General features: G+C 49.7%; 39 protein-coding genes and 1 tRNA gene. 16 read left to right on the forward strand and 24 right to left on the reverse strand.

The window, feature by feature from the left end:
• From rpoD to AC6R0L_RS14465, 3 genes are all read left to right on the forward strand, one after another.
• Positions 1–1,460 (forward strand): RNA polymerase sigma factor RpoD (gene rpoD, locus AC6R0L_RS14455; RefSeq protein WP_500629559.1); only part of this gene is annotated, 1,460 nt, incomplete at its 5' end.
• Between the two features lie 148 nt (positions 1,461–1,608).
• Positions 1,609–1,684: transfer RNA gene (locus AC6R0L_RS14460), tRNA-Ile, on the forward strand.
• A gap of 302 nt (positions 1,685–1,986) precedes the next feature.
• On the forward strand, positions 1,987–3,297 hold the full coding sequence (locus AC6R0L_RS14465) for a methyl-accepting chemotaxis protein (RefSeq protein ID WP_500629560.1): 1,311 nt from the start codon (positions 1,987–1,989) through the stop codon (positions 3,295–3,297).
• A 40-nt stretch (positions 3,298–3,337) separates the two neighbouring features.
• On the opposite strand, the gene djlA is transcribed toward AC6R0L_RS14465, so the two are convergent.
• Positions 3,338–4,189 (reverse strand): co-chaperone DjlA, encoded by an 852-nt coding sequence (gene djlA / locus AC6R0L_RS14470; protein WP_500629561.1) that lies wholly within the window; start codon positions 4,187–4,189, stop codon positions 3,338–3,340.
• Positions 4,190–4,337: 148 nt separating this feature from the next.
• Here djlA and lptD point away from each other — a divergent pair, with 148 nt between their 5' ends.
• The 6 genes from lptD to apaH all read left to right on the forward strand — a co-directional run bounded on the left by lptD (position 4,338) and on the right by apaH (position 11,134).
• A complete protein-coding gene (gene lptD, locus AC6R0L_RS14475) occupies positions 4,338–6,716 on the forward strand; it encodes an LPS assembly protein LptD (RefSeq protein ID WP_500629562.1) in 2,379 nt (792 codons plus the stop codon).
• A gap of 51 nt (positions 6,717–6,767) precedes the next feature.
• Positions 6,768–8,063, forward strand: a complete 1,296-nt coding sequence (gene surA, locus AC6R0L_RS14480; protein ID WP_500629586.1) for a peptidylprolyl isomerase SurA — start codon at positions 6,768–6,770, stop codon at positions 8,061–8,063.
• Positions 8,044–9,045, forward strand: coding sequence for a 4-hydroxythreonine-4-phosphate dehydrogenase PdxA (gene pdxA / locus AC6R0L_RS14485; RefSeq protein WP_500629563.1), 1,002 nt, complete (start codon positions 8,044–8,046; stop codon positions 9,043–9,045). Before surA ends, pdxA begins: the two co-directional genes overlap by 20 nt.
• A 12-nt stretch (positions 9,046–9,057) precedes the next feature.
• Positions 9,058–9,864 carry a 16S rRNA (adenine(1518)-N(6)/adenine(1519)-N(6))-dimethyltransferase RsmA gene (rsmA, locus tag AC6R0L_RS14490; RefSeq protein ID WP_500629564.1) on the forward strand — a complete coding sequence of 269 codons (807 nt, stop codon included), beginning with the start codon at positions 9,058–9,060 and terminating at the stop codon, positions 9,862–9,864.
• 65 nt (positions 9,865–9,929) lie between these two features.
• On the forward strand, positions 9,930–10,307 hold the full coding sequence (gene apaG, locus AC6R0L_RS14495; protein ID WP_334568374.1) for a Co2+/Mg2+ efflux facilitator ApaG/CorD: 378 nt from the start codon (positions 9,930–9,932) through the stop codon (positions 10,305–10,307).
• Between the two features lie 14 nt (positions 10,308–10,321).
• Complete coding sequence (gene apaH, locus AC6R0L_RS14500) at positions 10,322–11,134, forward strand: bis(5'-nucleosyl)-tetraphosphatase (symmetrical) ApaH (RefSeq protein WP_500629565.1); 813 nt, start codon at positions 10,322–10,324, stop codon at positions 11,132–11,134.
• Between the two features lie 125 nt (positions 11,135–11,259).
• Here apaH and folA read toward each other — a convergent pair whose 3' ends face one another.
• From folA to rplU, 6 genes are all read right to left on the reverse strand, one after another.
• Positions 11,260–11,739, reverse strand: coding sequence for a type 3 dihydrofolate reductase (gene folA / locus AC6R0L_RS14505; RefSeq protein WP_500629566.1), 480 nt, complete (start codon positions 11,737–11,739; stop codon positions 11,260–11,262).
• Positions 11,740–11,774: 35 nt separating this feature from the next.
• Positions 11,775–12,266, reverse strand: coding sequence for a threonine/serine exporter family protein (locus AC6R0L_RS14510; protein WP_500629567.1), 492 nt, complete (start codon positions 12,264–12,266; stop codon positions 11,775–11,777).
• On the reverse strand, positions 12,254–13,021 hold the full coding sequence (locus AC6R0L_RS14515; protein ID WP_334553596.1) for a threonine/serine exporter family protein: 768 nt from the start codon (positions 13,019–13,021) through the stop codon (positions 12,254–12,256). The genes AC6R0L_RS14510 and AC6R0L_RS14515 overlap by 13 nt, the downstream gene beginning before the upstream one ends.
• Before the next feature lie 158 nt (positions 13,022–13,179).
• The gene (gene cgtA, locus AC6R0L_RS14520; protein WP_500629568.1) at positions 13,180–14,352 is read right to left on the reverse strand and encodes an Obg family GTPase CgtA; all 1,173 of its coding nucleotides are present in this window, start codon (positions 14,350–14,352) and stop codon (positions 13,180–13,182) included.
• A gap of 250 nt (positions 14,353–14,602) precedes the next feature.
• The gene (gene rpmA / locus AC6R0L_RS14525; RefSeq protein WP_004409945.1) at positions 14,603–14,860 is read right to left on the reverse strand and encodes a 50S ribosomal protein L27; all 258 of its coding nucleotides are present in this window, start codon (positions 14,858–14,860) and stop codon (positions 14,603–14,605) included.
• A 20-nt stretch (positions 14,861–14,880) separates the two neighbouring features.
• Entirely contained in the window at positions 14,881–15,192 is a 312-nt protein-coding gene (gene rplU / locus AC6R0L_RS14530) for a 50S ribosomal protein L21 (RefSeq protein WP_000271393.1), read from the reverse strand.
• 269 nt (positions 15,193–15,461) lie between these two features.
• Here rplU and ispB point away from each other — a divergent pair, with 269 nt between their 5' ends.
• The 4 genes from ispB (at position 15,462) to nagB (ending at position 20,886) form a co-directional block, all read left to right on the forward strand.
• Positions 15,462–16,433, forward strand: a complete 972-nt coding sequence (gene ispB, locus AC6R0L_RS14535; RefSeq protein ID WP_500629569.1) for an octaprenyl diphosphate synthase — start codon at positions 15,462–15,464, stop codon at positions 16,431–16,433.
• 177 nt (positions 16,434–16,610) lie between these two features.
• On the forward strand, positions 16,611–18,374 hold the full coding sequence (locus AC6R0L_RS14540; protein WP_500629571.1) for a bifunctional lysophospholipid acyltransferase family protein/GNAT family N-acetyltransferase: 1,764 nt from the start codon (positions 16,611–16,613) through the stop codon (positions 18,372–18,374).
• Positions 18,375–18,671: 297 nt separating this feature from the next.
• The gene (locus AC6R0L_RS14545) at positions 18,672–19,766 is read left to right on the forward strand and encodes a TRAP transporter substrate-binding protein (RefSeq protein ID WP_500629572.1); all 1,095 of its coding nucleotides are present in this window, start codon (positions 18,672–18,674) and stop codon (positions 19,764–19,766) included.
• A 319-nt stretch (positions 19,767–20,085) separates the two neighbouring features.
• On the forward strand, positions 20,086–20,886 hold the full coding sequence (nagB, locus tag AC6R0L_RS14550; protein ID WP_500629573.1) for a glucosamine-6-phosphate deaminase: 801 nt from the start codon (positions 20,086–20,088) through the stop codon (positions 20,884–20,886).
• 171 nt (positions 20,887–21,057) lie between these two features.
• Here nagB and AC6R0L_RS14555 read toward each other — a convergent pair whose 3' ends face one another.
• The 3 genes from AC6R0L_RS14555 to AC6R0L_RS14565 all read right to left on the reverse strand — a co-directional run bounded on the left by AC6R0L_RS14555 (position 21,058) and on the right by AC6R0L_RS14565 (position 24,821).
• Positions 21,058–21,594: an MltR family transcriptional regulator gene (locus tag AC6R0L_RS14555; protein ID WP_487902172.1), complete on the reverse strand. Its 537-nt coding sequence runs from the start codon at positions 21,592–21,594 to the stop codon at positions 21,058–21,060.
• A 50-nt stretch (positions 21,595–21,644) separates the two neighbouring features.
• The gene (locus AC6R0L_RS14560) at positions 21,645–22,796 is read right to left on the reverse strand and encodes a mannitol-1-phosphate 5-dehydrogenase (protein ID WP_500629574.1); all 1,152 of its coding nucleotides are present in this window, start codon (positions 22,794–22,796) and stop codon (positions 21,645–21,647) included.
• A gap of 141 nt (positions 22,797–22,937) precedes the next feature.
• Positions 22,938–24,821: a PTS mannitol transporter subunit IICBA gene (locus AC6R0L_RS14565; RefSeq protein ID WP_500629575.1), complete on the reverse strand. Its 1,884-nt coding sequence runs from the start codon at positions 24,819–24,821 to the stop codon at positions 22,938–22,940.
• Positions 24,822–25,286: 465 nt separating this feature from the next.
• Between AC6R0L_RS14565 and AC6R0L_RS14570 the strand changes: the two genes are divergently transcribed.
• Positions 25,287–25,967 (forward strand): HAD family hydrolase, encoded by a 681-nt coding sequence (locus tag AC6R0L_RS14570; protein ID WP_500629576.1) that lies wholly within the window; start codon positions 25,287–25,289, stop codon positions 25,965–25,967.
• Here the strand turns inward: AC6R0L_RS14570 and AC6R0L_RS14575 are convergent.
• The 11 genes from AC6R0L_RS14575 to AC6R0L_RS14625 all read right to left on the reverse strand — a co-directional run bounded on the left by AC6R0L_RS14575 (position 25,948) and on the right by AC6R0L_RS14625 (position 36,785).
• The gene (locus AC6R0L_RS14575) at positions 25,948–27,165 is read right to left on the reverse strand and encodes a tetratricopeptide repeat protein (RefSeq protein ID WP_500629577.1); all 1,218 of its coding nucleotides are present in this window, start codon (positions 27,163–27,165) and stop codon (positions 25,948–25,950) included. The genes AC6R0L_RS14570 and AC6R0L_RS14575 overlap by 20 nt on opposite strands.
• A complete protein-coding gene (locus AC6R0L_RS14580; RefSeq protein ID WP_334553580.1) occupies positions 27,165–27,791 on the reverse strand; it encodes an energy transducer TonB in 627 nt (208 codons plus the stop codon). Before AC6R0L_RS14580 ends, AC6R0L_RS14575 begins: the two co-directional genes overlap by 1 nt.
• 43 nt (positions 27,792–27,834) lie before the next feature.
• Positions 27,835–28,239, reverse strand: coding sequence for an ExbD/TolR family protein (locus tag AC6R0L_RS14585; RefSeq protein WP_334553579.1), 405 nt, complete (start codon positions 28,237–28,239; stop codon positions 27,835–27,837).
• 8 nt (positions 28,240–28,247) lie between these two features.
• Positions 28,248–28,796, reverse strand: coding sequence for a MotA/TolQ/ExbB proton channel family protein (locus AC6R0L_RS14590; protein WP_334553577.1), 549 nt, complete (start codon positions 28,794–28,796; stop codon positions 28,248–28,250).
• A complete protein-coding gene (locus AC6R0L_RS14595; protein WP_500629587.1) occupies positions 28,796–30,142 on the reverse strand; it encodes a MotA/TolQ/ExbB proton channel family protein in 1,347 nt (448 codons plus the stop codon). The genes AC6R0L_RS14590 and AC6R0L_RS14595 overlap by 1 nt, the downstream gene beginning before the upstream one ends.
• A gap of 5 nt (positions 30,143–30,147) precedes the next feature.
• Entirely contained in the window at positions 30,148–30,924 is a 777-nt protein-coding gene (locus AC6R0L_RS14600; RefSeq protein ID WP_500626407.1) for a DUF3450 domain-containing protein, read from the reverse strand.
• A gap of 48 nt (positions 30,925–30,972) precedes the next feature.
• A complete protein-coding gene (locus AC6R0L_RS14605) occupies positions 30,973–31,920 on the reverse strand; it encodes an iron-siderophore ABC transporter substrate-binding protein (RefSeq protein WP_500629578.1) in 948 nt (315 codons plus the stop codon).
• A 20-nt stretch (positions 31,921–31,940) separates the two neighbouring features.
• Complete coding sequence (locus tag AC6R0L_RS14610; RefSeq protein ID WP_500629579.1) at positions 31,941–32,984, reverse strand: FecCD family ABC transporter permease; 1,044 nt, start codon at positions 32,982–32,984, stop codon at positions 31,941–31,943.
• 1 nt (position 32,985) lies between these two features.
• Positions 32,986–33,984: a FecCD family ABC transporter permease gene (locus AC6R0L_RS14615; protein ID WP_500629580.1), complete on the reverse strand. Its 999-nt coding sequence runs from the start codon at positions 33,982–33,984 to the stop codon at positions 32,986–32,988.
• Positions 33,981–34,826: an ABC transporter ATP-binding protein gene (locus tag AC6R0L_RS14620; RefSeq protein WP_500629581.1), complete on the reverse strand. Its 846-nt coding sequence runs from the start codon at positions 34,824–34,826 to the stop codon at positions 33,981–33,983. The genes AC6R0L_RS14615 and AC6R0L_RS14620 overlap by 4 nt, the downstream gene beginning before the upstream one ends.
• 135 nt (positions 34,827–34,961) lie before the next feature.
• Positions 34,962–36,785 (reverse strand): ABC transporter ATP-binding protein, encoded by a 1,824-nt coding sequence (locus AC6R0L_RS14625; RefSeq protein ID WP_500629582.1) that lies wholly within the window; start codon positions 36,783–36,785, stop codon positions 34,962–34,964.
• A gap of 137 nt (positions 36,786–36,922) precedes the next feature.
• On the opposite strand from AC6R0L_RS14625, the gene AC6R0L_RS14630 reads away from it, so the two are divergent.
• The gene (locus tag AC6R0L_RS14630; protein WP_500629583.1) at positions 36,923–39,013 is read left to right on the forward strand and encodes a TonB-dependent siderophore receptor; all 2,091 of its coding nucleotides are present in this window, start codon (positions 36,923–36,925) and stop codon (positions 39,011–39,013) included.
• Positions 39,014–39,063: 50 nt separating this feature from the next.
• Here the strand turns inward: AC6R0L_RS14630 and glmS are convergent, their stop codons facing one another.
• Positions 39,064–40,896: a glutamine--fructose-6-phosphate transaminase (isomerizing) gene (gene glmS, locus AC6R0L_RS14635; RefSeq protein ID WP_334553543.1), complete on the reverse strand. Its 1,833-nt coding sequence runs from the start codon at positions 40,894–40,896 to the stop codon at positions 39,064–39,066.
• A gap of 156 nt (positions 40,897–41,052) precedes the next feature.
• On the reverse strand, positions 41,053–41,814 hold the full coding sequence (locus AC6R0L_RS14640) for a DeoR/GlpR family DNA-binding transcription regulator (protein ID WP_500629584.1): 762 nt from the start codon (positions 41,812–41,814) through the stop codon (positions 41,053–41,055).
• Between the two features lie 431 nt (positions 41,815–42,245).
• On the opposite strand from AC6R0L_RS14640, the gene pykF reads away from it, so the two are divergent.
• Positions 42,246–43,658, forward strand: coding sequence for a pyruvate kinase PykF (gene pykF / locus AC6R0L_RS14645; RefSeq protein ID WP_334553540.1), 1,413 nt, complete (start codon positions 42,246–42,248; stop codon positions 43,656–43,658).
• Between the two features lie 196 nt (positions 43,659–43,854).
• Here the strand turns inward: pykF and AC6R0L_RS14650 are convergent.
• A partial coding sequence (locus tag AC6R0L_RS14650) for a GGDEF domain-containing protein (protein ID WP_500629585.1) occupies positions 43,855–45,647 on the reverse strand: 1,793 nt, incomplete at its 5' end.

A 45,647-nucleotide genomic window follows, 5' to 3' on the forward strand; every position in this document is an offset into this window, starting at 1 on the left:
ACGCTGTTGCCGAATACCCAGGCACTATCCCATACATTCTTGAGCAGTTCGATAAAGTACAAGCGGAAGAGCTTCGTCTTACCGATCTCATCACTGGCTTTGTTGATCCAGACGCAGAAGAGACCACAGCACCGACGGCGACGCACATCGGTTCTGAGCTCGCAGAGTCTGACTTGAAAGATGAAGACGAAGAAGATGCGGATGACGATGAGGACGATTCAGATGACGATGACTCAGAAGAAGATACTGGCATCGACCCTGAACTTGCACTAGAGAAGTTCACGTCGCTGCGTAATACCTTCCAGAACTTCCAGCTCGCCTGTAACGAGTACGGCAAAGAGAGTCCGAAAGCGCAAATCGCTCATGAACTCGTCCTCGACGTATTCAAAGAGTTCCGTCTGACGCCGAAGCAGTTTGACTACTTGGTCGATGAACTTCGCACCTCGATGGAGCGCGTTCGTACTCAAGAACGTCTGATCATGAAAGCGGCCGTTGAATACGGCAAAATGCCGAAGAAATCGTTCATTACGCTCTTTACCGGCAATGAATCTAGCGACGCTTGGCTTGATGAGATTCTTGCTTCTGACAAGCCGTACGCAGAGAAAGTTCGTCGCAGCGAAGACGACATCCGCCGCTCGATCATGAAGCTAAAAGCGATTGAAGAAGAGACCTCTTTGACGGTGCAAAACATCAAAGAGATCAGCCGCCGTATGTCGATTGGTGAAGCGAAAGCTCGCCGTGCGAAGAAAGAGATGGTGGAAGCGAACTTACGTCTGGTTATCTCGATTGCGAAGAAATACACCAACCGTGGTCTACAGTTCTTGGATCTTATCCAAGAAGGTAACATCGGCTTGATGAAAGCGGTCGACAAATTTGAATACCGTCGTGGTTACAAATTCTCGACCTACGCAACGTGGTGGATTCGTCAGGCGATCACTCGCTCGATTGCAGACCAAGCACGTACGATCCGTATTCCGGTGCACATGATCGAAACGATCAACAAACTCAACCGTATCTCTCGTCAAATGTTGCAAGAGATGGGTCGTGAGCCCCTACCGGAAGAGCTGGCTGAGCGCATGCAGATGCCAGAAGATAAGATCCGTAAAGTGCTGAAGATCGCCAAAGAGCCAATCTCAATGGAAACACCGATCGGTGATGATGAAGATTCGCATCTAGGTGATTTTATCGAGGACACCACGCTTGAGTTGCCTCTCGATTCTGCCACTGCCACCAGCTTGAAAGTGGCCACCAAAGACGTACTGGCGGGCCTCACGCCTCGTGAAGCAAAAGTACTGCGTATGCGCTTTGGTATCGACATGAACACAGACCACACTCTGGAAGAAGTCGGTAAGCAATTCGATGTAACGCGTGAGCGTATTCGTCAGATCGAAGCGAAAGCGCTACGTAAATTGCGCCACCCTAGCCGCTCAGAAACTCTGCGCAGCTTCTTGGATGAGTAATTCACGCTAAGACGCATGATTGATGAAAAGGTGAGCAAGCGCTCACCTTTTTTATTATGAGTAGACTTAAGTGAATAAAAACTAAGCGCATTTAGCCATGCTTGCGGCTAGACAGCTTCGGGGGCTTCCCCTATAATCGATGCCCTACGGCCCCTTAGCTCAGTGGTTAGAGCAGTCGACTCATAATCGATTGGTCCCCAGTTCAAGTCTGGGAGGGGCCACCAAATTCTAAAAGGCGAGTAACCAAAGGTTAACTCGCCTTTTTAGATCCCATACTTAATTGTCGTGTCCTCTCTAATCATACTACAGCTCTCTCGTATCGTTAGATTTAAACATTAGTAAACGCTAATTTTTCAAACTCTTAAAAACGAGACATTTTTTGAATCTGTGCCACATGTAAACTAAGTTAGTATAAGTATGCGTCAGCTTTTTCGGCTAGGTTGATAACAAGCACTCATTAGAAAGTAGCACTCCTTTTTATATTTCATCGACCTAACGCACCCTGTTGGTGCCAATGAGGCCATTTATGTTATTTTTTCGCAGCCGTAAAGACTCTGCTTACACTGATCTTGAACTCAATGGAATGCGTACCTCTGCGCAAGTGTTCAGCGCCATCAAATCCAGCGTTGCCTACATTGAGTTTCAGCCTGACGGTCATGTCATCACCGCAAATCACTTATTTCTCGACACACTCGGCTACCAATTGAGTGACGTTCAGGGTAAACATCATCGCCTTTTTTGTGATTCGATCCTGACCTCTTCTTCCGATTATCAACAATTTTGGCGCGATCTAGCCAATGGACAGCCTCAGACAGGCACCTTCAGACGCCTTCGTAAGGGGGGCGAAGAGATTTGGATTGAGGCGACCTACGTTCCCGTAAAAGATGACAATAATAAAGTGGTCAAAGTGATCAAAGTCGCTAGTGATGTCACGGAGAAAAAGCACCGCCTAGACAATCAAGAAGCCATTTTTGAATCGCTTAAAAAATCCATGGCCTATATTGAATTTACCCCAAAAGGGGAAATCATCAATGCCAACGATAACTTCTGCGCCTGTGTTGGCTATAAGCTTTCTGAGATTCGAGGTCAGCATCACCACATTTTTTGTAGCGAAGATTTCATCCACAACAATCCAAATTTTTGGCCCTCACTAGCCAAAGGCGAGTTCAAAGGCGGGCTCTTTGAAAGACGTAACAAGCACGGTGAGATACTGTGGTTAGAAGCGACCTACAACCCTGTTTTTGATCGTCATGGCAAGGTGGTGCGTGTGGTGAAATTTGCCAGTGATATCACTGACCGAATTCTTCATCAGCAGGCTATAAGAGATGCCTCTAAGGTGGCTCAGCAGACCTCGCTTCACACTTTAGACATTGCCAATGATGGCGCTCGAACGCTAGGTACCGCGACCGATGTCGCCAATCAAATTGACGTATCAGTCAGTACCGCTTCCACTCTAATGGGGAAACTGACGGAGCAATCGCAACAAATTACCCACATTGTCACCACCATCTCCAACATTGCCGATCAAACCAACTTACTCGCACTGAATGCCGCCATAGAGGCCGCACGCGCAGGGGAGTTTGGCCGCGGGTTTGCGGTTGTTGCTGACGAGGTGCGAAACCTCGCAGCGAATACAACGAAAGCGACCGATGAGATAGGGAATATTGTTAAGCGCAACAGTGAGTTGACTTCAGAATCTGAGGGAACCATGGCGCAGATTCAAGCGAGAGTCGTCGAATGCAACCAGCAGTTGCAGGAGACACAAGCCCTGATTGACGAGATTCGACAAGGAGCGCAGAACGTTGCAGATACGGTGACGCAACTGGTCAAAGATTGATAAAGATATGTGCCCGACCAGCGTCGGGCACGTAATTTCATTAAAAGCCTTTGCTTTTCTTAATCAAGTCGTAAGCGTTTTGAATTTCCTGCGCTTTTTCTTTCGCGACATTCATCATTTCAGGGGGGAGGCCCTTCGCCATCAACTTATCTGGATGATGCTCATTCATCAGTTTACGATAGGCACGCTTGATCGCTTTGGCATCAGCGCTGCTATCAATACCCAGTAATTTGTAGGCATCGCTCAGTTGATCTGCGGTACTCGCTTGCTGCCACTGCCCGCCAGATTGATGAGAGTGCCCATCATTGCTGCCACCAAAACCCCCGCGTTGAAAACGAAACGCCGCTTCTTGCATGCGAAGGCGTTGCTCAAGTTGTTCTGATGAAAACCCCAAACCTTGTGCAATCTTGTGCAGGACATTGCGCTCTGCCGGGTGAATCTCGCCATCCGCAAACGCTGCAGATAGTTGTAACTCGAGAAAAAACTGCAGCAAATCAAAACGACCTCCGGTTGAGATGCGGACACGCTCTAAGACTCGCTCCAATGGGAAATCTGCGCTTTTTCCTTCTCTGAAGGCTTCTTGTGCCGCTAATTTCTGCTCACCATGCAGGTTCATGCGATCCATCATCGTTGAAGCCAGCTGGATCTCCTCGCGAGTGACCTGCCCTTTTGATTTCGCAACGTGCCCCATCACAGAGAACGCCGCTTTAAAAAACTCTTCTTGGCGCTGCGCTTGACTTGGTCCTTCACCAAAGCCGCTATTGAACCCCGCCTGTCTTAAACGGCGTGCTTTATCAAACTGATGGCCTAGAAAAAGACCGAACAACGCCCCAAATGGTCCTCCAAACAGAAAACCAAAAAAAGTGCCAAGGATTTTGCCGAAAATGTGCATTATATGCTCTCAACCTCTGAATTTTTTCTTCTCAACGCGGTCTGATAGTGCCGTACGCCACAATTTACTTTATTATAAAGACCGTTTTATCTTAGATTCGGTTACCTATTCACCGGATATATCAAGTTCAACAGGATAGTAAAACTCGATGTCATTTTTCCCCCGCACCTTACTGGCCGCATCGATCGGCGCTGCGCTCTATGTCCCTCAGGCCTTATCTGAAGTAACCGTAGACGATAGTGTGCAGGAACTGCCCTCTATTGATCAATGCTTAATCAACGAACCTGAGTCTGATAACCCGAATCAAGATCCCATCAATGTCGAAGCAGACAGCTTAGAGGCGATCAACGGCGATAAAGCGACCTACAGCGGTAACGTTGTGGTCGTTCAAGGCAAGAAGCAGATGCGTGCCGATAACGTCACCCTCCACCAGCAAGAAAACATCGTGGTTGCGGAAGGGAACGTGATGTTCAGCGACGGTGAGCTGAAAAGTATATCAGAGAAAGCCACCAACAACCTCAACACAGAAGAAGTGACATTGGAGAACACCCAGTATCAATTCTTGTGTGAGCCAGGGCGCGGTGAAGCGGTTTACGTGTCCAAGACGGGTAAGGCGATGTATGAAATCGAAGACGGTACGATTACCTCTTGCCCGGAAGGTGATAAATCATGGCGACTGCGTGCCTCTAGTATCGATGTTGACCAAAACGAAGAAGAAGCGACCTTCTACAATCCGCGTTTCGAAATCGTCAATGTGCCCGTATTCTACTTGCCTTATTTGACCGTACCTATCGGAGATACACGTAAGACAGGCTTTTTGTATCCAACGGTCTCATACGGCTCAAGCGATGGTTTTGAAATGGAGGTGCCGTTTTACTGGAACTTAGCACCAAACTATGACCTCGAAACCACACTCAAATACATGCAAAACCGTGGGACGCAACTCAATAGTGAATTCCGTCATCTGTCGACATTGGGCAACACTAATATCAAATCGGAATACTTGCCAGATGATAAGAAGTACACTGATTACGGTGATCGTTGGGGTTTGCAATGGCAACACAATGGCATATTTAAACAAAGCTGGAAGTTTGAGGTCGATTACTCAAAAGTCAGTGATATTGACTACTTCTCCCACGTAGACTCCAGTATCGGTAATAGAGAAGATGGGCAATTGATTCAAGAAGCACAAGCGACGTACCGTAGTGATTCTTGGGACGCATCAATCCTCACTCGTGACTTTCAGCTATTAACCGAAAGTACTAGCAGCCTTCCGTACCGACTGTTACCTCAACTGGAGTTTAACTACTATGCGCCAGAAGTACTGCGCTATTTAGACTTTGATGTAATCAGTCACATATCCCGTTTTGACACTGACGCTGACGGAAAGCCCAGTGCCACCCGCGTGCACATCGAGCCTGGATTCAAAATTCCTATTGGTACGACTTGGGGTTCATGGACAACCGAAGCACGATTGCTAGGTACCTACTATCAACAAGAACTCGAAGGTGTTGATACCACTTCCTCCGATAGTGATTATTATGGACTAGAAGAGAGCGTGTCTCGTGTAATACCCGAATTTAGAACTCACGCAGGTCTGATTCTGGAGCGAGATACTGTCGTGTTAGACAGTTATACGCAGACACTAGAACCACAAATTCAATATGTCTACGTCCCGAATCAAGACCAAAGCGACATCGCAACATATGATACAACCTTGATGCAAACCGACTATTACGGCTTATTTCGCAGTCGTCGATACAGTGGTGTTGATCAAATTGCTCACGCTAACCAAATTAGCTACGGTGCATCGACTCGTTTCTTAGACGACCAGTTTAAAGAAAGATTGAACGTCTCCTTTGGACAAATCTTCTACTTGAAGAATGGCATAAAAAACCAGTCTCTCACGGATAGTGACACTGATAGCGATACTGATAGCACATCCAACTACTCTGCGTGGGCCGTCGAAATGGATTTCAACTATGATGATTTCTTGTTTTATCATGGTGGTATCCAATACGATATAGATGCGGAAGAGGTACAACTCGCCAACAGCACACTGGAGTATCGATTCAATGGTGGTTACCTTCAAGGTAATTACCGATATGTCACGAGAGACTATATTGAGCAAACATTAGGCGACAGCTTAGGTGACCTAGACAGCATCACGGAAGAAGGTATTTCTCAAGCCGGTATTTTGGCCAGCTATAATATCTCCCGCCACTGGAGTGTAGGTGCTCAGTACTTTCATGATGTCACGACCAACGAGGCATTAGAGTGGCTGGCGAGAGTGAACTATACCGACGACTGCTGGTATATCGGCTTCACCTACAGCAATCAGCTGGATAGCTGGGATCCTAGCTTCTCAAGTTATCCAGATTCAGACCCTGTCTATGAAAATAACTTTAGTGTTAACTTTGGCATTATCGGCTTTGGCACAAATATTGGGGCAGGCTCAGGAATGGCAGGGATGGACAGTGCAGGCAACTCCCTCGGCTACGGTCGCCCATTCTTCTTAAACAATTAAATCTCTCTCCTGCTGCGCAGCGGCAGGAGCCTAATAATGGATAGGATGTTAATGAAACCATTGAAACACACCCTGCTCGCGCTTGCTGCCGCGAGCCAAGTTGCCATCGCTCACGCGCAGCCGGTTGAGCTGGATGGCGTTTCTGTCATCGTCAATGATGGGGTGATTTTACACAGTGACATCAACGCATCACTGAAAACATTGAAAGCCAACGCGCGTAAAAACAACCAAGCGTTACCCGATGAAGCGACGCTGCGTGAACAAGTCACGGAAAAACTTATCGTTGATACCATTCAGCAGCAAGAAGCCGAACGATTGGGTGTGCGTATTGATGACAACCGTCTTAACCAAGCCATCGCTGAGATTGCCGAAAACAACAACCAGACCATCGAAGAACTGAGCAACGCTATTGTCAGTGAAGGTTTGAGTTATCCTGAGTTTCGTGAACAAATCCGCAAAGAAATCGCGGCGAGCGAAGCACGAAATGCACTGGTCCGTCGCCGCATCAACATTCTGCCGGCTGAGGTCGATAACCTAGCGGATATTCTCGCGCAAGAGACCAACGCCACCGTGCAGTACAAAATCAGCCATATTCAGTTGCGTGTCGACGACGGTGAAGACAAAGCCGAGGTAGAAAAAGAGGCGACAGCGCTCGTTGAACGCCTCAATCAAGGTGAAGACTTTAGCACCATGGCCTACACCTATTCAAAAGGCCCGAAAGCCCTTGAAGGTGGTGATTGGGGCTGGATGCGCAAAGAAGAGATGCCGACCATCTTCGCCGACCAAATTAGCTTGCAAAACAAAGGCACCATCATTGGTCCATTTCGCAGTGGTGTCGGTTTCCATATCCTCAAAATCGACGATGTAAAAGGGCTAGAAACCGTGGCGGTGACCGAGGTCAACGCACGTCATATCCTGATTAAGCCGACGGTGATCCTGAGTGATGAAGGCGTACAAAAAGAGCTGAACGACATCATTGAGCGCATCAACAATGGCGAGGCGACCTTTGGTGAGATGGCGCAGCAATACAGCCAAGATCCAGGTTCAGCTGCACGTGACGGTGAACTCGGCTATCAAACCTCAGATCTTTACGTCCCTGAGTTCAAACACCAAGTGGACACCTTACCGGCTGGAGAGATCAGTGCGCCATTTAAAACCGTTCATGGTTGGCACATTGTCGAAGTCCTCGATCGCCGCGAGGTGGACCGCACGGACTCTGCGCTGAAAAACCGCGCGTATCGCATCCTGTTCAACCGCAAATTTAATGAAGAAGCCAGCACATGGATTCAAGAGATCCGCGCCAGCGCCTTTGTCGAAATGGTTGAGGATGAGCAAGATGACAATTAGACGTATCGTAGTCACCGCCGGTGAACCTGCCGGTATTGGCCCAGACTTAGTTCTTGCGCTCTCCAAAGAAAGTTGGACTCATCAGATAGTGGTGTGCGCCGACAAATCCTTACTCGCCGAGCGCGCAGCTCAACTCGGTATTGAGGTTGAGCTGCTGGATTATGAGCAAGGCAGCGATCCGAGCCCACAACGTCAAGGTACGCTGATTGTCGATCATATTGCGATGGATGCCCCCTGTATTGCGGGCGAACTCAATGAAGCGAACGGTCACTACGTATTAAAAACGCTCGAAAGAGCCGCTTTGGGCTGTATGAATCGTGAATTTGATGCTATTGTCACCGGCCCTGTGCACAAAGGGGTCATCAACCGTGCAGGTGTTGCATTCAGTGGCCATACTGAGTTTTTCGCTGAAAAGTCGAATACGCCACTGGTGGTCATGATGTTGGCGACACAAGGCTTGCGCGTCGCGCTTGTCACCACACACATACCTTTAGCGTATGTGTCCAAAGCGGTCACCACTGAACGCTTGGAAGCCATCATCCATATTCTTCACCAAGATTTGGTCGAGAAATTTGCGATCCCATCACCGAAAATTTACGTGTGTGGCTTAAACCCACACGCAGGTGAAGACGGTTGCTTAGGCCGAGAAGAGATAGAGACGATAACGCCAACATTAGAGCGCTTACGCGAGCGCGATGGCATCGACCTCATCGGGCCGTTACCCGCTGACACCATCTTCAACGAAAAATACCTTGAAGAGGCGGACGCCGTATTAGGGATGTACCACGATCAGGTACTTCCTGTACTAAAATACAAAGGATTTGGGCGCTCAGTAAACATTACTTTGGGATTGCCCTTTATTAGGACCTCCGTTGATCACGGCACCGCATTAGATCTTGCAGGAACAGGCGATGCGGACACAGGAAGCTTTAGAACTGCACTCGCTCATGCCATTGAGCTAGTGGAAAAGAAACCCAGTTAACTTGAGATCATTATGAGAAACGATGTCCACTTAGGACACAAAGCACGTAAACGCTTTGGTCAGAACTTTTTAAACGACCCATACATCATTGACGGTATCGTCTCGGCCATCAACCCACTACCTGGGCAGAACTTGGTTGAGATCGGCCCTGGCCTTGGCGCCATCACTGAGCCAGTCGGTCGTGAAGTGGATAAATTCACCGTGATCGAGCTTGACCGCGATCTAGCAGAGCGCCTACGCAATCACCCTGAACTGGCGGATAAGCTGACCATTCATGAAGGCGATGCGATGCGTTTCGACTTCTCGCAACTCGTTAAGCCGAACAACAAGCTGCGCATCTTCGGCAACCTGCCATACAACATCTCAACGCCGTTGATGTTCCACCTTTTTGAGTACCATAAAGACGTACAAGACATGCACTTTATGTTGCAAAAAGAAGTGGTGAACCGCCTCGCTGCTGGCCCTGGTACTAAGGCATACGGCCGCTTGACGGTGATGGCACAATACTACTGCAAAGTGGTGCCGGTCCTTGAAGTGCCGCCGACTGCGTTTGTTCCGCCACCGAAAGTCGACTCAGCTGTGGTTCGTTTGGTGCCTTACGAGACGCTGCCTTACCCAGCCACCAGCTTGAATTGGCTTGATCGCGTTTGCCGTGAAGGCTTCAACCAGCGCCGTAAAACCGTGCGCAACTGCTACAAGTCACTGATTGATGCAGAATCGCTTGAAGAGCTAGGTATTAACCCAGGCATGCGACCAGAGAACCTCACCTTGCAGCAATTTGTCTCCCTCGCCAACTGGCTGGATGCAAAACATCAATAAAATCATCTAGTATAAGGGGGACAGTGCCACGCATTGTCGCCCTTTTTCTTTTTTGGAGGTGTGAAATGGATGTCGACCCTTGCATCAAAGTTCAGGTCAATACTCGCTATATCCCTGAGCAGTCTCAACCACACGCGAAGCGCTATATTTTCGCCTACATGGTCACCATAAAAAACCTCAGCAACCAGACCGTGCAATTGATCAGCCGACGCTGGTTGATTACCGATGCCAATGGCAAGCAGATGACGGTGGAAGGCGATGGCGTTGTCGGCCAGCAGCCATTTATCGCTGCCGGTGATGAATACACGTACAGCAGTGGTACCGCACTCGAAACACCGGTCGGTGTTATGCAAGGCCAATACATAATGCACGATGAGCAAGGCCGTGAGTTCCATGCCGAGATTGAGCCTTTTCGCCTCGCACTGCCCAATATTCTTAACTAAATTAGGACAACGGTTTGGCTACCTATATTGTCGGTGACATTCAAGGCTGCTTTGACGAATTGCAGCAACTCCTCAGTAACATCAAATTCAAACCCAAAAAAGATACCCTCTGGTTCGCCGGCGATTTGGTCGCTCGCGGGCCCAAATCACTGGAAACCCTGCGCTTTGTCCAAAGCCTTGGCGAGAGCGCCAAAGTGGTGCTCGGTAACCACGATTTACACCTTCTGGCTGTTGCGCTGGGTATCCATAAGAAAAAAGACAAAGACAAAACAGCGCCGATTTTTGATGCGCCCGATAAACAGGCACTGCTTGACTGGTTGAGACAACAGCCGTTATTGGCAGAACATGACGAGTTCGTGATGTGCCATGCGGGCATCTCACCTGACTGGGATCTCGCAGAGGCCAGAGCGTGCGCCGCCGAAGTGGAAGCGATTTTAAAAAGTGACGATTGGCCTTGGCTGATTGAAAACATGTATGCCAACCAACCAGACAAATGGCACAGCGCACTAAGCGGATTAGAGCGCTATCGCTACACCATCAATGCCTTCACGCGGATGCGATTTTGTTTTGCCGATGGGCGGCTGGACATGGCTTGCAAACTGCCACCAAAACAAGTGAGCGGCGGTGAATTGATGCCTTGGTTTAAACTGCCCAGTCGCATCGCACTGGAAAAGCCCGTGCTGTTTGGTCATTGGGCGGCCTTAGAAGGTTACCAGAGCAAGGAAGTGATTGGCTTAGACACCGGCTGCGTGTGGGGCGGAAAACTGACCTTACTCCATTGGGAAAAACAGCGTTACCACAGTGTCGAAGCGGGGAAGAAATCGTAGAGGTTTGGGGTGATGGGTGATGGGTGATGGGTGATGGGTGATGGAGCTTAGGACAGGATGGGCGAGTGCAAGCGCTATTAGGTAAAAAGAGCGCGAACGGGAATGGTCCGCGCCAGAGTACTGCCCTACTTTTCTAACACCACAAACTGCATATCGTAGCGATTTGTCTCATCCGCAGCGTAGGCTTCGCGGTAGGTTTCTTGATACGCATCGCCCCAGTCTGGGAACTGGGTATCGCCCTCTACCTTGGCATCAATAAAGGTCAGGTACAACTTATCTGCTTGCGCCAGACAGTGTTGATAGATGGAGCCGCCACCGATGATCATCACTTCCTCGACGTCGCCAGCCGCGGCAAGCGCCTGCTCAATCGACGCCACCACCGTCACTCCTTCAATAGACAAACTGCTGTCTCGACTGATGACAATATTGCTTCGTCCCGGTAAAGGACGACCAATCGACTGATACGTTTTGCGCCCCATCACCACAGGCTTGCCCATCGTACAGCGCTTGAACCACGCAAAGTCGGCGGGCAGATGCCACGGCATTTGGTTATCTTTTCCAATGACACGATCCTGGGCCATCGCCGCGATCATACTGATGATCATACTCTACTCCTAATCAAGACTGCGCAATATCAACGCTATACAATGGGTTTGCGGCGATAGAATAGCAACCCAGGCATCGCTAAGCCAACCGCCAATCCTGCAATAATAAACATCGCCTTGAGAAAGTTTTCGAGCAGCATGGCCACCAACTCAGGGCTGTAACCCACATGGTTGAGCTCGACTAATGCAATCATGGCTTTAAAAGCAAACACGCCCGGCACCATGGGGATCAACGCCGCGACAGTAAACACTTTCGGATGCGCCAAAAAGCGGCGTGACCAAACAATCCCCACCATGCTGACGATCATGGCCGCAAAAAACGTCGCCCACTCAATCGGCACGCCAAATTGCATCATCAGATAGCGTGAGCCATGACCAATCGCACCACCCAGTGCGCAATACAGCAGGGCTTTTTGCGGCACATTGAACACCAGAGCAAAGCCCACCGCGGGTATGGCGGCGAACAACATATCATTGAGTAGACCCAACAACAGTTCCATTCCGATATCCATCATCACACCACCCATCCACGAACGCCAACCACACTCATCGCGGCGACAATGCCCAAACAGGTCGCCAACGTCAGTAAGCTTGCCATCACGAATCGAGCGATGCCCATATTGGTGTAGCCTTTGAGCATATCAGCCACCGCATTAATCAACGGAAAACCCGGTACGAGCATCAGCACAGAAGACGCCATCACAATCGATGGTGCATTACCCAGCTCATAAATCACGGCTTGGGCCGAGATCACTGTGGTGACAAACGCCGTCACGGCAAAGTTCATCAGCGGGTTAAAGTGACGATGGCCTATCTCTTGGCGCACGATCATGCCACCGGATGAGGCGAGAAAGGTCATCATAAACACCGTCCAGTCGCCTCCTGCTAAGCGGCTAAAGGCGGCGCAAGATAAGCCAATCATCCCGACCACCAACCAACGGTTATATCGTTCGGGGCTGATGGCGTTGAGCTTACGCTGCGCCATCTCATAGTCGATCACGCCGCGCTCAAGCATAATACAGATACGTTGGATTTGAGTGACAGCACGCATATTAATGCCGCGGTCGGGGCAACTGCGAGTGGTGGTGATGCAGTGCTGCTGATATAAGGTCGTCACGACGAGTGAACTTGATGATAGCGAGATTTCCACCTCATCCATTCCAGAGGCGCGCCCAAAGCGGCGCATCAAGTCGCCCACCAACGTGCTTTCCGCGCCGTGGGCCAAGAGCATTTGCCCTGCTTGGGCAATCAAGCGAGAGACGGCTCGCTGCTTCGATGCCATATTACCGATGTCCTATTCCATTAGAGAGAAGTCACAGCCAAAGGCTGCTTATATTGATCAAGAAAGTGCCCTATTGTGCAACTCACACACACTATACGTATTGATGTAGATAAAAAAACAGCCGCAATATGTGATTGCGGCTGTTTAAAAAGGTTTAATTAATCGCGGACGTAGACCACATGACCGTCGTCTTCTTCGTCGTCCCAATCATCCCAGTCGCCTTCATCTTCAGTGATGACATCTTTACCTGACATGGCATCTTTGTGGTAATCATCCCACATGAAATTGACCTTCTCTTCTTCAGAGATCTCTTCCTCTTCACGTGGTAGAGATTCCATAAAGTCAGCCAGCTTGTAGCACAGTTCCTTAGTACCTTGTCGGTTGATGGCAGAGATTTTGAAGTACTCGTCTTCCCAACCCAGTGCATCAAGGATAGCTTGAATCACTTCATTGGCTTCCTCTTCTGGTATCAGATCCACTTTATTGAAGACCAACCAACGCGGCTTATCTGCAAGCTTCTCGCTGTACTGCTCGAGCTCATCAATGATCGTCAGCGCATTTTGCACCGGATCCGATTGATCAATCGGCATGATATCGATCATATGCAGCAACACGCGACAACGCTCAAGGTGCTTCAAGAATCGAATACCAAGACCGGCACCATCAGCCGCGCCTTCGATAAGGCCAGGGATGTCGGCGACAACAAAGCTTTTCTCTGGGACAACACTGACCACACCCAAGCTTGGGATCAAGGTCGTGAATGGGTAGTCCGCCACTTTCGGCTTCGCCGCAGAAACGGCGCGAATAAAGGTCGATTTACCCGCATTAGGAAGACCAAGCATACCCACATCGGCCAATAGCAATAGCTCTAAACGCAGCTCACGGATTTCACCTTTCGTACCCAGCGTCTTTTGACGTGGTGCACGATTCACCGAGGATTTAAAACGCGTGTTACCTAAACCGTGCCAACCGCCTTTTGCGACCATGACTTTTTTGCCATGCTCGGCCACTTCAGCCACGATTTCATTAGTGTGGATATCCACCGCACGTGTACCAACAGGCACGCGCAACACTTTGTCTTTTCCGCGTTTACCCGTACAGTTACCGCCGCGGCCATTTTCGCCACGCTCTGCTTCATAGAAGCGCTGAAAACGGTAATCAATTAGGGTGTTGAGGTTCTCGTCCGCTAGGATGTAAACATCACCACCGTCACCACCATCACCACCATCAGGGCCACCTTTGGTTACGAATTTTTCGCGCCAAAAACTGACAACACCACTACCGCCGTCGCCGGCTTGAACTTTAACGACCGCTTCATCAACGAATTTCATCTCTTACTCCGCTCTCTTACCGCGCACCTCGCTGAGTGCGCCGCTGCGTTGCAACATCATCTCAACCGCTCAGGTTGAATGATATAAATTCTAGCAGATTCCACCTTCAGCTTGATCTCATCAGCTGAGCAGGACATCGCCCGTGGGGAACCAATAATGAGGGACTCTTATGCAGAGTGCCTGAGTATTGGTTCATAAATAAAAAACCCCGCCGAATCGGCAGGGCTTTTGAATTCAGTCAGAAGGTAAATTATTCAGCTTCGATGCTTACAAATTTACGGTTCTTAGGACCTTTCACTTCAAATTTCACTTTACCTTCAGTAAGAGCGAAAAGAGTGTGGTCTTTACCGATACCAACGTTGGTGCCAGCGTGGAACTTAGTACCACGTTGACGAACGATGATGTTACCTGCAAGAACAGATTCACCACCGAAACGCTTAACACCTAGACGTTTGCTTTCTGAATCGCGGCCGTTACGAGTAGAACCACCAGCTTTTTTGTGTGCCATTGTTAAACTCTCCTAATCGATTAAGCGTTGATACCAGTGATCTTCACTTCCGTGAACCACTGACGGTGACCTTGTTGCTTACGAGAGTGCTTACGACGACGGAACTTAACGATTTTAACTTTATCGCCACGACCGTGTTGTACAACTTCTGCTACAACTTTACCGCCCTCTACTAGAGGAGCACCAACTTTAATGTCTTCACCGTTAGCAACAAGTAGAACTTTATCAAATTCAACAGTTGCACCAGTTTCAACGTCTAATTTCTCTAAACGAAGAGTTTGACCTTCGCTTACACGGTGTTGTTTACCACCAGATTGGAAAACAGCGTACATATCTTACTCCGCTTTTTCCGCACAGCCTTATGCACTTTGGGCAATTTGGGTGTGCGCTAAACTAATCATCAATAGGGCGCAGATTCTACAGAAAGCTCGCACCTATGACAAGCCATATTTTTAAAAAATTGGCGAAAAGCTAATCGCCAATGAAAAGTGCGCCAATCATGCCCGTTAAGCATGTATTAATCAACGTTTTTTAGTGTATTATTGGCCAACAAATACAGATAAGAATACCTTACCAGTTCTAACCTTCAGCCGGATGTATAATGGATTTTAAAGCTATCCAAGCGCTCACTGCCGATGACATGGCAAAAGTGAATGAAACAATTCATGCCCAACTCAACTCTGACGTCTCTTTAATCAACCAGCTAGGGTTCTATATCGTCAGTGGTGGCGGTAAACGAATCCGGCCGCTGCTTGCGGTGTTGTCTGCCCGGGCACTGGGCTACCAAGGTCAGGATCACACCACCGCCGCCGCGTTCATTGAATTTATTCACACAGCGACCCTGTTGCACGATGATGTCGTGGATGAATCTGACATGCGCCGTGGTAAAGCCACCGCGAATGCCGCGTTTGGCAATGCCGCCAGCGTTTTGGTGGGGGATTACATCTATACCCGTTCATTCCAAATGATGACGGCACTCGGATCATTAAAGATCCTCGAGCTAATGAGTGACGCGGTGAATGTGATTTCCGAAGGTGAAGTGCAGCAGTTGATCAACTGTAACGATCCCGATACCACCGAAGAGAGCTACATGCAGGTCATCTATTCGAAGACGGCACGCCTATTCGAAGCGGCAACGCAAATCGGCGCGATTCTCACCGACGCTGACGCCGAACTTGAGCTCGCGATGCAAAACTACGGCAAATATCTCGGCACCGCATTCCAGTTGATTGATGATGTGATGGATTACACCTCTGACGGCGAGGAAATGGGTAAGAACGTGGGCGACGATCTGGCCGAGGGCAAACCGACCCTCCCTCTTCTTTACGCAATGCGCCATGGCACCCCAGAACAAGCGGCAATGATTCGCGAAGCCATTGAACAAGCAAACGGAATGGAGAAGCTCAACGAGATTCTGGCCGCGATGGATGAAACCGGCTCTTTGGAGTACACGCGCCAGCTGGCTTATCAAGAAGCCGATAAAGCCATCGCTCAGCTTGCCCTTGTGCCTGACTCGCCTTATAAAGAAGCATTGGTAACGCTTGCTCATATGGCGGTGCATCGCAGCGCTTAAACAGCGAAATCGTCCTCTCCTTATCAGGCAGTGAGTCAGCATTCACTGCCTGATCGCCATCCTATCGTTCGTCATCAAACCGTCATCGCTCAGTCACCGAACTCTCACTAAACTGTCCTTTCAGTGACATCTAAATGACCTACGCTCATCATCAACTCCTGTTTAGACGAGATTGATATGGACGTATCTAGCCCTTTCCGATTGCCGCGCAAAACGCCATTTGGCCTTGGTGAGAACCTCACTGAATGGGCCACGGGCCTCAGTCGTTTGGATAAGTTTTACGCCAAGCGTCCGGCTAACGCCACAACAGAACAGTTTCTTCGCTACACCTTAACTATCCTAGGTATCGATTACCAGATTGCAAAAGGCTCGCTCGATCCTATCCCGCGCAGTGGTGCGACCGTTGTGGTCGCCAATCATCCGCTGGGTTGTGTCGAAGGTGTAATCCTCGCTGAATTGCTACTGCATATCCGCCAAGACGTGCAGATCTTAGCCAATCAGTACCTCAAAACTGTCCCTGAGTTGGATCGTCTATTTATTGGTGTGGATGTGTTTGAAGGCAAACAGGCGCACAAAGCCAATTTAAAAGCGCTGAGACTGGCTCACCAACACCTAGATCAAGGCGGGATCTTGTTGATCTTTCCCGCCGGCGAAGTGTCACAACTGGTCGATAGCAAAACTCAGAAATTAGAAGATAAAGAGTGGAGCCGCTCGGTCGCTAGCTTAGTGCGAAGATCCAAAGCCACCACGGTACCCGTTTTTATTGACGGCCAAAACTCCAAACGCTTTTATCTCGCAGGAAAGGTGCATCCACTGCTGCGCACATTAATGCTGGGTCGAGAGTTACTCAACAAATCACACACCCCGATTCGACTCTCAATCGGCTCCGCCATCAAGTACAAAGAGCTCCACGCGCTCAATGATACTCAAATCGTTAACTATCTGCGTCTCAATACCTATTTGCTCGCGGCAAACACTCAGCTTCGCTCAAACAAGGCGCCTGGCATTGATCTCAGCAGCCCTATCGCGAGCCCTCTCCCAGCGAGCGATCTTGAAGTGGATCTCAACCAATTGCCGCGCGATCATCACCTATTATCGAGCGGTGAATTCGACGTCTACTGCACCAGCGCCGACTACATTCCCTCTGTGTTGTATGAAATCGGCCGCCTGCGTGAAAAGAACTTTCGCGCGGTGGGAGAAGGGACGGGCTTGGCCCTCGACATCGATCAGTTTGATGGTCACTACCAACATCTGTTTATTTGGGATAGAGAGCAGCGACGCCTGGTCGGCGCCTACCGACTCGGTTTGGTCGATAAACTGATTGAGCAACAAGGGGTTGATGCGCTCTACTCTCGCACTTTGTTTGAATATGATGAGCGCTTTATTAATACGATGGGCTGCGCCATTGAAATGGGCCGCTCAGTGATCGATAAGCCGTATCAAAAAAGCATGGGCGCTTTACTCTTGCTTTGGAAGGGCATAGCAACGTTTGTTTCTCGCCATCCTCACTATACGCACCTGTTTGGTCCAGTCAGCATCAGTAATGATTACAGCGAGCAGGCAAGACAACTGCTCGCAGAAACCATGACGCTGCACCACTACGACACGAAAGCCGCTGAGTACGTCTCGCCGTCCAACCCTCTGCCGAAACACGACACCCACTGGAACACCAGTATGTTAACCGCGCTGGCGGATTTACAGCTGCTCTCTCGCGTGATTGATCGTATTGATGAAGGCAAGGGAGTCCCTGTTCTGCTGCGCCAATATTTGAACCTCAATGGCAAGCTGGTCTCATTCAATGTCGATCCTGATTTCAATAACGCTTTGGATGGATTAATCATGGTGGATTTAACTCGCGTTGGCACCAAAACCCTTGCCCGCTATATGGGCCAAGACGCCGCAAGCCAGTACCTTGACCATCATCACCCGCAAGCGGATTGATCCCTGTCGAGCAAAAACTCAATGCCATGTGATTCACATGGCATTTTCTATGGATCGCATCATTACTCTAAAAGTGCGGCTGGTTTTAGGGCAATTTGACTTCTTGCCGCTCAGCTAAGCTCACTTCTCACTGTTTATTCATTCCCTATCCGAATATCTTCTCGCCCAATCACTTGATGCCACCAATAAAATGGTTGACGAAAAATAGCGCAAATTCGAAGCTAACAGCGAATTTGAAGCAATAGACAAAAATCATTGCAATATTCTAATAACAACACAAAAGGACGTGAACTCAACATGCTGCCATCCACTCCCCGCTCACTCAAAAACCTGAAACGCGTGACGACCACGTTGCTCGCGAGCGTATGCGCTCTGCTTGCTAGCGTCAGCCACGCTGACGATAAAGTCTACCGACTCAAACTTGCCGAAACTTGGGGGCCCAATACCCCTATCCTAGGTGATGCCAGTAAGAACATGGCCAAACTGGCTGAAGAGATGTCCAATGGTCGTTTGCAGATCCGTATTGACTCTGCCAATAAGCACAAAGCGCCTTTGGGTATTTTTGATATGGTCAAATCCGGTCAATACGATTTAGGCCATTCCAGTTCTTACTACTGGAAAGGCAAGGTACCCAATACGCTGTTTTTCTCCTCTATGCCTTTTGGCATGATGGCGACCGAGCAATACGCGTGGTTTTATCGCGGTGGCGGTATGGAGTTGATGGAGAAAGTCTACGCGCCGCACAATTTGCTCTCTTTCCCCGGTGGTAACTCCGATATTCAGATGGGTGGCTGGTTCAAAAAAGAGATCAACACCATTGATGATCTGCAAGGGCTGAAAATCCGCATTCCGGGCTTTGCCGGTGAAGTCATGGCGCGCGTCGGCGCCGCTCCAACCAACATCGCACCTGGAGAACTCTACACCTCACTAGAGAGAGGCACAATTGACGCACTCGAATGGGTCGGCCCTGCTTTTGATTTGCGCATGGGCTTTCAAAAAATCGCGCCGTATTACTACACCGCGTGGCACGAGCCAGGTTCCGAGACGCAGTTCTTAGTCAACAAGAAGGTGTGGGACAGCTTGCCAAAGGATCTGCAAGTGATTTTAGAAACCGCCTTTAGAGTGGCCGCTTTTGATATGTATACCCAAGCGATTGACGCTAATGCCAACAGTTGGGCAAGCATGAGCCAAGAGTTCCCAGACATCAAAGTGCGCGACTTCCCGCCGCAAGTATTGTCAGCGCTGCACAGCGCCACAGAAGCCTTGCTGCAAGAGCAAGCAGAAAAAGACGCACTGGCGCAAGAGATCATCACTTCGCAACGCGAGTACCTCACTAAAGTGCGCGCTTGGACCGACATCTCAACCAAAGCCTATCTTGAGACGACGCCTTAAGCGCTGTACGGTTATTCCTGTCAAAAAATATGACTGTCAAAAAGCATCGCTTTCAAAGTGACGTCTTCAATCACTATCGCCGCCTTCGGGCGGCGTTTTTAGTCGCTCGATGATCAACTCCATCCTTCCTTCACACTCTTTTCTCGCTTGATAAAAAAACTGTCACTATTGATGTAGAGAATAGAGTCATAGAAGCCATTGACAGCCTAATTCGTGACGAAAGATCATTTATTCCACAAAATAGTGGCGAAATCTCACGCCTTATTTTACAATGAAAATTAAGAAATCCAATCGAGCACTTGAAACAGGATAAAGACCAATGAGACTGATTCCCCTAAAAAATGCAGAACAAGTCGGCAAATGGGCTGCGCGTCATATCGCGAAGAAAATCAACGCCTTCAAACCGACGGCAGAACGCCCATTTGTTTTAGGTCTACCCACTGGCGGTACGCCACTGTCGACATACAAAGCACTGATCGAGCTATACCAAGCAGGTGAAGTCAGCTTTAAACACGTCGTCACGTTCAACATGGATGAGTACGTGGGCATCGACCCAAATCACCCAGAGTCATACCGCTCTTTCATGTACAACAACTTCTTCAACCATGTTGATATTCAAGAAGAGAACATCAACCTGCTTGATGGCCAAGCGGACGACATCGATGCACACTGCGCGGCTTACGAAGACAAGATCCGCTCTTACGGCAAGATCAACCTATTTATGGGTGGCGTTGGCATTGATGGTCACATCGCGTTTAACGAGCCAGGCTCATCACTCTCATCACGTACTCGTATCAAAACATTGACCGAAGACACACGTATCGCAAACTCTCGCTTCTTTGATAACGACATCAACCAAGTGCCAAAATTTGCGTTAACGATTGGTGTCGCGACGCTACTGGATGCCGAAGAAGTGATGATTCTCTCGCTTGGTCACAACAAAGCCTTGGCACTGCAAATGGCGATTGAAGGCAGCGTAAACCACATGTGGACAGTGACTGCACTGCAAATGCATCGCAAAGCCATCATCGTTGCGGATGAGCCAGCGCAGCAAGAGCTTAAAGTGAAGACAGTGAAATACTTCTCTGAACTGGAAGCGGAAAACATCAAAGGTCTATAAGACGTTGTTTCGCTAGCACGAAACAAAAAAGCCACTTCGGTGGCTTTTTTTCTTGTCTGATATAGTTGGCCAAGGAAATGGCCTAAAATACTGGTCTAGAATGGCTGTCTAACATAGATGACGAAAAACGCTATCTAAAGATAGCGTCAATAGAACTGATAAAGACAATCACTAGGAGGTCAGCGCGTTTTCTCTTGCGAGCTGCTGATGGATGTCGTTTACGGCCAACACTATGGTGGAACGCACTTTTTGGAAATGACGGTCTAAAAACATGGCTTTCATTTCGTCATTTAATCCCTCGACCAACTCGGGTGAGTAATCGATAGGCATGATTTTCTGTATCGCGTTCACTCGGTTGAGTTCAAACACGATATCTTGGTCCCAGAAGTCCACTTTCCCCTCTTGAACCTTAACCCACTCTTTTAGGGTGACAAACACTTCGATGTCGTCATAGGTTTGTTTACTGATCACCCCAAGCCCGAGCAGTAACTTGATGCGCACCAGTATTTCCCCTAATGGCCCATCACTGGTCAGTAACGGGTCGACGACGAATTTCACTGCGTAATCGTCTTTGTGGAAAATACTTTTTAACAAGGCATCGAGCATGTCTTCCAATACATCATAAGCACATAGCAGACACTCAGCGGCATTGGCTGATTCTGCTAACTCTTCTAAGAGTTCAACTTCATGACTCGAGTGTATTGGCATGGCTTCTTCAAAAGGAGAAAGTGCCACATCAGTGGCACTTTGGTGTTCCATCATTCATTGATTGCGTTATACGCTTGTTCGGCTAGTTTAACAACTTCTGAGTCAATATTCAGCTCTGAATAGTGGGCTAGCGTCTCGGCAAATCCTTTTTCTGCGAACATGCTCTGCAATTCAACCGCTTGTGGGTCATCGTCATTCTTGTAATGGAAGGCCGCAGCAATCCCTTTGATCAAATGCGCGTTTGGCAACCCATACTCCAAGGTGCCATTGAGTGGCTTGATCAAACGATCTTGCGGGCTGAGCTTACGAATAGGCTGGCGACCGACGCGGTCCACTTCATCACGCAAGTACGGGTTGGCGAAACGACCTAAGATTTTCTCAATGTAGGCTGCGTGGGCTTTAGGATCAAAACCGTAGCGCTGAATCAGTACCGCCCCGCTTTCTTCCATCGCCGCTTTCACTTCTTGGCGAATCGCGGGATCTTCAATCGAGTCTTTGATGGTCTCATGGCCCGCCAGTACACCGAGGTAAGCCGTGATCAAGTGACCAGTATTGAGCGTAAACAACTTACGTTCTACAAACGCCATCAAGTTGTCTGTACATTCCATTCCCGGGATGGTTGGGATTGGGCCGTTGAACTGAGTTTGATCTACAATCCACTCACTGAAGGTTTCCACCGTGACGGCCAGTGGATCGGTTTCGCCCTCTTCTGCCGGTGGCACGATGCGGTCAACCGCAGAATCGACAAAACCAATGTGCGCATCACTGAACGCTTTGAGTTCATCACTAAGATGCGCATACACAGCTTCTTTAAGCTGAGTGGTACCACGCACCATGTTTTCTGCCGCGATAACGTTCAGTGGCGACGTGTTGCCCGCAGCAAAACGCTGCTCAATGCCTTTAGCAATCGAGCCAGAAATGATCTTGAGTACGGTTGGGCCCACCGCTGTGGTGATGAGATCGGCGTTGGCGATACAGCCAATCACCTCATCGGTGGCGGAGTTGACTGCCGTGACGTTTTTCACCACTTCCACGACACACTCTTCACCGACGACTTTCACTGGGTATTCGTTGCGTCTTTGCAACTCAGAGACGACCGTTTCGTTGACGTCTGCAAATGTGACTTCCATGCCTGCGTCTGAGAGTAATTTACCGATGAAACCACGACCGATATTTCCTGCACCAAAATGTAACGCTTTCATAATCACTAACCTTTCAAATGTTGAATCTGTATAGCTAACGGCTTAACAGCACACGACTAAGCCTTCAGCTATCTAGACTAAAAAGGAGGCCAGAGCGGGGGAGAACTGGCCTCGTTCACTTAGGAGCTAGACAAAGTACTGCTATGCATTGAGAATATTCAGAACATCTTCTGGGTTGATTGTGTTCTGTAAACGCTCAACGGCCTCTTCGTCATCAAGTGAATTGGTAATAGCCATGAGAACCATGTTGTGCTCATCACCTTGGGCAGCGATGCCGATGACCATCTTGGCGATATCATCCTCATCTTCACCCCACTGAATGCCTTCAGGGTATTGGCAGAACACAATGCCGGTTTTCTTGACGTACTGTTTCGCTTCAATGGTTCCGTGTGGCACCGCAATTGACTCACCTAGGTAGGTAGACACGAGTTCTTCGCGGGCAAACATGCCATCAACATATTCAGGTGCAACGTTGCCTAATTTGACCAGTTGCTCACCTGCAAACTTAATCGCCTCTTCCTTAGAGTTGGCTTTTAATCCGAGGAATACACTGTCGCTAGTCAGCGTCAACGTCTGTTCCTTTTCCTCGGTCGCTGCAGGTGCCTCAGGCTTTTTTACAGCGCCACTCCTTGCTTCAACTAGCTGAGCAACAAGGTTGTCGTACACAGTGCCATCTAAGAAGTTACTTAGAGAGATGTGCATTGCGCCAGTAGCGTGAGTACGAGCACGGTCTGTCAAATCTTTGTGGGTCACCACAATTTGCGAGTCACTCGGTAGGTTGTTGATGGCCAAGTTCGAGACTTCAATATCCAGACCAGCCGCTTGCACTTTCTTACGTAGAAGACCGGCGCCCATCGCACTTGAGCCCATACCCGCATCACAGGCAACGTAAATCGCTTTCACTGCTGCTGGGTCCACAGAAACTGCAGCGGTTTGACCTTTAGATGCTGCTTTCATGTCGTGCATAGCGGCAGAAGCTTTCTCTAGAGACTCGTCTTCGTCGGTCGCTTTTGAAGTTTTCATTAGGATAGAAGCAACGATGAACGACACAGCGGCGGATGCAATCACAGATAGAACCACACCCACGTATGAGCCTTTAGGCGTCATCAGTAGTACCGCAAAGATTGAACCAGGAGACGCTGGAGAAATAAGACCAGAATCGAACATCACGTTAGTGAACACGCCTGTCATACCACCGGCAATAACCGCAAGGATAAGACGAGGGTTCATCAACACGTATGGGAAGTAGATTTCGTGGATACCGCCTAGGAAGTGGATGATTGACGCACCCGCTGCCGACTGCTTCGCGTTACCTTTACCAAACGCCATGTAAGCCAATAGAAGACCTAGACCAGGACCTGGGTTCGCTTCAATTAGGAAGAAGATTGAGCGGCCAAGTTCTTCAGACTGCTGGATACCCAATGGCGAGAAGATACCGTGGTTAATCGCGTTGTTAAGGAAGAGGATTTTCGCTGGCTCAACGAAGATAGAAGCGAGTGGCAATGCGCCTGTTTCTACCATCACGTTTACGCCCGCAGCCAATGCGCTAGACAGAACTTTTACCGCAGGGCCAATGATGAAGAATGCTAGGATAGCGAGGATCATACCGATGATACCGGCAGAGAAGTTGTTCACTAGCATTTCAAAGCCGCTTTTCACTTTACCGTGAACCGACTCATCGAATTTCTTGATAGCGTAGCCACCAAGTGGACCGACAATCATCGCGCCCATGAACATAGGAATATCAGTACCGACAATCACACCCATTGTCGTGATGGCACCCACAACCGCACCGCGGTCGCCGCCCACCATTTTACCGCCAGTGTAACCGATCAGCAGTGGCAATAGGAATTTGATCATTGGGCCAACTAGTGATGCCAATGTTTCGTTTGGCAACCAGCCGGTTGGGATGAAAAGTGCAGTAATGAAACCCCAGGCAATAAATGCACCGATGTTTGGCATTACCATGTTGGATAGAAAACGACCAAAGTTTTGGACTTTGATCTTAGCTTCTGGTGATAACATAGGGAGACCTCAGTTTGTATTGGTTGGCCAAATGGCCCAAAATGTTTATTCAAAAGTCGATTAAAATGTATCACAACATTTCCAAAAGGCACTCCCACCCACAATTTAGTGATCCAAATCACACACAAAGCATTAACATATATTTTTTGTAGTGATCTAAATCACATTTAATCACTGTCAGTAAATTACAAAGCCATTTTGTCGATAATAATTATCAATAACTAGAGATTTAGATCACAAAAATACAATCCACACACTCAAAATAGTTAGTGATAAAGATCTCATTTTTATTATTTATCCGATTTTTAAGCACTACTTTAGTTCACTCTCTGCGCGACTTTGGTTCAATTATTCATCAAATATCGATAAGAGGTGTGAATGTGTAATTAAATTACAAAATAAGATTCATCAAAATTTCATCGTAAAATTGGTTAGGATGGTGACGCACAATGGCCAAGAGAATTGATGACGAAGAGAAGTGACGGAGAAAAGACAATGAAAGCGGTATTGTTTGATATGGATGGGCTAATCTTTGATACAGAGTCGCTCTATAAGAAAAGTTGGCAACGGGCGGCAGAAGAGCAAGGTTTCGATTTGTGTGACGAGTTTTATCAGGGGTTCATCGGCGTACAAGATGGCGAATGTGAGCGTCGCTTGCAGCACCATTTTGGTGCTGAGTTTGATCTCCAGCGATTTATACGCTGCCGAGATCAGGACTTTACTGAGCGCAGCGCACTAGGCATTGACTACAAAAAAGGCTTTGAGACGCTGATGCGCCACCTTAAACAGAACAGTGTGAGGGCAGCGATCGTGACCTCATCCGGTCGAAAAGAAGTGCTAAGAAATTTTGCTGGCCGCGAGGTCCTCGAACAGTTTGAGTGCCTGATCACTTCTGATGAAGTGAGTCAAGGCAAGCCCGCGCCAGATGGCTACTTAATGGCGTGCCAGCAACTCAACCTCAAACCGTCACAATGTCTAGCGTTAGAAGACTCCAATAACGGCGTGAAATCGGCCTTGGCAGCCGGTTGTTCAGTCATCATGGTGCCCGATTTGCTGCCACCAGAACCACCACTTATCGAGAAAGTGACACTGGTCGATTCTTTAACTGAGGTGATCGCGTTGATCCCTACGACGACGCCTTGTTAAGCGACTGAGTCAAGAATCGTACCCAGGTCAGCGTTGTTTCATCGGCCTTGAGTTGATGAGCCTTTTGCGCACTTTCTAGTGCTTTTTCATGCTCACCTAATCGGTAGAAGGCTTGCGTCTTGGCCAGTTCTACACGCTGACTGCTCGGCATGCTGGCCAATACATTCAGCGCCGCTTGATACTGCTTCTGCTGCATCAGCAATTGCGCATACGACCAATGATGATCTGCACTGAGGCGCGAGGCGTGTTGCCAGGCCTCTAGTGCGTATTGCCACTCCTTCGCGACTTGCCAGTAGCGGGCTAAGGTGGCGTAGCTCTCTGCATCTTCTTGTTCAAGCAGATGCTCGGCGTAAACCTTCGCAGCAAGTTCTGGAGCGCCTTGTGAGGCGTAAAGCCCTGCTAAGGTTTGATACTCACTGGAGGATAAAGCAAAGCCTTTTCGCTCTCTCTGTTTGAGCGTCGCCAACGCCTCAGGGTAGTGTTTCAAACGAAGATGCAAGCTGGTCAATTGCTTCCACCACAGTTCGTTATCGGACTCCAAAGCACGCAGTTGCTCTGTGGTACTCACCGCTCCTTTCCAGTGACTCAGCGCCACTTGGGCGCCGAGCTTCATGCTCAGCAAAGAGACATCCGCTTTTTTATCTAGCGCTTGATACTGCTTGATACTCGACAGTACCGCTTGCCAATCTTGCAGCTGGTAATTGGACTGAGCGACCCGCAGCCACAGTTGAGTGACAAATTCCGTGGTATACAATTTTTCAGCTTGCGAGCGACTCACATCGGATTGTTTATCCAGCACACTTTGATAGTGTCTGAGTGCTTTTGCCGGCTCCCCAGTCGATAACAAAATATCGGCCAGCATGCGCTCGGTTTCAATCGCCTGTTCAATCGGTAAAGCACCAGTGGACAACGCGTTTTCCAGCGCAACTTGCGATCGCTGAGGTTGCGCTTGTTGCCAATACAAAATGCCCAACATACGCGCCACATAGGCTTGATCGTACGCTTTCACGGCATCAATGCCTTCTAAGATGGTCACCGCCTCAGCTGTTTTTTCTTGCTGAGACAACTCAAACGCTTGATGGACTCGCATCGCAACGCTGCGTGATAGCTCTTGTGCCTGCGCCAACGGGAGGCTCATCAAGCCCATCAACACTGACCATGCCAAAAGACGGCGTATCCATGCTGTAACCTTTGTCATTATTGCAACCTAAATTCTAATTTCACGGTTTGCCCTTCCTGTCTGGTCGCTTTGCCTGCGACGATCAAAGGTTGATACTTCCACTGACGCAATGCGCGCATCGCTTCGCGATCAAACACGCCGCGTGGCGAACCTTCCACCACCTCAATCGCATCAGGCCGACCGGTTTCATCAATGGCAAATCGCATCACTACATAGCCTTCAATTTTTCGTTTCAATGCCCGCGAGGGGTAACGCGGTTCAATACGATGCAGTGGCATGAGCTGTTGGTTTTGCGCAAGTTGAATCGGCCCTGGCGTTGCCATTGCCATTCCCGTTACTGACGTACTCAGATTGACGTTAGGCAAATTGGGTAGCGCCGTGGTCTGAATTTGCTGCGCGGCCATTTGGGTCGTCAAGCGCTCCACTTGCGGGGCCAAGGTCGGCGCTTTGGGTGGCTCAGGCAATTGTCTTGCTCTGCGCGCCGCCGCTCGCTCGTTTTCCACTTGCACGACATCAAAGCGCAGCGCCGACTGCGGCTCTGGCATCGGCGATTTTCCCGCGTCCACCAGCCACGCCATAAACGCAAAGAGAGAGAGCGTCACTAATAAGGCTAATGGGGTGGCAATCAGCCATCGTTTTAGCATCGTAATTTACGTCCTAGCATACGGATACCCTTCCTTCTTCCGGCTATTTCTGCTCGGTGGCCAATGCGATCTTCTCAATGCCCGCCCCTTTGGCGCCATCCATCACTTGCACCACGGTGCCATTGAACGCAAAGGCATCGGCTTGAATGACCAAGGAGGCATCCGGTTGTTCAAGCAGCACATTTTCGAGTGTCGCTTGCACTCGCTCTACATCGACCAATCGCTTATCGATGTAGACCTCGTTGTTGGCGGTAATGGCAATAAAAATGCCCGCGTCTTTTTGGCTAGTGGCATTCGCCGCCGTTGGGCGGTTCACTTCTACGCCCGACTCTCGCACAAACGAGCTGGTGACGATAAAGAAGATCAGCATGATAAATACGATGTCGAGCATCGAGGTCATGTCCACTTGGGCATCGTCTGACGGTTTTTTGTATCGACCTAGTCTCATGGTCATTCCTATTTAGTCATACGCATTAAACGTTCGAGGTGAAGGTGACGCGTTTCGCTCCACTTAGCGAGGCGAGCGTGGGCAAACATGCCGACCAATGCGGCGACCATGCCCGCCATCGTTGGCAACGTGGCCATCGAAATTCCTGCAGCCATCAAGCGCGGCTGCGCACTGCCCTGCCCGGCCATCACATCAAACACGGAGATCATTCCCGTTACTGTGCCGAGAAGCCCTAGCATAGGGAAGAGCGCCACCAGCACTTTCATCAACGACAAGTGTTGATCAAGCGCCAACTTCGCTTCGGCCAGCCAAGCGCTGCGCTGAGCGAGCGCATACCAAGAGTGGCGATCGTCACGCAGTTGCCACTTGGCGACCCAGTGATGTTGCGCTTTGGGGAACAGCCAAAAAAGGTACACCAATCGCTCAATCGCCAGTAACCAAAACAGCGCCAACACGCCCGCTAACCACCAAAGCAGTGGACCACCACGATACATAAACTCGTTGATGGTGCTGCCAAGCGTGCTCCCCCCGAAATCGAGTAGAGACAGCCATTCCATTACGCGGCATCCTTCACAAGTCGGGTCGCTTGCTCGGCGCGCTCAGCCACCAAGCCAATACCCTGCTTCTCGATAATGGTGCGAATCGCTTCCGCTTTGGAGGCGAGGATATTGTGAATCAGGAGCAGAGGCATCGCAGCAATCAGGCCTAATACGGTGGTGATCAGTGCCATTGAGATCCCGCCAGCCATGACACGCGGATCGGCGTTGCCAAATTGAGTAATGGTTTGGAAAGTATCAATCATCCCGGTCACCGTACCCAACAAGCCAAGCATTGGAGCGAGCGCCGCCAGCAGTTTGATCATCGATAAACCGCGTTCTAGGTGCTGCTGTTCGTCCATCACCGCTTCGAGCAAGCGCAGCTCCAACGCCTCAACATTCGGGCTGCTATCTTGACGATAAACATTCAAAATACGCCCAAGTGCATTGTCATCTTGCGGCGAGTCGGTGTGTTTAAGCTGCTTGGCAATTTTTGCTTTCGCGCTCAGTAACGCTGCGCCGCGAACCAAACCAATCACCATGCCCACCAGCAGTAGCGCGATGATCACTTTGCCAACGATACCGCCGTGCTCAATGCGATCGAGCAAAGTCGGCGCCATTCCCAGCTGTTCGAGCAGCGCGCCGCGTGAGGCATCCAGTGCAACGATCGGTAGTCCGCTTATGACATCAGTGCTTAGAGTCAGTGCACCCTGTGGCTGCTGAGCGTACACGGTAGCTCGCTGGCGCTGACCATTCCAATCTAGGTAACCTTGTTCACCCGCTAAGGCAAAACTACCCAAACGCAGCACCGATTTTGCCTCGGTTTCACCTTGTCCGTTGATGACATTAACGTTCAGCGTTTGCGCCTCAGCACTGGCCTGGATTTGCTGTGCAAACGCCTGCCACAGGCCGTAAAGCTGCCTCTTCGCTGGCAGCTGCCTTGCGGCCACAATCTCTTCTACCACCGCTCGGTGATCAGCGTGACCTAGGGTCGCAACAGAGCCAGCTTGTTCAAGGTCGAGATCTTTTGCCGCTTGGCGCACTACGCCAAACAGCTCACCTAAGCTGCCCGTCGCCAGATGCAAGGCTTGCTCTTTTTCGGCCAGGACGGCTTCGTTTTGCTGAAAGGTCTCTGACAGCTGTTCGTTTTCTTGTTTGAGAGAGGCAAGCTGCGCGTTGAGCTTATCAAGCTCTGCCTGCAACGCCTGTTCACGCTGCTTAAACTCCCCTTCACGCGCTTGATTGTGCTTCGCTTGCTCAACTTTCGCTTGTTGCGTCTCTTTCAGTAAGGCAGCATCCGAAGCAGCAACAGGCAGCGAGACCGTAGACAGTGAAACGGCGATCACGCTCGCCGCTAGCCAAGTCATCCCTCTCATTGTTGACTCTCCTTAACCGACACCGGTAAATGCAATAACGTTGGGGCGGCTTGTTTATTCGCTACATCAAACGCTTTATCAATCTCTAAACCGGCTTTGCTGTCGAGCGCTTGCCATTGTTCGTTAGACGCATTCCACGCCCAGTAGTGCGCGCGATCAACACTGCGCGCCACCAAGCTGATTCGGCCGAGATAGAGCTGCTCGGTGACAAGTGATTTACCGTCAACCTCAATCGGCGCAGAATAAGCACCAAGCTTAGTGCCGTAATCCAACTCGATTTGGTACGCCTCTAGAATGCGGCGGTACTTTTCAGCATCACTGACGTCAGACTGAGTCATCATTTCGCGCAACTTGGCAACGCGTTCGCGGCGCACCTCTTGGCGAAGTGGGCGATCGCTCTCTACCCATGCCTCTAGCCCATCAAGCATGCTGTACATCAACGGCACGATGCTTTCACGCGTGCGCTCAATCTCTGACAACTGTTCATCAAAGCTGGCGATTTCTTTCTGTTGGCTGTCGAGCATTCCGCGAAGGTGATCTCGATACACTTCTAGCCCTTCCACCTCAGCTTGGCGCTGCTCAATTTGCGCTTCAAGATCGAGCGCTTTGTCGCTGCTGGCCGACACGCGGCTTTGCGTGTTGGCATTTGCGGTGGTGATCTCTGTTTCAAGACGTTGCGACTGTTTCAACTCTGCCCCCGTTGCCATTGCAGCAGAAGACGCGGTCAGCATCCAACCTGCTAGCAACAAATGGGGTAAACGATTGTGTGTCATACTCTTCTCTTTGATCCGTTCTCTTTGACGTTAATCTCTGCGCTTGGGCTAGGATGACTTCTCTTCAAGAATGTTCGCCATCGCTGGCACCATTTCATCAATCAAATATTGAATCGACAATGGGCTAAAAAAGGAGAACGCGCCACCGATGATATCGCCAGTGAAGTATTCGCGTTTCTCTTTGTAAAACGGCATGCGTTTACGAAAAATGGCGTTGCTAGACTGCTCAAGCTGCTCTTCCGTGGTCAGCCAAATCACGAGGTCGTTGTCCAGCAAGTCCATACGTTCCTCACTGAACGAGGTGTAAAACGCCTCCTTGGCGAGCGCATCAATGGATTCTGGAATATGAAAGCCCAGCGCAATCAGAAATTGTGAACGTAAGTCTTTGCTCGCGTAGGCGCCAGGCTGTTTGTTGTAGTAAAACGCCACCGCAGCCGATTTGCCTTCAAACTCCGGGTGGTTTGCACGCAGCGTAGCAATCTGCTGCTTTATATCTTGCACTATGGCTTGCGATTTTTCTTCATAACCTAGCGCTTTACCTATCATAAGATGACGCTCATCCCACGGCATCGCCCAATCGGTATAAGCGCCAGATTGTGCGAGCGTGGGCGCAATCGTGCTGAGCTTGTCGTAGGTTTTCTTATCCATGCCGGAAGAGACGCCGATGATCAGATCCGGTTTCAACTGCGCGATGGCCTCAAAATCGACCGTTTGCCCTTTAAGTAATATCGGCTTGGCATCACCCAACTCATCTTGCGCCCATGGCCACACGCCGTAAGGTTGGTCACCATACCAATCGCGTACGGCTAGCGGGATAACGCCCAGCGCCAGAATATCATCTTGATCCGTGACGCCGACAGAGACCACGCGCTGCGGCTGTTCGCTAAGCTCAATCTGACCATATTTGTGTTCAATCGTCAGCGGATAGGCCTGGGCCAACACACTCACAACACTGGCCAATAGCAGCGCGCCTAGCCGAGTGACTTCTCTTACCATGATGTATCCCTTCTCTTTTTCTAGCCTTGTTGTTTTCGCATTAAGAGCAGCGCAAACAGAGGCGCGCCGATAAGCGCGGTTACTAAGCCTGCGGCCAATTGCGTCGGCGCCAACAGGGTGCGCCCTAAGGTATCGGCGAACAGCACTAAGCTTGCGCCGACCAATGTAGTCAATATTAAGTGGCTATTGGGACCTGCGATGGTCATCTTTCTCGCCATGTGCGGTGCAAGCAAACCGACAAAACCGATTGGTCCAACAATCGCAGTCGCCAGCGCCGCCGCGCACACACTCAGCATCAACTGAACACGGCTCGCCCAAACACTGTTCACGCCCAGACCGACTGCCATATCAACACCAAACGACAATGCCGCCATGTTACGTGCTTGGCCGATCGCCAACGCCAAGGTGGTCAGCAGCGCGATGGAAAGCAGTCCGACTTCAGACCAAGTCACCGCATGCACGCTGCCCGATAGCCATGCCAGTGCAGACATGGCAGCGTCAATGTCACCGTAAGTGAGCAAGCTTGAGGTCAAGGCACTGAAAAACGCCGCCACCCCGATACCCATTAAGATAAATTTCAGCGGATGCCCAGAGCCACTCAAGCTCTGCACGCCCGCGGCGACCACCATCGCCCCGGTAAACGCGCTCACTTCACGCCAAGCGTCGATCGCCTCCGGAAACAGCATCGTCAAACACACCACGGCAAACGCCGCGCCTTGACTGATGCCGACTAAACTGGGATCGGCGAGAGGGTTGCGGGTCAGGTTTTGCAGCAGCGCTCCTGAAAGCGCAAACAAGCCCCCCGCCAGCAACGCCGCTAGACTGCGCGGCAAACGCAGCTCCCACATCACCAACGCCGCCTGGCTATCGGCGATGGAGCCTTGCATGCCGAGCGCGCTCATCACCTCATCCAATAGCGCCTGCATCGAGAGCGCATAACTGCCGATGCCAATACTGAGCAACCACAGCAACGCCATCAAAAGAGCCATCAACACCATGACGCCGAGCGTTTTAGGCCGAACCCGAAATGAGACTCGACCGCCGAGCCACCTTAGCGCCACCATGTTAACGAATCCTCGTTTTGACCAGCCACACAAACAGCGGTGCGCCGAGCAAAATCGTCATCAGCCCAGTCGCCACCTCTTGCGGGGCAATCAACCAGCGCGCCAAACTATCAACAAACAGCAAGTAGGCGCCGCCAAGCAGCAGCGAATACGGCACGACCCAGCGATAATCACTGCCCACCAGCAGCTTGACCACATGCGGAATCACCAAACCGACAAAACCCAGCGGGCCTGCCAGGGCGACCGAGGCCGCCGTCAAGGACACCACACACAGCAGCAGCTGCCATTTGCGCTTTTGAGTATCAATGCCAAGGCCCGTTGCAACCTGATCGCCCATCGACATCGCCGTCACCGCAGGGGCAAGGAGTATCGCAGCCACTAAGCCAAACAAAATCCAAGGCAGGCACCACCAGTATGTCTCCAATTGACTCCCCAGTAGAGAGCCCACCAGCCAGCCGCGCAAGGTTTCAAACGTTTTCTGGTCGATCAAATGATGAATCGACAAGAGCGCGGCGGTAAACGCGCTAAACGCCGAGCCGGTCAGCGTCAACGACAGCGGCGTCACTCCGCTCGGCGTTCGCGCGGCAATCGTCCAGACTACCGCAGCGGCAATCAGCGAGCCCACGGCCGCCACCAATGGCAACCATACGATGCTCTCGACAGGCGCAAAACTCATCCAATAGACCACCGCCAACGCGCCTCCCGTCATCATGCCGAGTAAGCTAGGGTCGGCGAGCGGATTTCTCGTTACACCTTGCATTAAGGCGCCCGCCACAGCCAAACTTGCCCCCACTGACGTGGCAACGATGGCGCGTGGTAAGCGCAACTCTCGCACCACCAAATGGGAGAACTGATTGTCATCGTACGCCACCAACGCGGACCATACCTCCGTCAGCGCGACAGGCTGCGCACCTAGCGATAAATGCCAAAGCAAAAAAACCAGCAGTATCATCGCCATCACGCCAAGACCGGCACCACTTAACCAAGCTGAACGTCTCATATCACCGCCGACATCACCGACCTTGTCTGCCCATGGGCAACACTGGCGGTCTCTGTGGGTACGCATTGCAAGGTTTGTGTATGCGGATCGCGAATCACATTGGCATTTAAACCAAACACCTGCTTAAGGTTGTCGGCGGTAAAGACCTGCTCGGGGTGGCCTGCGGCGTAGATGGTGCCCGATTTCATCATGATGAGCTCATCGGCATACGCAGCGGCAAGATTCAATTCATGCAGCACCACAACAAGGGTACGATGGTGTTGATGCGCCAATTGGCTCAATAAGCTCAGCAAGTCGACCTGAACTTTGAGATCCAGATAGGTGGTCGGCTCATCAAGTAAAATGATGTCGGTTTCTTGCGCCAGCACCATGGCAATCCAACAACGTTGACGCTGACCACCCGACAGGTCGGTCACCGCTCGATCGGCGAGCTCTGTGACCTTGGCCATCGCCATTGCCTCATTCACCATTTGCTCGTCATGCTCACTCCACTGCTGGAAAAAGGTTTGATGCGGATAGCGCCCCTGAGCGACGAGCTCACGTACAGTAAGACCTTCCGGTGCAATCGGGCCTTGTGGCAAAAGCGCTAAAGTTTTTGCTACCGCTTTCGCCCCCAATTGATGAATGGGCTCATCATTGAGCAACACCTGACCAGACATCGGTGGCAACACTCGTGCTAAGCATTTAAGCAGCGTCGATTTTCCACACCCATTCGAACCGACCAAAATCGTCAGTTTACCGGGTTGAATCTCAAGACTGATGTTGTTGACGATCGGTGTATCGTAACCGACGACCAGGGACGAAGCCGCGAGACGTGCACTGTGTTGATGGGGGTCTAGCATTACTCTTTCTTAAAGCGAAGAAAACAAAATGATAACAATTATCAATTTTATTTCCTTATAATATGAGTAATTAAAAAAAGGTTCAACCATAGCGCGCTATCGTTGAACCTTTTTGAGTGATGGAGGTTGGAAAGATTAACCTAAGAAGCCGCCAGTTTGGTGCTTCCAAAGTTGGGCGTAGATGCCTTCTTGTGCGAGGAGCTCTTGATGACTGCCTTGCTCAACCACACGGCCTTGATCCATCACGATCAAGCGATCCATAGCAGCAATAGTCGATAAACGGTGTGCAATCGCGATCACGGTTTTGCCTTCCATCAGCACTTGCAAGTTTTCTTGAATGGCCGATTCCACTTCGGAATCGAGCGCGGACGTCGCTTCATCCATAATCAAGATCGGCGCATTTTTAAGTAACACACGCGCTATGGCAATACGTTGACGTTGCCCACCGGATAATTTCACCCCGCGCTCACCCACTTCGACATCATAGCCGCTATGCCCCTGCTCATCTTTGAGGCCACAGATAAAGTCGTGCGCATGGGCTTTTTTCGCCGCCTCGATCAGCGCCGCGTCGTCGGCATCAGGATCACCGTAGAGGATGTTCTCTTTGATCGAACGGTGCAGCAGTGAGGTGTCTTGTGTGATCATACCGATCTGCTGGCGCAGAGACTCTTGGCTTACGTCTGCGATGTTTTGACCATCAATGCGAATATCGCCGCCTTTCAAATCGTAAAAACGCAGCAGCAAGTTAACCAAGCTCGACTTACCTGCACCGGAGCGGCCAACAATCCCGACTTTTTCACCCGGTTTAATGGCTAGGTTAAGCTGCTCAAACACCGGTTTATCATCGGTGTAGTCAAAATCCACGGCGTCGAACTCGATGGCGCCTTTTGTCACCGTCAACGCGGGTGCATTGGGTTTATCCTGCACTTCAACATCATTGGAGATGGTGTTCATGCCATCGACCACGGTACCAATGTTTTCAAACAGCGCGCTCACTTCCCACATGATCCATTTCGACATGCCTTGTACGCGCAGCGCAATGCTGATCGCCACCGCAATCACACCGATGGTGACACTCGCCTCAAGCCATAACATGACCGACAAAGCGGCAATAGAGATGAGCAGCAGATAGTTAATCGCATCAACACTCAATAGCAGGCAAGTCACCATGCGCATTTGGCGATATACCGTCAGCAAAAACTGCTTCATGCTGCCTTTGGCATACTCCAATTCACGCTTGGAGTGGGAGAAAAGCTTAACGGTTGAAATATTGGTGTAGGTATCGACAATTCGCCCCGTCATCACTGAGCGCGCATCGGCTTGGTCAGTCGCCACCTTTTTCAAACGTGGGATAAAAAACAGCTGGATAAGAATGTACATCACCAACCAAATCGCAATCGGTAGCATCAATAGCAGATCCGATTCGCCCATCATCCAGATCATCGCCACGAAATAGACCGAGATGTACACCAGTACATCAACCAGCTTCATCACGGTTTCACGTACAGCCAGGGCGCTTTGCATCACCTTGGTTGCCACTCGGCCAGCAAAATCTCGCTGGAAAAAGCCGACCGCTTGCTTGAGCAAATAGCGGTGAATCAGCCAACGAATCGACATCGGATAATTGCCTAGCAAGGTTTGATGCATGATCATCGAGTGGGTAATCCCCAGCGCGGGCATCACCACCACCACCAGCAGCACCATAGTCCACATCCGATCGCCTTGGTCTTGCCAAAACGTCGCGCGATCTTGGGTGCTGAGAATATCGACCAGTTCGCCCATGTAACCGAGCAGCGTCACTTCCGTCCAGGCAATCAACGCACTGAGTATCGCCATCAAGAGTAATGGCACTTCAAAGCCTCGGGTGTAGTGACGACAAAAGCCGAGTAAATGCTTCGGCGGCATTTGCGGCTCTTGCTCGGGAAACGCTTGCGTTAATTTTTCAAACCAATTGAACATGCTTCCTACTTTCGGGTTTCGGGTTTCGGGTCGGGCACGTTTTACTATCTTTTGATGAAAAAGTCAGTAAAATAAAAACCAATACGAATAATAATAAATATCATTACTAATTTAACTTTCATTTATAGGAAAAGGACATGCATAACCAAACTCCTCTTTCAGTCGCCGTTCGTAAAGCGATCTGGTTGGGATTGGCGCCTGCTGCAGTGGTATGTTCAAGCGCTGTCTTTGCACAAGAGAGCACCACGGAACTGGAAACCATCACAGTCACAGCCCAAGCACTTAAAGTCGACACCCCTGCCCAAGAAACGCCTCGCAGTGTGTCGATTGTCACCGAAGATGACCTACGCACTCGCGCCCCACAAAAGCTTGATGAAGCGCTGCGTTATACGTCAGGTGTAACGGCTCAGCCTTATGGTGCGGATAATGATACGGATTGGTTTAAAGTTCGCGGGTTCAATGCAACAACCTACCTAGACGGCAACCGTCTATTTCGTGATGGCTACTACACTTGGCTAGTCGAACCTTACGGACTGGAAAGTATCGAAGTCATCAAAGGTCCATCCGCCATTTTATTTGGTGAGTCATCACCTGGCGGTGTGGTCAACGCTGTTCAGAAAAAACCAACCTTCACGCCACAAGGCGAATTAAAAGTGGAGGTAGGTACGAACAATCATCAATCGATCGCATTCGACGTTTCCGATCTTGCCAATGAAGATGGCACTGTCAGATATCGACTGGTTGGAGCGATGAAAAGCAGTGAAGGAGAGCTAAACGAGACTGAGAATGATCGATTCTACTTAGCTCCTAGCCTTGAGATCGACATTTCAGATCGCACAACTCTGACTCTTCTGGCTACCTACCTTGAAGACGACGGTGTACCAACCAACCCATTCTTCCCGGCAGCGGGCACTTTGATCGGTTCCGATTTCGGTAGTATCGATCCAAGTACGAACCTAGGCCAACCTGATTACGACAAGTATGAAAGAACACAGTTTTCTCTAGGTTACCTACTTCAACACGATATCGATGACAGTTGGACTTGGTCCCAAAATCTCAATTACGCATCCAATGAGTTGTACCTTAGAAGTTCCTATGCATTTTTCAACAATGACTCGAGTGTTGAAGAGCTAGGACAAGGGGTGGTTTATCGAGATGGGAAAAACCAGAGCTTCACTTTCGATAACAACGCTGTGGGTACTTGGTATACCTCAAACGCAGAGCAATCTGTGCTTGTAGGTTTTGATCTTCAACGCCATGAAACTGAAGGTGAAGAGCAAGACAGCTACGCATTTGGTACCATCAACCCTTGGAATCCTGTGTACGGTAATTACACCCCGCTCGACATGGCGAACAATACACATCGTGAAATCACCAAGTCGCAAGCCAGTGTTTACTCTCAGTATCAAATAAAACTTAACCAAGGATGGGTCGGCAGCGTGGGAGCTCGCTACGATTGGGTTAGCACTGAGAACGTTGGCCAAACGGCTAGCAGCTCAGACAAGAAATCACGAGATGATGGCCAGTTATCGTTAAATGCAGGTGTTATGTATTTGTCGGACATTGGATTGTCACCCTACGCGAGTTACTCACAATCCTTTGAAGTCCTGAGCACGATTGATAGTGGTACAGGAGAACTGTATAAGCCTCTCGAAGGTGAGCAAGTGGAAGTCGGTGTGAAGTACCAGCCAGAATTCTTGGATGGGTACATCAATGTCGCTTGGTTTGACATCAGTGAGAAAAACGCTTTGGTCACCAACCCTGATACCTATCAAGTCACACAAACGGGTGAAGCGACATCAAACGGTATCGAAATTGAAACCGTTGCTCAGCTAACGGATGATCTCAAACTCTCGGCAAACTACACCTATACCAATGCAAAAACAGAGGAAACAAGCGGACAAGGAACCAAGAGAGCCGCACTGATTCCTGAGCATCAAGCCTCAGCTTGGTTGGACTACCGCGCTCAAGCATGGATACCTGGGCTAAATATTGGTTCTGGTGTTCGTTACGTAGGTGAATCAAAAGACAATCCGAAATGGTCAGATCTGACAGTCCCATCTGTGACCTTGTGGGATGCATCTGTCTCCTACGACATCACGTCGCAATGGCAAGCTCAACTCAACGTCAACAATATCCTAGACAAAGAGTATGTGTCTGGTTGTGATTACTGGTGCTACTACGGCCAATCACGTTCAGTGGTGCTAAATGCCAATTACCGCTGGTAATCAAGCAGATACTAAAAGGCCTAGCGAGATGCTAGGCCTTTTTTTGGCTGTTATTCCACCGTTACCGCTTTCGCTAGATTGCGAGGTTGGTCGACGTCGGTGCCTTTGATCAGGGCAACGTGGTAAGACAGCAGCTGCATTGGAACGGTGTAGAAGATAGGTGCGGTCACTTCGTTAACGTGCGGCATCTTAATGATCTTCATATTCTCATCGCCTTCAAACCCAGCGTCAGCATCGGCGAAGACATACAGAAGGCCACCACGAGCGCGCACTTCTTCAACGTTAGATTTCAATTTCTCAAGCAGATCGTTGCTCGGCGCGATCACGACAACAGGCATGTCCGCATCAATCAATGCTAGAGGGCCATGTTTCAGTTCACCCGCGGCGTAGGCCTCTGCGTGAATGTAAGAGATCTCTTTGAGCTTGAGCGACGCTTCCATCGCGATTGGGTAGTACTCGCCGCGGCCAAGGAACAAGGTGTGGTGCTTATCGGCAAAATCTGGAGCCAGCGCTTCGATCTCTTTGTCAAAGGCGAGCGCTTTTTCAATCGCACTTGGTAGCTCATGGAGCGCTTTTACAATCTCCGCTTCGCGCGTTTCATTAACGCGGCCTTGCAAGCGACCAATAGACACCACCATCATCAGCATCGCAGCAAGCTGAGTCGTAAACGCTTTAGTCGAGGCCACACCGATCTCTGTGCCTGCGCGCGTCATAAAGGCAAAGTCAGACTCACGCACCAGTGAGGAGCCCGCGACGTTACAGATGGTCATCGCCGCCATGTAGCCTTTCTCTTTAGCCAAACGCAGCGCGGCTAAGGTATCCGCCGTTTCACCAGATTGAGATAACGTCACCAACAAACTGTTTGGACGAACCACGAAATCGCGGTAACGGAACTCAGACGCGATTTCCACATCACAGCTAACGCCAGCAATGGATTCAAACCAATAACGTGCCGCCATGCCTGAGTTGTAAGAGGTACCACACGCGATAATCTGCACGTGCTCGACTTTGCTCAGGATCTCTTCGGCATTCACGCCAATCGCATTGGTGATGACAGCCTTGTCGGAAATACGACCTTCCATTGTGTTGATCAGCGCCGTCGGCTGCTCAAAAATCTCTTTTTGCATAAAGTGACGGTACTTGCCTTTATCGCCGGCATCGTGCTCAGCGTTGGACTCAATCACTTCACGCTCAACCGCTTCGCCGTTGGCATCAAAGACAGTTACTGAGCGACGAGTCACCTCAGCAACATCGCCCTCTTCTAGGTACATAAAGCGGCGCGTCACGCTCAGCAGCGCAAGTTGGTCAGACGCAAGGAAGTTTTCACCGACGCCAAAACCAATCACAATTGGGCTACCCGAACGGGCAACCACAATGCGAGAGGGATCTTTGCGATCCACGGCTACCGTGCCGTAAGCGCCTTCCAGTTGCTTGGCGGTTTTTTGCAGCGCTTCAAGTAATGTGTCTGAAGTGCGACGTTCCCACTCAACCAAGTGTGCAATCACTTCGGTGTCAGTTTGTGATTCAAACACGTAACCACGAGATTGAAGCAGCTCGCGCAACGCTTCGTGGTTTTCGATGATCCCGTTGTGGACGACGGCAATATCGCCAGACATGTGTGGGTGCGCGTTCACTTCTGACGGCTCACCGTGCGTTGCCCAGCGTGTGTGTGCGATGCCAGTGCCACCAAGCACGTTCGCTTGCTCGACAGCGTCGGCCAACTCTTGCACCTTACCGAGACGACGTACGCGAGTGAGGTTATTGTCACTGTCGACCACCGCCACACCGGCTGAGTCATAGCCGCGGTATTCAAGGCGACGGAGACCTTCTACTAAAATTTCCGCCACATCACGCTGTGCCACTGCACCAACGATTCCACACATAGGTTCTACTCCCTTCCCTTTTGCTAGGGTTGTTTGATTTAGGCGTCAGCCGAATAAGCAGCAAGCAAAAAACACTGGCGTCTATCGCCAAGTGGCCAATTCGGTTCGTGCGCCGATAATATGGTTAAAACGAGATGCCTAGACTCACACTTAAGTTTAGGCACAAATTACGGTGACGCCGTGAGACTCAATCTGTTGTTGGTACTCCGGCGGCAAATCGCTGTTGGTAATCAATACGTCAATACTGTCCCAGGCGAGCTCTAAGTTTGGGATTTTACGGCCAATTTTCTCGGACTCGACCATCACAATCACTTCGCGTGAGACTTCCGCCATCACCTTGCTAAGACCCACAAGCTCATTGAACGTGGTGGTGCCACGCGCCAAATCGACGCCGTCAGCACCGATAAAAAGCTGGTCAAAGTCGTAGGAACGCAGTACCGACTCCGCCACCTGTCCTTGAAACGACTCGGAATGAGCATCCCAAGTGCCGCCCGTCATTAGTAAAGTGGGTTCACTCTCTAATTCGTTAAGCGCATTGGCGACATTGAGCGAGTTCGTCATCACCACCAAACCACGCATGCCATCCAGTTGACGAATCAATGCGCCCGTCGTGCTACCACTGTCGATGACAATGCGGTTGTGTTCACGGATTAAGGTGGCGGCAGCTTTCGCTAGCTCATTCTTGCGAACCGAAACATTTTCACTCAATTCATCGCTGACGACTTCTTTCGGTAGCGCGATCGCCCCACCGTAACGGCGAAGCAACTGACCATTTTTCTCTAAAGAAGCCAGATCCTTTCTAATCGTGACCTCAGAGGTCTCAAAGCGCTGAGAAAGCTCTTCAACACTGACCTCTCCTTTCTCGTTAACGAGATGGGAAATAGAGTGCCTTCTTAATTGGGTATTTCGTTTCGACATGATTACCAAAAATCAAAGTTTCAAATCAAAACAAATTATAATCAAAACGAAACATTTACGTCCATTTATTTTGAACCAAAAAATAAAAAAATTGCGGCAAAACCTTGTCCTAAGACAATTCTTAAACAGTGATCCTTGAGTCAATCAGTGGTAGAATTCGCCACCGAAAAGAAAAAAAATTACAGAATTGACTGTTATTTTTTTGCAACTAACCGCTGATATCCTAGGTTAGTCACAAATTTGCGGCGAATTTTCCCATCAATTTAGTCATAAAATGACTAAATTTGATGAAAGACTTTCAGTAGCGAAGTTGACCTTGAAAGTACGTTTATCTCTATGAGCAACGTCTCATTTAGCCCGAGAAAACGCTCGACTTCGACATGATCCATGACTTTCAAATTGTAACTATTATTGACCGGAGAGTATCTTCCATGAAAAAGACCAAAATCGTATGTACGATTGGCCCTAAAACTGAATCTGTAGAGAAACTGACTGAGCTTGTAAACGCAGGCATGAACGTAATGCGTCTTAACTTCTCTCACGGTGACTACGCAGAACACGGCACTCGTATCACGAACTTCCGTGAAGTCATGGCAAACACTGGTAAGCAGCTTGCGATTCTTCTGGATACTAAAGGTCCTGAAATCCGTACGATCAAACTAGAAAACGGCGATGACGTTGATCTAGAAGCGGGTCAAGAATTCACATTCACAACAGACACTTCTGTTGTTGGTAACAAAAACACCGTTGCAGTCACTTACGCAGGTTTCGCTGCTGACCTAAACGTTGGCAACACTATCCTAGTCGATGATGGTCTTATCGAGATGGAAGTGATCGCAACAACAGAAACTGAAGTGAAGTGTAAAGTTCTAAACAACGGCGCACTGGGTGAAAACAAAGGTGTTAACCTTCCTGGTGTTTCTGTTCAACTTCCAGCTCTATCTGAAAAAGACAAAAACGACCTTAAATTTGGTTGTGAGCAAGGCGTTGATTTCGTTGCCGCTTCTTTCATTCGTAAAGCAGCAGACGTGAAAGAAATCCGTGAACTTCTAGACGCCAACGGCGGCGAAAACATCCACATCATCTCTAAGATCGAAAACCAAGAAGGTGTGGATAACTTCGACGAGATCCTAGAGCTTTCTGACGGTATCATGGTTGCTCGTGGTGACCTAGGTGTTGAAATCCCAGCAGAAGAAGTGATCTTCGCTCAGAAGATGATGATCGAGAAATGTAACCGTGCACGTAAAGTGGTTATCACAGCGACTCAAATGCTGGATTCTATGATCAAGAACCCTCGTCCAACACGCGCAGAAGCGGGTGACGTAGCGAACGCTATCATGGACGGTACAGATGCAGTGATGCTTTCTGGCGAAACAGCGAAAGGTAAGTACCCTGTAGAAGCGGTAACTATCATGGCTCAAATCGCTAACCGCACGGATTCTGCACTAAAAGCGGAACTAGGTTCACGTCTAGACAGCCCACGTCTACGCATCACTGAAGCGGTATGTAAAGGCGCTGTAGACACTGCTGAGAAGCTAGCGGCTCCTCTTATCGTTGTTGCAACAGAAGGCGGTAAGTCTGCTCGTTCAGTACGTAAGTACTTCCCAACAGCAAACATCCTAGCGCTAACGACTAACAAGAAGACAGCTGCTCAACTTGTTCTGACTAAAGGCGTTCGCCCAGTATTGGTTGACTCAATCGACAGCACTGACTCTTTCTACATCAAAGGTAAAGAGTTGGCACTTGAGTCTGGCCTTGGTAACAAAGGCGACATCGTTGTAATGGTATCAGGTGCACTTGTTGCTTCTGGCACAACCAACACAGCGTCAGTTCACGTTCTATAATCGTTGAACTCAGTAACATGAATCAAGGGAGCTTCGGCTCCCTTTTCTTTTGCCTGCAATCACGGAGACGCATAGAGCAGTTAACAAAGAGAGTGAGATTAGCAAGAAGATTGCGGGGACTAACTTAGGCACTGACGTGCTCAATGAAGACAAGACGTACTTGAAGACGAGGCATGCTTAAAGACAAAAGAGTTCGTTATGCGATGTCGTCGCTACTGCGACAAGTAGAGACGCGGTTGCGCCCTAAGGTTTTTGATTCATACAGCGCGATATCCGCGCATTTATAACAGCGAGTGTAATCGTTCGTCATATCCGTGACGCCAACACTGATCGTGACCGGAATATCCAGCTGATTCGCCGTTGCTACCCGCAACCTATCGAGCGCACGTTCTGCTTCTTCAAGCGGCGTGTGAGGCATGATCACTGCAAACTCCTCGCCGCCAATTCGCGCCACAAAATCGGTATCGCGTAAGCGCTCTTTGATCAGATTTCCTACTCGCTGAATCACGCGATCCCCCTGGTCGTGCCCTTGCTCATCATTGATTCGCTTAAAGTAATCAATATCGATCAAGGCAAGGCAGGTGGTGTTACTCTCTCCGTAGCGCTCCACTAGCTTGGCGCTCTTTCTTAGCTCTGCATCAAACTTACGTCGATTCCAAAGCTGGGTTAGCTCATCAATTTCGCTCAGCACCCTGAGGCGCTCTTCAAGGGCAACACGATCGGAGATATCCACGAGAGAGGTGATGTAATAACTGACGCTGCCTGTTTTCGATAATACGCTCTGAACACGTGCAATCACAGTGACGTCATAATCGAGCGGCGAACTGTTGAGTCTCACCTCTCCTTCCCAAAACTGATGCTTAGACAGTTGTTCAAAAATGTGCATTGAGGCTTCGATCTGCTTTTCCCCCAGCAAGATCTTGAACACATTCCGATTCACCACCTCTTTTTGGCTTAGTCCCGTAAGCTTATTGAACTCATCATTGACTAAAATTGCTCGATACCAGCGGTCGGTGATGATCACCGCCGACATCCCACTGAGCGCCGCTCTCGCCAGTTGGCTCTCAATACTGCGTTTACGATAATAGAAGATCAATACGCTGCCAGGCACGATCACTGCGATCACCAGTAGCGTCGCGAGTAGTGCCTCTTGAAACAGCTCCAATAACTCTCGACCCGTGAGATCATTGAGCTGCTGCTGGCTTAAATGGATCACCAAGTACATCTCATGGCTCGGGGAAAGGTACAACTTCTCAAACACGAGTAGCTCGCCGTTCTCCATCACTGAGCCGGACTCTTTGACCTGCATCTTGGCCCAAGCTTGAGGAAAGAGTTGAGGCAAACTGAAGTGCTTACGCTCTTCAATCACATGGCCAAAACGCTCTTGTTGATTGTCGCTCACTAAGAAATAACCGCCGTCATTAGCGAGTTTTGGCCTCAGTAGGCCATCGGGGGCATAGTTGAGTCTCGATGCCAACGCTTCCACATCGACATTAAGAATAAGGTAACCCGTCTTCACTTCATCAATGTATATCGGTGTCAACAAACGCAGGCTAGGACGATAGGGATACACCACCTCACCACGCTCGATTTCCAAATCGACGCCCCAAGTCCCTATCTCATTTTTTGCCAGAGTTTGAGCGTAATCAAAGTAGTCGCGCTGCGATTTATTTTGCAGGTTCTCCTCACTCACGACCACACTTTTGCCATCGAGGAAGTTCACGCGGATCTGCTCTTTGCCTTGACGATCCAGATAGCGGACTTGGGTATACCACAACTGGCTGTCGGTCACCGAGACCCAAGACTGCTCGACAATGGTTTTATGCTCGTCCGTTGGCTCGGCAATATAGTCATAAAGATTACGACTGTGCGATAACAAATTGACGACAGAAACAAACTGATTGCGAACATTCAGATACTCGCGTTCGCTGTAGGTCAATTGATGTGAAGCTTGAGTGACGATGGTGTTCATTGCCGCCGTTTTTACTT

This window comes from Vibrio sp. R15-SG3-ISO1A (assembly GCF_059833955.1).

Coding starts and splice junctions, on each gene's coding strand:
- pykF (WP_334553540.1), top strand. CDS start 42,246: ATGAAAAAGACCAAAATCGTATGTACGATTGGCCCTAAAACTGAATCT.
- AC6R0L_RS14630 (WP_500629583.1), top strand. CDS start 36,923: ATGCATAACCAAACTCCTCTTTCAGTCGCCGTTCGTAAAGCGATCTGG.
- cgtA (WP_500629568.1), bottom strand. CDS start 14,352: ATGAAATTCGTTGATGAAGCGGTCGTTAAAGTTCAAGCCGGCGACGGC.
- apaG (WP_334568374.1), top strand. CDS start 9,930: ATGGATGTCGACCCTTGCATCAAAGTTCAGGTCAATACTCGCTATATC.
- AC6R0L_RS14570 (WP_500629576.1), top strand. CDS start 25,287: ATGACGAAGAGAAGTGACGGAGAAAAGACAATGAAAGCGGTATTGTTT.
- AC6R0L_RS14590 (WP_334553577.1), bottom strand. CDS start 28,796: ATGGAATGGCTGTCTCTACTCGATTTCGGGGGGAGCACGCTTGGCAGC.
- pdxA (WP_500629563.1), top strand. CDS start 8,044: ATGAGCAAGATGACAATTAGACGTATCGTAGTCACCGCCGGTGAACCT.
- folA (WP_500629566.1), bottom strand. CDS start 11,739: ATGATCATCAGTATGATCGCGGCGATGGCCCAGGATCGTGTCATTGGA.
- AC6R0L_RS14610 (WP_500629579.1), bottom strand. CDS start 32,984: ATGGTGGCGCTAAGGTGGCTCGGCGGTCGAGTCTCATTTCGGGTTCGG.
- nagB (WP_500629573.1), top strand. CDS start 20,086: ATGAGACTGATTCCCCTAAAAAATGCAGAACAAGTCGGCAAATGGGCT.
- AC6R0L_RS14600 (WP_500626407.1), bottom strand. CDS start 30,924: ATGACACACAATCGTTTACCCCATTTGTTGCTAGCAGGTTGGATGCTG.
- AC6R0L_RS14605 (WP_500629578.1), bottom strand. CDS start 31,920: ATGGTAAGAGAAGTCACTCGGCTAGGCGCGCTGCTATTGGCCAGTGTT.
- AC6R0L_RS14540 (WP_500629571.1), top strand. CDS start 16,611: ATGGACGTATCTAGCCCTTTCCGATTGCCGCGCAAAACGCCATTTGGC.
- AC6R0L_RS14585 (WP_334553579.1), bottom strand. CDS start 28,239: ATGAGACTAGGTCGATACAAAAAACCGTCAGACGATGCCCAAGTGGAC.
- AC6R0L_RS14565 (WP_500629575.1), bottom strand. CDS start 24,821: ATGTTATCACCAGAAGCTAAGATCAAAGTCCAAAACTTTGGTCGTTTT.
- rsmA (WP_500629564.1), top strand. CDS start 9,058: ATGAGAAACGATGTCCACTTAGGACACAAAGCACGTAAACGCTTTGGT.
- rplU (WP_000271393.1), bottom strand. CDS start 15,192: ATGTACGCTGTTTTCCAATCTGGTGGTAAACAACACCGTGTAAGCGAA.
- AC6R0L_RS14640 (WP_500629584.1), bottom strand. CDS start 41,814: ATGTCGAAACGAAATACCCAATTAAGAAGGCACTCTATTTCCCATCTC.
- AC6R0L_RS14580 (WP_334553580.1), bottom strand. CDS start 27,791: ATGCTAAAACGATGGCTGATTGCCACCCCATTAGCCTTATTAGTGACG.
- AC6R0L_RS14595 (WP_500629587.1), bottom strand. CDS start 30,142: ATGACTTGGCTAGCGGCGAGCGTGATCGCCGTTTCACTGTCTACGGTC.
- AC6R0L_RS14575 (WP_500629577.1), bottom strand. CDS start 27,165: ATGACAAAGGTTACAGCATGGATACGCCGTCTTTTGGCATGGTCAGTG.
- AC6R0L_RS14620 (WP_500629581.1), bottom strand. CDS start 34,826: ATGCTAGACCCCCATCAACACAGTGCACGTCTCGCGGCTTCGTCCCTG.
- AC6R0L_RS14625 (WP_500629582.1), bottom strand. CDS start 36,785: ATGTTCAATTGGTTTGAAAAATTAACGCAAGCGTTTCCCGAGCAAGAG.
- djlA (WP_500629561.1), bottom strand. CDS start 4,189: ATGCACATTTTCGGCAAAATCCTTGGCACTTTTTTTGGTTTTCTGTTT.
- AC6R0L_RS14615 (WP_500629580.1), bottom strand. CDS start 33,984: ATGAGACGTTCAGCTTGGTTAAGTGGTGCCGGTCTTGGCGTGATGGCG.
- AC6R0L_RS14555 (WP_487902172.1), bottom strand. CDS start 21,594: ATGCCAATACACTCGAGTCATGAAGTTGAACTCTTAGAAGAGTTAGCA.
- AC6R0L_RS14465 (WP_500629560.1), top strand. CDS start 1,987: ATGTTATTTTTTCGCAGCCGTAAAGACTCTGCTTACACTGATCTTGAA.
- ispB (WP_500629569.1), top strand. CDS start 15,462: ATGGATTTTAAAGCTATCCAAGCGCTCACTGCCGATGACATGGCAAAA.
- rpmA (WP_004409945.1), bottom strand. CDS start 14,860: ATGGCACACAAAAAAGCTGGTGGTTCTACTCGTAACGGCCGCGATTCA.
- surA (WP_500629586.1), top strand. CDS start 6,768: ATGAAACCATTGAAACACACCCTGCTCGCGCTTGCTGCCGCGAGCCAA.
- glmS (WP_334553543.1), bottom strand. CDS start 40,896: ATGTGTGGAATCGTTGGTGCAGTGGCACAGCGTGATGTGGCGGAAATT.
- AC6R0L_RS14545 (WP_500629572.1), top strand. CDS start 18,672: ATGCTGCCATCCACTCCCCGCTCACTCAAAAACCTGAAACGCGTGACG.
- AC6R0L_RS14560 (WP_500629574.1), bottom strand. CDS start 22,796: ATGAAAGCGTTACATTTTGGTGCAGGAAATATCGGTCGTGGTTTCATC.
- AC6R0L_RS14515 (WP_334553596.1), bottom strand. CDS start 13,021: ATGGCATCGAAGCAGCGAGCCGTCTCTCGCTTGATTGCCCAAGCAGGG.
- AC6R0L_RS14510 (WP_500629567.1), bottom strand. CDS start 12,266: ATGGGTGGTGTGATGATGGATATCGGAATGGAACTGTTGTTGGGTCTA.
- lptD (WP_500629562.1), top strand. CDS start 4,338: ATGTCATTTTTCCCCCGCACCTTACTGGCCGCATCGATCGGCGCTGCG.